This window comes from Gemmatimonadaceae bacterium, assembly GCA_035606695.1.
In the GTDB taxonomy this organism is placed as follows: Bacteria; Gemmatimonadota; Gemmatimonadetes; order Gemmatimonadales; family Gemmatimonadaceae; genus JAQBQB01.
Genome location: DATNEW010000020.1, coordinates 115,344 through 173,014, shown reverse-complemented (window position 1 = coordinate 173,014; position 57,671 = coordinate 115,344). Strand labels below are relative to the sequence as shown.

Genomic DNA, 57,671 nt, shown 5'->3' with positions numbered 1-57,671 from the left:
GTGACGACCGCGCGCTCCGCGATCGCGGGATCGAGCACGATGTGATCGATGTAGTAGCTGAACGTCGACGTCATCCGGACGGTGATCTTGCTGTCCGGATTGTAGGTCTCGATGCGTTCGACCGTGCCGCCGCCGGGCGCGTAAATCCGCCGCGGGGTAAGATCGCAGGTGGGCGGACACTCGGCGGAGGTCGGGACCGCCGCCAGATAGATGTGGTTCGCCGGAATCGTCTGCGCGGGCGGTGTGAGGCCGCCCAACGGCGCGATCTGAACGATCGTGTCGAGCGGCGACGCGGTGAATACACCGTCGCCCGGCGGAAGCCCCGAGGCCACCTCCGACGGAGAATCGCCGGCGCAGCCGAGCACCGCCGCACATCCGAGGAGGGATGCGGAGAGGATGAACCGCTGGATCATCGACCGATTCTCGCTGTACTGTTCAGCATACCCTCACACCCGGATCACATGCATCAGATGCGTCAACGAGCCCTGTTTGCCGCGGCGACCGTGCTTCTTGCTTCCGCGACCGTCGTGAAATCCGTGGCGGCGCAGAAACGCGTTCTCACCTACGAAGACTTCGCGGCCGTACGCGCGGTGAGCGATCCTCAAGCCTCGCCCGATGGCCGGATGGTGCTGTACAACGTGCGTACGACGGACGTGGCGGCGAACCGCCGCATCGCGCAGACGTTCCTCGTGCCGACGAGCGGCGGAACGCCGCAGGTCTTTCCCGCCGCGGCGGTCAACGCGACGGAAGCGCGGTGGTCGCCGGATGGTGGACGTGTCGCGTACATCGCCGGCGGACAGCTTTGGGTTGCCGACGCCAACGGCGGCAATCCTCGCCAGCTCACGCATCTCAACGGCGGCGCGACCGGACCGGTCTGGTCGCCGGTCGGCGATCGCATCGCGTTCACCTCATCGGTCTACCCCGACTGCACGAGCGACGCGTGCAACGCGTCGCGCGAGAAGGCCGCGGCGGACAACCAGGTGAAGGCTCACATCGCCGATCAATTGATGTATCGGCACTGGACCGCCTGGGATGAAGGACAGCGCTCGCATCTGTTCGTTGTGGCGCTGGATGGCGGCACGCCGCGCGATTTGACGCCGGGTGTGCGCTATGACGTGCCGCCCGGGCCCTTTGGCGGCAGCGAGGGATATGATTGGTCTCCCGACGGCCGGGAGATGGCCTACACGGCGAAGGACCAGGGACGAAACGACGCGATCAGCACCGACGTGAATCTCTACACCGTGGAATTGGATGGCGGCGCGCCGGTCGTGATCACGGCGGCGAACAAGGGCGCGGATCAGAACCCGGTGTACTCGCCGGATGGCAAGTACATCGCGTACGCGTCGCAGGCGCGGGCGGGGTTCGAGTCGGATCGCTGGCGGATGATGTTGTACGATCGCTCATCAAAGACCTCGCGCGAACTCTTTCCGACGTGGGATCGCAATGCCGATTCGTACTTTTTCAAGTCCGACGGCGTGTTGTGCATTCAGACGACAGACGCGGGTCGTGAGAAGTTGTACATGGCGCGACCCGGCGTGATCTCGGGACGATCGGGCCGCGCGCAAGCCGCGATCCCTGAAGCCGTGCCGACGGAGCACAACAACATGTCGTTCGCGGCGTCGCGCGATGGACGCACGCTCGTCTGGGTGCGCGACGCCACCGAGCGGCCGGCGGAAGTCTGGACCATGGACCTTGGCGACATGAAGCCCGCGGCGCGTCAGGTCACGCACGAGAACGATCGATTGATCTCGCAGCTCGCGCTCAATCCCGCGGAGGATTTCTGGTTCACGGGCGCGAATGGCGCGCGTGTGCAGGGATTCGTCGTCAAGCCGCCGAACTGGCAAGCGGGAAAGAAGTACCCGACGATTCTGCTCATCCACGGCGGACCGCAGGGCGCATGGCTCGATCAGTGGCACAGTCGCTGGAACTATCAGATGTTCGCGGCGACAGGCGCGGCGCTCGTGATCATCAATCCGCGCGGTTCGACCGGCTACGGACAGAAGTTCGTCGACGAAGTGTCGAAGGATTGGGGCGGGAAGGTCTACACCGATTTGATGAACGGGCTCGACGCCGCGCTCGCCGAAAACCCATGGATGGATCGCAACGCGCTCGGCGCGGCGGGTGGATCGTTCGGCGGGTACATGGTGGATTGGATCGCCGGCCACACGGACCGTTTCAAGGCGCTCGCGTCGCACGCCGGGCCGTTCAATCTCGAGAACATGTCGCTCGCGACCGAAGAGCTGTGGTTCCCTGATTGGGAGTACGGCGGCGGGATCTGGAATCCGAAGGCGATGGCGACGCAGTATCGCGTGTACTCGCCGCACCTGTACGTGAAGAACTTCAAGACCCCGACGCTCGTGACCGGCGGCGAGCTCGATTACCGGGTGCCGTATACCGAAGACCTGTCGATGTTCACGGCGCTGCAGCGCATGCACGTACCCAGCCGGTTGGTGATCTTCCCGGACGAAGGGCATTGGGTGCTCAAGCCACAGAATCAGCGGCTCTGGTGGAACGGAGAGCAGGCCTGGTTCGAGAAGTACCTCGAAGGAAAGCCCAAGGCGTAACGCTCATTAACGCTCAGGGGTCGTAGCCGCTCGCGCGCAGCAGGCGATCGACGTAGTTCGTGCGAATGATCTCACGAACGGCGGCGCGCTTGTCTCGCGCGCGGTCGTAGTACGCCTGCGCGATGCGATAGCCGATGAAGTATCCGAGATCGTTTGGAAGTCCGTCCGCGCGAGGACCGTACATCCACGGATAGTACGCCGTGTCGTGCCGATGCTGTTTGAACTCGCTCCACAGCGCGTGCTCGTGGGCCAGGCCGTATGCATGTGCCGCGGAGTTGATCTGCGCGCCCGAGATCAGCTCGCCGACGAAGTCGGCGCTTCCCTCGTTGAACGCGCGAGCGAGCAGGGTTTGGCCGTCGGGCGAGGCCGTCTGCTGGCAGTGCACCAGCTCGTGGGCGACGATCGCCGGCAATTGTTTCGGATCGGAATACATCTCCGCCCCAACGACGATGCCGTGCGGCAGCGCGACGCCGCCGACGATGAAGCGGCCAATCACGAAATACACGTCCGCGAAGCGCGCGCCGGCATACAGTGATTCGAGTTTTCTAAACGACGCGCGAATCGCGGGCTCGGCCTCGCCGGCTCGGAGTGTAGCGGCGCGCACGCGTTCGTAGCGCGCGTGGTCGGTCTGGATCTGCATCACCAAATCGCGCGCCGAGCCGATGCGCGTAGCCGCCGCATCGTGCAGCCCGACTGATCCCCGATCCAGATACGCCTGCAGATTCAACTCACTCGGCTCGTCGAATACGCGCCAGAACAGCGTGACGTCGCTCGTGACGACGTGCGACGAGTCGGGCGTGGCGTACGTGACGGCGCACCGGCTGCCTGGTGCCGGCGGCGTGGCCAGCGCCGTCACGCGGCTTCGGCACGCCGCGAGCCATATGACGACCGCCACGCGCGCGAAAACACGAACGAGCGGCAGCCCGATGGGTTGCCGCTCGTATCGTTGCGTTCTCTCCTTGCTCTCTTCGCTCTTCTCGCTTCGCTCGACCGGCCGCGCGTGGCTTTCGCAATCGCGTTGCCGGCTCCCTCCCTCGATTCTCATTATCGGAGGGTGAGCGGTTTTCTGAAGCATTACTGCCCCGAGCGAACCTCCAGGCGATAGCGGCCGTGCGTCGCGAAGCGCGTTCCGCTGGCCGCGGTCACGGAGACATAGTAGATCCCCGGTCCGAGGGTGGTCTGAATGCGCGAGCAGCGCTGTGCCGTCGGCGAGGTAAAGTTGTCGTTCGTGGCGACGACGGTGCCCGCCGACGATGAGAGCGAGAGGAACGTATCGAGCTCGATGCCGAGCCCGCACGCGCCGACCAGGCCGGACGTCTCGAACGTGTAGGTGCCGAGCGTCGGAATTTGCACGGCGTACATGTCGCGCACGTCGGGCGTGGTGATCGTGCCGACCACATAACTCCCGACGGTGAGCGTGTTCGCGTGCGCCATATCGTCATTGGGCTCCACTTCCATTGGTAACCCGAGCACGATCGCCGCCGACTGCGAGCTTCCGTTCACGTTGAACACCGTCGGCGCACCGAGGCCGCCGGCCATCGCGAAGCGGCGGCCGGGCGTGCCGATGACACCATCGCTGCTCTCGTCGTCGCCGACGCGCAGGTAGTATGTGCCGGTGGAGAGTTTCGTGAACACGAAGTTTCCGTTGGTTGCAACCGTGGTGGAGCGCGCGACCGTTCCCGTCGTGGCGTCGACCAACTGTGCGATCGTGCTGCGCGGCGGGCCGTTTTGTTGCGTGAGCGAGTTGTACGCGTTCACGATGCCCCAGCCATAGACGTCACTGCGCGACAGACCGGTACCGCGCGTGGCGTATTGCTCGATGCGTGAGCGTAGTTGCGTCGCGGTGAGTGAAGGATCCTGCGCGAGCAGCAGCGCGGCGATGCCGGACACGAACGGCGCGGACGCCGAGGTGCCGTAGCCGAACAAGTACGTCGAGCGGTTGCGCGTGAAGTCCCATCCTGGTCCGAGCACGCCGCCGCCGCCGTTGTCGTCGAGGCGGAAATCGCCGCCCGGCGCCGACACGGAGATGAACGTCCCCGCGTTCGAGTACGTCGCGAGCGCGCCGTCCATGCCGACCGCGGCGACGCCCATCACGTTCGGCAGCGCGGCGGGAAACGTCTGCAAATCGAGTCCATCGTTGCCCGCCGACGCGACGAGCAGCGAACCCGCGTTGCTCGCGGCGGCGACGGCGCTCGCCAACGTGTTGCTCGATGCGCCTCCGCCCAGACTCATGTTGATGATCTGCGCGCGTGACGGCGCTTGTACGAGCGCGTTGTTCGCGCCCGCGGCGGGCAGTCCCGCGGCGTACAGCACGCCCTGCGCGATGTCGAAGTTGGTTCCGTCGCCGGTGATACCAAGGACGCGAATGGGGCGAATCTTCACGTTCCAATTCACGCCCGCGACGCCGAGCGCTTGGTTGCCCACGTCGCCGATGATACCGGCGGTCCACAGGCCGTGGTCGCCAAGATCGTTGTGCTGCCAGCACCCGTCCGCGTCGTCGAACTCGAGATCGTCGGGATCGGTCGGATCGGCGTCGGGCCCGTCGCCGTCGCCATCGATTGTCGTGAACGTGGTCCCGTCGCAGATGGATTCCGTGTCGCCGAAGCCCACCTGATCGACGAAGTCGTAGCCGTCGCTGGTGAGATTGGCCGTGATGTTCGGATGGTCGAAACGAATGCCCATATCCACGACGGCCACGACCACATTCTTGCTGCCAGTGGTGATCGACCACGCGCGCGGCAAGTCGACCATGTTCGCGGTCCAGAGTTGATCGAGCAGGAACGGGTCATTCGGAAACTTGCCGACGATGTTGCGCGCGGGCTCGCTCGCCGGCGTCGTCGCACCATCGAAGGACATCGCGAACGCCGCCGATTGCGGACGCGGCGCAAGGCCGCCGCGAATCGACACGATCTCGTCGCGCTCGACCCACGCGACGTTGGGATCCGTGCGCAACGACGCCATCACGGCGTCGATCTGCGTGGTGTCCGTGACCTCGAAGCGTGTGGCGAGCATGGCGGGCGAGACGCGCGCGTTGCGCAACGGGTGCGACGCGGCCAGCGACGCGGCGCGACTCTGCAATTGCAACATCGCGTTGCGCGCGACGGACATGGAGCGATACGCGCCCGAACCCGCCGCGGCGACACCGAGCTTGTCGTTGCGGAAACCAACCACGATGCGATTCGACATCGGGCGGCGCGTGACGGTGCGCTGGCTGCCGATGCCGAGCGATCGCGCCGGAGAGCGCGAGAACGTCGCGCCGAAGATGTTCGTGTTCGCCGGTGTGACGACGCCGCTGATCGTCGCGCCATTGTTGGCGACGAACGACACCGACGCGCCCGAAATGTTGGCGCTCGTCACGGTCACGACCTGCGTGCCGGCGGTTGGCGCGAGCGTCCACGTAACCTTCGACTTGCCGTCGTTGTCGGTCACGGTCGACGTTGCGGACAACGAACCACCGCCGACGACAGTCCACGTCAGCGTCACACCGGACACTGAGCGGCCGGCGCCGTCGAGCACTTGAACGACGAGCGCCGAATCGAGCGCCGCCGAGGTGTTTCCGGATTGATTCGCGCCGGAGACGACGACGATGTGATTCGGTGTGTGCGGGACGGGCGACTGTTCCTTGCACGCAGCGGCAGCGGCCGCGGCAAGCAAAGCAATGACGGACGCGGAGCGGAGACGCATCGGGAGGGACCAGCGAAAGGGGAAAAGCGGGAGAAGGTTTGGGAGATGCTACTCGCCGTACGGAACCCAGATATTCTTGACGTGCGTGGCCGCGCGCAGGAACTCGCGTCCTTCACCCTGCGAGCGATCCAGCCAATCGCGCTCGTGCCACGTTGCCCACGTCCGCTTCATGTTCGCGGCTGACGCGAGCTCGACGGCGCGGACACCGTCGCGGCTGCCGAAATACCAAACCGATTCGACATCGTCGTGTTCCGCGAGGACCTTGGCGAGCGCGTCCTTTTCACCGGTGACGATGTTGACGACCCCGGCAGGTACGTCGGACGTCTCAAGTACGGAATAGAAATCCGTGGCCGCCAGTGGACGTTCGGCCGACGGCACGACGATGGTGGTATTGCCCATGGCGATCGTGGGAGCGACGAGCGAGATAAGCCCGAGCAACGGATGTTTATCATCGCAAATCAGCCCCATCACGCCGATCGCCTCGTTCATCGCGATCGCAACGCCACGGATGGGCACGCTGTGCACCGCCCCGTCGTACTTGTCCGCCCATGCGCCGTAGGTGAACAAGCGCTCGATCGACGCTTCGACTTCCTGCCGCGCGCGTCGCGCGCCGCATTCGGTCAACGCGTCGATGCGCCGCGCGAACTCGTCAGCGCGGACCGACAGATTCTCGGCGATGTAATACAGGATCTGCGCGCGGCTGTGCCCCGTCGAACGAGCCCAGCTCTTGGCAGCCGCGTGCGCGGCTTCGACGGCGTTGCGAATGTCTTTGCGATTGCCTTCCGGCGCCTCGCCGACCTGTACTCCGCTCGGCGACAAGATGCGGCGTGTGTACGCGCCGTCAGGGCGCGCTTGTTTGCCGCCGATGAAGAGCTTCGGTGTGCGGTCGATGGCGGGAATTTCTCCACGAGCCGGAGCCGTGGGGCGAGAACCGGGAGCCGGGATCTGCGAAGAAAGAGAAGCGCGCTGTTTTGCCGATTCCTTCTTTCCCGATCCCGCGTTCCGCCTCGTCAAATACTCCCACATCCCTTCGCGGCCGCCCTCGCGGCCAAAGCCACTCTCGCGATAGCCGCCGAAGCCTGCCGCGGCATCGAACAGATTGGTCGAGTTGATCCACACGACGCCCGCTTTGATCTTGGGCGCGATGTCGAGCGCGAGGTTGATGCTTTCGGTCCAGACGCTGGCCGCGAGCCCGTACGGCGTGTTGTTCGCGAGCGCCACGGATTCTTCGGGCGTCCGGAACGTCATGCTCACGAGCACCGGGCCGAAGATCTCGACCTGCGCGATGGTGGAGGACGGCTGCACGCCGGTGAACAGAGTCGGTGGGTAGAAGCAGCCTTCGGTCGGGCACGCCCACGACGGCTGCCACATGGTTGCTCCTTCATCGACACCTTGCTGCACGAGGTCCCTGATGCGCTCGAGCTGTACCGGCGCGACGATCGCGCCCATATCCACGGCTTTGTCGAGCGGAGAGCCGAGGCGCAGCTTTTCCATGCGAGCGCGTAGCTTCGCCACGAGCTTGTCCGCGACGCCTTCCTGGACGAGCAAGCGCGAGCCGGCGCAGCAGACCTGGCCCTGATTGAACCAGATCGCGTCGACGACGCCTTCGACGACGCTGTCGAGATCCGCGTCGTCGTAGACGATGAACGGACTCTTGCCGCCCAGCTCGAGACTCAGCTTCTTGCCGGAGCCGGCGGTGGCTTTGCGAATGATGCGTCCGACTTCCGTGGAGCCCGTGAACGCGATCTTGTCGACGTCGGGATGCTCGACGATCGCGGCGCCGGTCGGGCCGTGGCCGTTGACGATGTTGACCACGCCGGGCGGCAGGCCGATCTCGTCGACGATCTCGGCGAAGCAGAGCGCGGTCATCGGCGTGAATTCGGCCGGCTTTAGAATCAGAGTATTACCGGCTGCTAATGCCGGCGCGATCTTCCACGCGAGCATGAGCAGCGGGAAGTTCCAGGGGATGATCTGGCCGACGACGCCGATCGCTTCGTAGCCGGAGAATTCGGTGTCGAGGAGCTGCGCCCAGCCCGCGTGGTGATAGAAGTGCCGCGCGACCAGCGGAATGTCGATGTCGCGCGTTTCGCGGATCGACTTGCCGTTGTCCATGCTCTCGAGCACGGCGAGCAGGCGCGAATGTTTTTGCACGCCGCGCGCGAGCGCGTAGAGGTAGCGGGCCCGCGCGTGCGGCAACAGCGCTTTCCAGGCGGGCAGTGCGGCGCGAGCCGCGTCGACGGCGGCGTCGACGTCGTCCTTTGTACCGTCGGTGACCCGCGCGATGACCTTGCTCGTTGCCGGATTGATGACGTCGAACGTGTCGCCGGGCTCGGTCCACGCACCATTGATGTAGTGCCCGAAGACGCGCTCGTGTTTGCCGAGCCACGCGAGCGCGTCCTTGTCGCTCTCGGGGGCCGGGCCGTATTCCATTGTTCTAAAGATTTCGGCGACAGTGGGCATTTGCGTTGGGCATTGGGCGTTGAGCGTTGGGAAACCGGCGAAGTCACATGCCCATCGCCCAGCGCCCGCCGCCCGTCGCGTCAGGGCATTGGATGACGATGCGCCGCCGCATAGCGGCCGGTCACGAAGTGCTCGAGCTGGCGCTCGATGTCGGTCAGGAGCGAGCTGGCGCCATAGCGGAACAAGTCGGGCCGCATCCAACGATCGCCCAGCTCTTCCTTCATGAGATACAGAAACTCGAGCGCCTGCTTGGCGGTGCGAATACCGCCGGCGGGTTTGAATCCAACGGCGTAGCCCGTCTGGTCGAAGTAGTCCCGAATCATCCGGCACATCACGACGCCGAACGGAATCGTCGCGTTGACACCTTCCTTGCCGGTCGACGTCTTGATGAAGTCGGCGCCGGCTTGCATCGCGACCATGCTCGCGCGCGCGACGTTGCCGAGCGTCGCGAGCTCGCCCGTGGCGAGAATCGCTTTCATGTGCGCATCGCCGCAGGCTTCGCGGAAGCGCTTCACTTCGTCATACAGCGCCTCGTAGTTGCCGGTGAGCACGTGCGCGCGCGTGATGACGATGTCGATTTCCTTGGCGCCCGCGTCCACGCTTGCGCGGATCTCGTCGATGCGCTGTTCGATCGGACTCAGGCCCGCGGGAAATCCGGTCGATACCGCGGCGACGGGAATCCCGGACCCTTCGAGCGCTTCGACGGCCGTCGGCACCAGCTGATGGTACACGCACACCGCACCGACCTTGAGGTTCAGCTTGCGAACGCCGAGTGCGTCGGTGAGGTCGTCGCGGAGCGGGTGGCGAGCTTTGGCGCAGAGTCGTCGCACGTTGCCCGCGGTGTCGTCGCCGGAGAGCGTCGTGAGATCGATGAGCGTGACGGCGCGCAGCAGCCACGCGGCCTGCCACTCCTTTTTGACCGTGCGTCGCGTCCCGATCGTCGCCGCGCGTCGTTCGACGGCGCTGCGATTGACGCGAATCGCGCGGACGATGTCGAGGTCCAGCGCGGTACCCGGATTTCGCTCGACGTGGTCGGCGGGAAGCGGCCGCGGCGATGTGACGAGCGTGAGATTGGGTTTAGCGGTCATCGGAGCCACCAAAATGCCGCCGAAACGAGGCGGAGTATCGGGCTCGTGAGTGGAATTGCCCGTCACGCAAATGTACCGCATCGCACGGGAGGTGACGAGAGTGCGCGCGACCTCGGGTACGAATCATGTAAACCCAATCATGTATCGGCTTGGAGGATTGGATGCGGCGGTTGAGCAGCGTGGTTTTGGCGGTGTTGGTGTTGGGGGCGGCGTGCCGGGCGCGGCCGGTCTCGGTGGTCACTCCCGAGATGGACCGGGACGCGGCGGATCTGACACCGCTCTCATCGCGTGGCGACACCAGTTGGCGGACGTCGGCGGTGAGTGATCTGCAGACGCACTCGCATGGCGTTCAGGCAGTCGTAGCGCCGGCGCCTGTCGTAACGACGCGTACGACAGTGTCCGCGGTATCCACTGGAACCGCTGTGACCGCGATTTCGCCGGCGAGCATCAACGAAGACCCGTCGCCGGACGCGCTCGAAGCCGATGAAGGGCCGGCGGTGCTCCGCACGCAGATCATGTTGGACCGCGCGCATTTCTCGAGCGGAGTGCTCAACGGAAAAGCCGGACAGAACATGTCCAAGGCCGTGCTCTTCTATCAGCAGGAAAATGGTCTTCCCGCGACCGGCCGCCTCGACCAGGCGACGTACGCGAAGCTCGTGGACGAAGTCGGACGCATCGACGGCGCGGTGCAGTACACGCTGACCGAAGACGACATCATAGGCCCGTACCTATGGATTCCCGCAAGCGTGTACGATCAGGAAAAGCTGCCGTGCGAGTGCTACGCGTCGGCGCTCGAGATGCTCGATGAGCGTTTTCATACAGTCACCGACGTGCTTCGCAAGCTGAATCCCACGGTCAACTTCAATCATCTCGCGGCGGGCATGACGTTGTGGGTGCCAAACGTCGAGCCGTTCGATGCCGAGCATCTTCACCGCAGCGAGCCCGTCAAACCGATCGTGAAGATTCACGTCGCCAAGAGCGGCCGGTATCTGCACGCGCTCGCGGCGGACGGGTCGATCGTCTACCACTTTCCGACCACCGTTGGGTCGGAGTATGACCCGTCGCCGTCCGGACGATATCGCGTGGAAGGCGTGCAGTGGCATCCGGTCTTTCACTACGACCCGTCGCTCTACTCCGACGTGCCGGATTCGCGTCCGCGTGCGACGCTCGAGCCGGGACCCAACTCACCGGTGGGCATCGTCTGGATCGCGACGAGCAAGGAGCACGTCGGCATTCACGGCACCCCGCTGCCGCATACGATCGGGCTCGCGAGCTCGCACGGATGCGTGCGCCTCACGAACTGGGATGCGGCGCGACTCGCCGCCGCCATCAAGCCCGGCGTGGTCATCGAGTTCGTGGACTGAGCGCACGGCACGATCCGCGGGCGCGGCGGCCGACTACTTCTTCGATTCGATCGGCCGCCCGTTCGCATCCACGGCCACGACCGGCGCGATGTTCGCCGCGCGCAGCACGCGCTCGAGCGCCGCGCGCGGGCCCGAGATGCTGATGGTGAAATGATCGGTATCGAAGATCTTCGCGGCCGCGGCATTCGCCTCGGCCGGCGTTACGGCGGCGATGCCCGCCATGTATCGGTCGTAATAGTCGAGCGGCATCTCGCCGCGTACCATGTCCGCGACGCGATCCGCGATTTGATCGGGACCGTCCATGCGTTGCGTGAGAAACGCCACGATGTATTTGCGCGCGGCGTCCACGTCCTGCGCGCTGGCGGTGCCTGAACGCAACTCGCGAAGAAAGCCCAGCCACGCGACGAGCGCCGTGTCGGACTTCGCGACATTGAGCCGCGTCGAGCCAACGAACACCGACGGACGCGGCGGCACCGACCAGATGATGCCGGAGCTGCCGGAATACATGAGCGATCGCTGTTCGCGCAACACCAGCTGCATCCGCAAGTGCGCGACGATCGAGGCCACCTCGGCCGCATAGAAATCGGGCGTCGAGCGTCGCGGCGCGATGGCGTTGCCGACGAAGACGTACGCGTCGCTGAAGGCCGGTACGTCGCTGATGTAAATGGTCGTCGGGTGCGGCGCGACGGATGCCGCGGCACGTCGCGCGGGCAGCGTCGCGGGTGACGACCACGAACCAAAGATGCTCTTCACGAGCGAGAGCGCGGCGGCGTCAGTCAGGTCGCCGACGAGCACGATCGCTGTCGTTCGCGGGCCGATGTACTGCTGGTAGTGACGAAGGACGTCATCGCGCGTGAGGCGGCCGACGACAGTGTCGTTTGCGGCGAGCGATCGCACGAAGTCATCGTCCGGCGAATAGATCAACGAGTAAAACAGGCGACGCGCCGGCGTGCTGGGATTGAGCATGTTCCCGCGCGCCTGCGCCGCCTGGCCTGCGCGACGGCGTTCGACCGCGCCGGAATCGAGCAGCGAGTGCATGAGCATGTCGCCGACCAAACTCAGTGCGGCGCGCGCCTCGTCGCTTGTGACCGTAAAGCGCGTCGGTGTCACCGTCGTTCCGAGATCGGCCGAAGCTTCAGCGAGCTCTGTCGCACCTTTCGTCGTCGTGCCTTCGCGCAGCACACCGATCGTCAGCGAATCGAGACCTTCCTTGCCGACCGGGTCGAGCGATGCATCAGGCAGAATGATGCGCGCGGCCACGAGCGGGATGGTGTGGTCCTCGACGACATACAACTGCAGCCCGTTCGGCAGCTTGTGGTGATGCACCGCGGGGAAGTGAAACGCCGCCGCCGGCGGAATGTCGGGGCGCTTCGAGCGGTCGATGTCCTGCCCCTCGAGCGTGGCGGCGGCGCCGAACGCGGCTATCGAAACCACCAATATGAGTTTTCTCATGGCGTCGTCTTCCGCTGCACGGAGCTCGGCGGCGTCACGTTTTCATACGGCAGATTCGGCTTGCTCACGAGATCGAGCTTGCCCGCGGGTACCATGCTCATCACGACGCGGCCGGGCGTGAGATAGCGCTTTGCGGCCGCTTGCAAGTCCGAGGGGCGCAACGCGCGCGCCGCGTTCGTCTGCTTCGCGTAGGCCACCGGATCGCCCGCGAAGATCTCGCCATGCGCAAGTGTGTCGGCGCGGGCGTAGCGGCTTTGCAGGCTCTCTGTTGCCAGCATCCCGTCGTACGCGTTGAAGCGTTCGACGTCGCGCTGCGTGAAGGGCGCTGTGGAGAGTCCCGCGATGACGCTGTCCACGACGGTCTCGAGCGCGGTCAACGACACGCCGGGACGCGGGAACGCAAGAATCTGAAACACGCCGCCTTTCTCCATATCGATATTTTCGGCGATGACGTTCGTCGCGAGCTTGCGGTCGTCGACGACCAGCTTGCTCAAACGTCCGAAGCGCGGCGCCGTCAACAAATACGCGACGGCACGCAGCGCGGCGCGCGACGAATCCGTGAACGCGGCGCCGGGCCACGACATCGCCAGACGAGTCACGTTCACGCGGCTGTCCTCGAGCACGACCCGAGATTCCTTCGCGAGCGTGACGCGCGGTACCACGACGCGCGCCGGAACCGCCGTTCGCGGAATGCCACCGAAGTATTTCGTGATCCACGCCTTCGCCTGCGCCGGATTGAAGTCGCCGCTGATGCTGATCACGGCGTTGTTCGGCGCGTAGTATGGACGACACTGCTCCCGGAGATCCGACACCGTCGCGGCGTAGAGATCCGCCATCGGCGGAATCGGCGAGAAGTGATACGGATGTCCCGGCGGATAGATCGCGGCGATGTTCAGCTCGCGAAACACGCCATACGGAACGGCCTCGAAGTTCGCCTGCCGCTCGCGCGCGACGACGCCGAGCACCGAGGCCATCTGCGCCGAATCGACGAGACCAAATGGGCTCACCAGCCGGTCGCTTTCCGCCCACAACACCGTCTCGAGCACATTCGAGGGAAGGGTGACGTAAAAGTGGGTGATGTCTTCCGTCGTATTCGCGAAGTGCGTCGACGCGGCGCCGAGCGAGACGTAGAACAGCGCGAGGTTCTGCGTGAGATGCGGCGGCCGGAAGCTGTACAGGTGCTCGCACAAGTGCGCCATGCCCGTACGACCGGGTTTGTCGTCCTTGGAACCGATGTGATACCAGATGTCGACAACGGCCGAAGGCGCGGTGTGATCCTCGTTGAGCAACGCGACGAGTCCGTTCGGCAGAACGAAGCGCGTGTAGCTCAATGGCCGAAGCGGAGCGCGTTGCGCCACGGCCGGCAAAGCGGCAACGAACGGCCAGGCAATCACGGCCGCGAGACGAGCCATCATGCCGGGTAGTCGACGGGACATGCGGAGAGGCGGGAAAGGGGAGTTACTCATGATGAGTATCGGCGCCGGTTTCGAGAAGGTTAAGCTCGTGCCCGCCCCGCTCGCTTGGCGCGCTCCCTGCGATATCATGCAGCGATGCAGGGAACTTACGATCCGCTCATCGTCGCTCTCTCCGTACTGACGGCGATGCTCGCCGTGTACGTCGCGCTCGATCTGACAGGGCGCGTCGCGGCCGCGAACGGGCTGCCGCGCGCGGCGTGGGTGTTGGCCGGCGCGCTCGCGACCGGCGTCGGAATGTGGACGATGCATTTCACCGGCATGCTCGCGTTGCGCCTGCCGGTGCCTGCTCGCTACGCACTCGGCGGCATCGCGACGGCGTTGCTCATCGCGGTGGCTGCGTCGGTCATGTCGCTTCTCGTCGCGGCGTCGCAACGCGCGGCCAGTTTCTGGGTCGTCGGCGCGGGAATTCTTCTCGGCCTGGGTATGGGCGCCATGCACGTGGTCGCCATGGGTTCCATGCACATGGCGGCGTCACCAGTATTCGACAATCGGCTGATCGCGTTGTCGATGGTGATCGCGATCGCCGCGGGCATCGCGCTGGTCGCGCTGGCGTCGCGCCTGCGCGACGACGAGACGTGGCACGGCTGGCGGCAACGCATGGGCGCGGCGGCCATCATCGGCGCGATGATCGCCACGATGCACTACACCGCGATGTTCGGCACGAGCTTCGCTCCCTCGGCACTGCCGGTTGATGTGTCGTCGTCGCAGCTCGTCGCCACGCACGGGTTGGCCTTCACCGCGATGGCGAGTTGCGCGCTCATGCTGTTGCTCGCGCTCGGCGGAGCGGCGGTGGATCGTACACTGCGGCATCGTCTGGCGGCAACCTCCGAGCACGCACGACTGCGCTCGGAAGCCGAGGCGGCCCGTGACGCGGCGCAAGCGGCGAATCGCGCGAAGAGCGATTTCCTCGCGGCAATGAGCCATGAACTCCGCACACCGCTCAACGCCATCTCCGGGTACACGGAGCTGCTGCAGCTGGGCGTGCACGGGCCGCTCAACGCGAAACAACAGGAAGATCTCGCGCGCATTCAGCGGTCGCAAAAGCATTTGCTCAGTCTCATCAACGACGTGCTGAACTTCGCGAAGATCGAAGCGGGGAAAGTGCAGCTGCATCCACGCGCGATCGACGTGCGCTCGCTGCTGACGTCGGTCGAGACGATGATCGCACCGCAGATCACGGCGCGCGGACTCAGCTTTTTCTGCCGCGCGGATGCCGCCGCGCTCGAGCTGTACTGTGATCCCGACAAGACCGAACAGATCCTGCTGAACTTGTTGTCGAACGCCGTGAAGTTCACGCCGAGTGGCGGGGGCATCGAGCTGGCGAGCGCGGTGGACGGTGGGGTGGCGAGACTCACGGTGCGCGACACCGGCGTCGGCATTCCATCCGACAAGCTAGACGTCATCTTCGAACCGTTCGTGCAGGTCGAGCGCAATCTCACGCGAACGATCGAAGGCGCGGGCCTGGGACTCGCGATCAGCCGCGATCTGGCGCGCGCGATGGGCGGCGATCTCACTGCGTCGAGTCGTCCCGGCGCGGGCTCGACGTTCGTGCTGACACTACCGATGCATGCGCCGGCGTCTCAGCAGTCGGACACCGGCGTCTCAAATGGGCGACAGGCGAACGGTAAAGGAAACAGCGAGCGACGTAGTGCTGCCGGCGCCTATCAAGCTGGCTGAGAACGACATAGCACGCGTGAGCGGAGCGTTCTGAGCGGAGGTACGCGCTCTGCCGTGAAACCCGGCTACGTAATGAAGAGTGAAGCCTTTCCACCCGGGGTTCACATGTCGTCCGCTCGCCTTGCTTTCGTCGCCGCGCTCCTGGCCGCCGCGACCTCGCCCGTCATTGCGCAGGATTCCACCTCGTGCGTCTGCTCGCGGCGCAACCACGAACCGAATGAGTTCGAGCGCCGCAGTTCAGGAACGATCGCGATCATTCAAAGCCGGCCGCAGGGCCAATTCGGCGACAATGTCGGCCTCGGATACGGCGCCACTGGCGCGTACCTGTTTTCGCTCGACCGCCGTGGCATCGTTGCGCTGCGGGCCGACCTCGGGTTCTTGCAATACGGGCATGAATCGAAGCGCGTTCCGTTGAGTCCAACGATCGGCGGCCGCGTGCAGGTCGACGTCTCGACGAGCAACTATGTGGTGCCGACTGCGATCGGCCTGCAACTCACCGCGCCGACGGGGTGGGTGCGACCATACGCCAACGCAGGGTTCGGCGGTCAATTCTTTTTCACGCAGAGCCACGTCGACGGCACCGACGATCATTTCGACTTCGCGAATACGACGAACCAGTCGGACGCGACAACCGCGTGGGTCCTTGGCGGCGGCGTGCTCGTTCCGCTGTATCAGCGGACCACGAAGGTTCTGCTGGACTTCGGCGCGCAGTACTTCGATGGCGGCCGGGCGCAGTATCTCCACCCTGGCAGCATTCAGGATCTCCCGAACAGCCAGATCGCCATCACGCCGTTCGAGAGCAGAACGCCGATGCTGCTGGTCCGCGTCGGAGTGAAGATCGGCATCTAGTCGCGGGGAGTGGTGTAGAACCGCCTGTCATTTCGAGCCGAAGGCGAGGAATCTCTCATACCGGTCGAGCGGGGGCCCCTCTACCGATCAGCGAGATCTCTCGCTACGCTCGGAATGACAGCTGTGGCACCGCGGCCGCCGGAGCGGACGCAACCGTGCCGATTCTCCAATCCCCTTCCCTTCCTACAGATGCGACTAACTCTGCGGTTCGCACTCGCGAGCCTGCTCGCCGGCGCTGCCGGTGTGGCTTCGGCGCAGCGTCCGGCGAATCACGCCGTCGATCGCGCGAATCTCGATACGACGTGCGCGGCGTGCACGGACTTCTACACGTTCGCCAACGGTGGTTGGCTCAAGCGGAATACCATTCCCGCGAAGTACAGCGAGTGGGGCGCGTTCGAGGAGCTTCAGGACAAGAATGAAGCGATCGTGCGCGAGGTCGAGGAGCGCGCGGCGGCCGACGTGAAAGCCGGCCGCGTGCAGCCGGGCACGAATCGCTACAAGATCGGTGCGTTCTTCGGCGCGTGCATGGACACCGCGGCGATCGAGGCGCTTGGCACCAAGCCGATCGACGCGGCGATGGCGCGCATCGCCGCCATTCAATCGTCGGCGGACCTGCCCGCGGCGCTCGCGGAGCTCGAGCACACCAACGGCCTGGCGCCGTTCGGCGTCGGGGCCGGACAGGATTTAAAGAACTCTAATCGCGTGATCGCGAATGCCGGCCAGGGCGGCTTGAGCCTGCCCGAAAAAAACTACTATACGTCCTCCGACACGAGCATGCAGCGCATTCGCGACCGGTTCGTGGCGCACGTGGCGAAAATGTTCGAGCTTGCCGGCGAGTCGCCGAACGACGCGGCCGCGCACGCGCACACAGTGCTGGCGGTCGAGACCAAGTTCGCCGAGGCGTCGATGGATCGGGTGGCGATGCGGAACCCGAACGCGATCTACCACCTGATGACGGTCGCGCAATTCGACACGATCACGCCGTCCATCCATTGGGAATCGTTCATGGCGGCGCAGGGCGCGCCGGCCGGGATCGCGGAGATCAACGTCGCGCAGCCTGACTTCTTCCGCGCGATGAACGGCTTCCTGTCGTCCATCCCGATCGACGATTGGAAAACGCTGTTGCGCTGGCGTCTGCTCAACACATCCGCGTCGTACCTGCCCAAGCGCTTTGCCGACGAGAATTTCAACTTCAGCAAAGTGTTCACTGGCCAGAAAGAGCCGTTGCCGCGCTGGCAGACGTGCGAGCGCAATACCAACGCCGCGCTCGGTGAAGCCGTGGGCCAGGAATACGTCTCGCGGACGTTCAGCCCCGCGGCGAAGGCACGCGCGAAGACGATCGTCGACAACATGGTCTCGGTGCTGCACGATCGCATTCAGCAGCTCGACTGGATGAGCGACTCGACGAAGCGGCAGGCGACGGAGAAGCTCGATGCGTTCACGCGCAAGATCGGCTATCCCGACAAGTGGCGTGACTACTCGAAGCTCGAGGCGCGGCCGCGCGAGTACGCGGACAACATGAAGCGGCTGAGCGACTGGGCCGGCGCTCGCAACTGGGCCAAGGTCGGCAAGCCGATCGACCGCAGCGAGTGGAGCATGACGCCGTCGGCGGTGAACGCGTACTACAATCCACTGTGGAACGAGATCGTGTTTCCCGCGGGAATTCTGCAGCCGCCGTTCTATGATCCCGACGCCGACGACGCCGTGAACTACGGCGCGATGGGCGCGGTGATCGGCCACGAGATGTCACACGGCTTCGACGATCAAGGCCGCCGGTTCGACGCGCAAGGCAATCTGCGCGACTGGTGGACGAAGGAGGACGCCGACAAGTACAACGCCCAGGCGCAGCGCGTGATCGATCAGTTCAATGCGTACACCGTCGTTGACGCGACGACGCACGTGAACGGCAAGCTCACGCTCGGCGAGAACATCGGCGATCTGGGCGGATTGAAGATCGCGTATCTCGCCATGGAACGCGCGTTGGCGAAAAACGGCCGGCCGGGAAAGATCGACGGCTTCACACCGGAGCAGCGTTTCTTCCTTGGTTGGGCTCAGGCGTGGCGCACGCTGCAGCGCGATGAGTCGGCCAAGGCACAGGTGAACACCGATCCGCACGCGCCGGCCAAGTGGCGGGTGAACGGCCCGTTGTCGAACATGCCGGAGTTTGCGCGCGCGTTCGGATGCAAAGACGGCGATCCGATGGTGCGTCCGGCGAATCTGCGCGCGCAGATTTGGTAATTGTTCGTCGCGGTGTTCGACGCGCGGGCGGTTCACTACCGCGGCACGTCGAACACCGCGTTCTATTTCTTTCTCGGCAGCGCCGCGTTGACCGTGGTGTCGACCGCGGCCAGGACTTGCGTGAGAATCTTCGGATTGCGGTCGAGCGTCGCGACGACTCGATCGACGATGCGCGCCACGTTGTCGAGATCCGCGTAGAGATACACCTCGGCGTACACGCCGACGATGCCGAGTTGCACCTTCTTGATGCCGACGTCGACGCCGGCGCTGAGTTGCACGAGATTCATCGCGTTCGCATCGAGCGACACGTGCGCTTTGACGTCCGACACCGTCAAGCCGATCGAGTCGACCGACAGCTCCGGCACCTCGAGAATCACATCGCGATTGGGCGTGAGCCCCTGCGTGCTTGCTTGCACGCGACCTTGCGCCGGCGTGGTGCGTCGGGTGGCCGCGGAGTCGGGCCGCGTCTGCGCGAGCGCGGGAACGGCAGCGGCGCAGAGCACGACGAGCGCGGTGAGGTGTGACAGTCGCATGCGAGTGATCATCTCCGTGGTGGTCGGCCGGTGTCCGCCGGCGGTCGGGTGGGTGACGCCGTGCCGTGCAGCTCGAGCGACGCGCAATCGAGCTGCGATGATTTGGCGTTCGCCGTGTCGCGCGGGGCGCGGCCGGTCAGTGTGCGAGTGATGCAGTCCGCGTTGAGCCGCCCGAAGATCTGAACGGCGACGTATACATCGCGGTACGTGGTGCCCGCGACGACGGGCGACGGCAGGTTGCGCCGCTCGAGCACGTGAATCGAATCGAGCCCACCGCACAAACGCACTCGCAGGTCGGGCTGCGACGCGAACGTCACTTCGCGCGCGGTTGCGGCGGCGAAGATGACGACGTCGACCGGTCCGGCCTTGTTCGAGTCGCGCGCCGTTGACGACGGAGGGGAAGTCGTTGGATTCCGCGCGATAGACGGCGCGGTCCGTCCGGCAGACGAGTCGAACCGCGCGGTACACAAAGTTGAATCGCGCGCCGCTGGTTGCTGGGCGGCGAGACGCGAGGCATCACACGCGAGCGATGCGAGCGATGAGAGGATCGCGAGCGCGACGAAGAATGGCCGAGTTCGATGAACGATGCGGTGTTGCACGGACGGTTGTGCGGTCAACTTCCGTGCCCTGTCCGCGGTGCGCGCACGACTCCTGCAACGGGAGCCGCGTCATGCGTATCTCACGTGTCTCCACCCGATGCCTGAGAGCGTGCACCGTCGCGATTGCGACCGGCGCCCTCTCGTCGACCGCGCTCTACTCGCAAACGCCCGCGACGAATTCACAGAATACTCAACGGTTGCAAGGCACGCGAAACATGCACGTGGCGTGTGTCGGGCCGGACAGCGGGCGAACGTTCCAACGCGCCGTCGGACTCGACTCGGCGAGCGGGGCCGCCAACCGGATCACGGGCGGCACCGCGCGCTCGCACGAGTATCCCGAGTTCGACGTGGTGCTCGACATCCCGAATCTCTGCGTCGAGCGCATCTTTCTGAAGGTGGATAGCGTCACGGCGCACATCGCGCTGAATGCGCAGGTGTCGAACCTCCTGCACATATCGGCCGGCGCCGACGTGTTGATCGGCAACGTCGACCTCACGATTCAGGATGTACGCGCCCGCGCGCTCCTCCTCGTGGACCTCGACGACGTGGTGCACGTGGTGGATCAAACGTTGACGTTCGTGGACAATCACCCCGAGGTGGTCACCGCGCTCACTGGTACGCTCGCGAATGCGGGCGGCGCGGTTGGTGGCGTGGTCGGCAACGTCGTCGGTGCGGTACAAGGCTTGTTGCTCAGCACCACGAAGCTCGCCAATGGCAACGTCCTTCAGCATGTCGTCGATCAGGCGACGGGCTCACTCGTCGACAAGACGTTGTCGGCAGCCGGCAAAGTGATCGCGCAGAAGACCGTCGGCAGTATCCTCAACCTCCCGGTGCTCAAGGAAACGACCAATGCGGCGGGCCAGGTCGTTCGGCAGGTGAAGGATCAGGCGGGGAATCTCATCGAGTACACACTCGACAAGGCGACGAATAAGCTGTCGGCGGTTCGGGCGTTGAAGTAGGCGTATGGGCGTATGGGCGAAAGCAAAAAACGGAGCCGCCAGCTGGCGGCTCCGTTCATTTGTGGAGTGAAGAATTCTACGCTTCCCAGCTCAAACCCTGCTTGCCGAAGTGACCATAGTTCGTCGTCTGGCGATAGATCGGCTTCCGCAGCTCGAGCCGCTCGATCATCGCCGCCGGGCGATAGTCGAACGTCCGAATGAATTCCTCGGCCGCGCTCGCATCGCCTGTCCCGAACGTATCCACGCGCACCGACACCGGCTCGGCACGACCGATCGCGTACGCCACCTGCACTTCGGCGCGCTTCGCATAGCCGTTCTTCACGACCTGCCGCGCGACGAAGCGGCCAAAGTACGCGCCGCTCCGATCCACCTTCGACGGATCCTTACCGCTGAACGCGCCGCCGCCGTGCCGGCCCATGCCGCCGTAACTGTCGACGATGATCTTGCGACCCGTCACGCCACAGTCAGCCGAGGGGCCGCCTTCGATGAACTGGCCTGTGGGATTCACGAGAATCTCGACGTGCGGGCCGAACCACGACCCAAGCACCTCGGGCGCGAGGCAGCTCGCGACGTAATCGCGAATCTCCGACTGCGACGCCTCGGCGGTGTGCTGCGTCGACACCAGCACGGTCTCGACCCGCACCGGCTGATTGTTCTCGTAGCGGACGCTGACCTGCGTCTTTGAGTCGGGGCGAAGCCAGGTGCGCTCGCCCTTCTTGCGGCCGGTTGAGATGCGCTGCGCGAGGCGATGCGCCAGCTGTACGGGCAGCGGCATGAGCTCGGGCGTCTCGTCGCTGGCGTAGCCGAACATGATGCCCTGGTCGCCGGCGCCGCCGGTGTCCACGCCCATCGCGATGTCGCCCGACTGCTTGCTGATGAACTGAATCACCTTCACGCCGTCGGCGTTGAACGCCTCACTCGGATCGGTGTAGCCGATCTCGCGGATCGCGTTGCGCGCGATCTTTTCGTAGTCCACGTCGGTGCGCGACGTGATCTCCCCGGCGAGCACGACCTGGCCACTCTTGCAGAGCACCTCGCACGCGACGCGGCTGTTGGCATCACCGGCGAGGTGGGCGTCGAGAATCGAGTCGGCGATGAAGTCGCAGACCTTGTCGGGGTGTCCTTCGCTGACCGATTCCGAGCTGAACGTATACGAGCTCATACCGAGGGTCTCTCCGCGCTGAGTCCAGCGCTCTGAAAATGAAAACGGCCCCGACTTCGTTCGTCGCGGGCCGTTGCATCAGCCACGACTTAGACGGGTGTCCGCGAGGCCTGCGGCCTCGGTACGCGGCCCGTCAAATCGGGAGAAATCGCCGCGTGCGGTGGAAGGTATCGCGGGGGCGCGGGGCGTCAAGGGGTTGGCGCTGGGCGTTGGGCGATGGGCGTTGGCCGTGAGTGCAAAGGCAGACGCATCCAGTGCCTTATGATCAAATTACAATTATGGAATTGTAATTAAACCGACCTGGCCCCCGAAATCATCTTCGGCACGCGGCAGGTTCGCGGGGACGATCCAGTCGCCGCCGTTCACGCGGATTACCACGCGATGGGGGCCCGGCGCCACCGCGCGATCCAGATGCCACCCCGCCGCATCGCGATCGAGCACCACCGGATCCCACTCCGTGAAGTCCGCCATCAGCTCCACGCGCTCCGCACGCACGCCGGCCACCTGAATGCGCCGCGACTCGCCGCTCACCAACACCGACATCCGCGGACCGTCACGCGCCGACGCCCTCGCGATCGCCACGTGCGGCCGCGACGCAAACCGGAACGCCACGGTCGTCACCGTGGTGCGCGGAATGCCGCGCAGTACGTCGGCCAGCGTATTCGCCCCACTCACGACGAGCGCCAGTCCAGGCCTCAACCACAGCTCGGCGTCGACCGAATGCCACACGCCGCCCCGCAACGCGACGGTCTCGTTGCGTGCACCAACCGCGACGCCAACCGCGAACGGCCCCTGCTCGTGACGCCACGAACCAGCGGCGTCGAAATACTGTTGCGCACTTCCTTGCCCGTTGAGATGCGCGAGCGGGTCATATCGCGCACCGCTCGACGTTACCGACGCCTCGGCGCCGAACTGCTCGTAACCGATCGCGACCCACGCATCCGATTGCGCACGCAGCAGAGTGCTCGATGCGCTCTGGTGCGACATCGCGCCGCCCGCGCCCGAGAACGAGACGCCGTATCGGCCCGTGGCATACCGAACACCGGCGGAAAGATCACCGCTCGCCGACGCGCCCGATCCGTTCACCGCGAACGCGCCGCCGCTGGCCGACACGAACGGCCGCATCGATCCCGTCGATCGCAAGTCGGCCGACCCCGCGATCATGAACTGCGCACTCGCCGACGCTTGCAACCCGAGTACAGCGAGTGCGCTCGATCGCACCCAGCCGCGCGGCAGGGTCGCGTCGAACGTTCCGCCGAGCGTCAGTGCCGAGCCAGGCTCCATGTTCGTTTGACTGACATGCGAGACGCCGAGATCGATCGTTCGCGTCTGCGCGCCGGTGAGCGCAGGCGCGAACGAGCACGCAACCGCGAGCAGAAGGAGGACGAGCCGGCCAGGGCGCATCCTCCAACATAATTGTGTACAAGCGCTATGGCTTCTTCTTCGGCGGCGGTTTTGGCGCCGGCTGCCCCGTCCCCGGCGGTCCCGGCGTCGTGGTCGCCGCCGGCACGGTCACCTTGTCTCCGCTGCCGATGCCGAACGAGCCGGGCGGTCCGATCTGCGGCACCAGGCCGCGCCACCGGATGTCCACCGATTTGTCCGGCGCTCCTCCGAGCGCGACGTCCTGGTTCACATCGCGAATGAACTGCGATAATTGAACATCTGGAATGCCGCGGCGCATCAGGTCGATGACGATGCTCGTCGCGCGCTCGGGCGACACGTGATTCGCGACGAGTTGCGTCAAGACGCCGAGCGGCACCGCAACTGGACGGTCGGGGCTCGCGAGCCGAACGGTGCGCAGTACGGCCATCGAAATGCCGAAGCTCAGCGCATCTTCGCCGGCGAGAATGTCCGCCTCCGTGGGTGCCGGCGCGAGCGCATCGCGCGCCTGGACCAAACGCACCGCGACGGCCTGCGCCGCCGTGACGATGCGCGCCGAGGGCACTTTCGTGTTCACGCCGCGATGCACCTTCGCCAGAATTCGCTCGGCGGGGAGTCCCTGCGCACGCGCATCCTGCACGATGCGCTCGAGCTGCACGGTCGCCTGGGCGTCGATGCCGGCGGGAATATCCTGACCCGCCGCCGGGCGAAGCGCCGCGGCGACGAGCACGCACGCGAGCCACATCGTTTTCATGGCCGTCCGACGATGACGACGGATTCCTCGGTGCCGAGATCGGGATCGCGAACTTTCGGGAAGCGCGGATCGAGCACGAAGATCGAGTCGTCAACCATGAATCCGAAGGTATGCCGCCCCGGAAGAATGGGTACGGTCACCGACCACATGTCGCCGTCGGACGAACGCGTCATTGGCGACGCCGTCGGCGCCCATTCGTTGAAGTCGCCCACCACCGACACGCGATGCGCCGAACGATCGTTGAAGACGAACTGTTGCAGCACGGGCATCGCCTCACGCTCGGCCGGCGAGGTGTTGGCGTACACGACTCCCTTCTGCAGCGACGCCGGCGGCGCCTGCGCGACGTCACGCGACGCGGGACGCACGGATTCATTCAACACGAAACCCACGACGACCGCGCCCGCGGCGATCGCACCCGTCACCCACCAGCGTGCACCACGGCCACGCGGCGGCGCGATGACAATATCGTCATCGCTCGGCGCGACGCGCGCGGCGGCCGCGGCCGAGACGACGCGCTCGACCGCCGACCGCTCGACGGACGGCAAGCGGCGCAGCTCGTCGATCGCCCGGAGAACGAGCGGATCCTGATCGTCGCTCATTCGCGCTCCGCCCACGAGGCAAGTCGCGAACGCAGCGCATCGCTCGCGCGCTTCACGCGCATCTTCAACGCGGACTGCCGCACGCCGGTCATGCGCGCGATCTCCTCGTATGAGAATCCTTCGATGTAGTGCAGCAGAAAAATCTCTCGATTGTATTCGGGAAGCTCGGCAAGCGCGCGGCGCACCGTATCGCTCCACGCCGATTCCGCGGCGCGCGCCGTGTCGTCGTCCGCCGCCAGATGGAGCACCGCATTCTCGTCGGCGATGGTACGCCGCGTCTCGCGATGCTGCACGGTGTTCGCCGTGCGGCAGCAGTTGCCAAGAATTTGAAACAGCCACGACTCGAACCGTTGGCGTTCCTCATAGCGCGGCAGCGCGCGATACAGCCGCACGAACGTGTCCTGCACCATATCCTCGGCTTCGTCGGGATTTCGAAGCATGGCGCGCGCGAAACGAAGACAGCGCGCATAGTACGCGTCCACGATCTCCGTGAACGCGTCGATGTCGCCGAGCTTGGCGCGGACGATGGTTCGGGAATCAAGGCCGGCGGCCTGGGCGGGCTTGGGCAGAAAACGCGGGGTCAGAAGGGCCTCGGGCGGGCTAACGTCGGCCTAACCGGACGCGAAATGCGGCGGTCACTTCGCGAAATGTACGTGAGGGTCTGGAAAGTGCATTTAGTACTCAACGACCGGATCGCAAACAGTTGCACCGTCACGGGATAGAAGGATGCGCTCCAGACCGCTCGTCGTGCTCGCCGAAGACAATGAGGATACTCGCCGCGTTTACGGCTTGATCCTGCAGCACTTCGGCTACGAGGTGAAAGAGGCGACGAACGGCGTCGAGGCCGTCCGCGTGACGCGGGAGTGTCAGCCCAGCCTGGTACTCATGGACATTGGGCTGCCGGGACTCGACGGTTGGCAAGCGAGCCGCATGCTCAAGTCCGATCCCGCGACGCACCGCATTCCGCTCGTGGCATTCTCGGCGCGGATCGATTCGACCGCTGATCTGGGCGGCGACGCGAGCTTCGACGGCTATATGCTGAAGCCGATCAGCCCCAGAGAGCTCGTGCGCCGCATCGATGCATACCTGCGGCTGCTGGGCGTTCAGACGCCTCGTCATTCCGTCGAGCCCGACGCAAGCGAGCTCGGCGAGAGCGAGGGCCAGACCGAAGCGCTGGTCTGACCGTCGCGTTTCACGCCGTCAAACGGCGTCGGACAGGCTCGTGAAATTGAAGTCGCGAATCTTGAGTGACGGCATCACGACGTCGCCGCCGGATTCCGTTCCCGCGACGCGTTCGGCGCGGCCGAGCCCCTCGAGATTGTTCAGCATGAGCAGCGGCGATTCGTTGAAGCGGAAGTTCTTGATCGACTTGGAAACTTTGCCGTTTTCGATCAGGAACGTGCCGTCGCGCGTGAGTCCGGTGTAGAGCACGGTGCGTGGATCGACCTGACGTAGGTAGAACAAGCGCGTGACGAGTACGCCGCGCGGCGTCGACGCGATCAGCTCCTCGGTCGTTTGCGTTCCGCCCGCGAGCTTCACGGCGTTCGTGCCGGCATCCGGCTCCTGATTCTTCTTCTTTGCCCAGAAGCGCCCGTAGGTGAGGCGCTTCAGCACGCCGTTCTCGATCCACACGACGCGGTGAGACGGCAGGCCCTGTCCGTCGAACGTGTTGCTGAGCAACTGTGGATCGGCGGGATCGGCGAAGAGTGTGACACGCTCGTCAGTGATCTTCTCGCCGATCTTCGTTCCGCCGCCCGGCTTCGAGAAGGCGCTTCGTCCCTCATCCGCGGCGCGCGCGGAGAGTGAAAAGGCCAGCAACTGCACGAGATCGCCGACCGCCTGTGGTTCGAGAATCACGGTGTAGCGGCCGGGTTCGATCGCGACGGGATTCCGCGACGAGCGCGCTTTGTCGATGGCGCGTTGCGCGACGCCTTTCACATCGAGCTGCGACCAGTCGGGATGATCCGCGCCTGCCCAGCCTGAACCTGTGCCGTCGGCGGTGCGTACGGTGAGCGTATAGTTCGTCGACGTTCCCGATTGATACGCGAACAACCCCGCGCTGTTGCCGACGGCGCCGGCGCCGATACCGGTTTGCAGAAAGCCGGCGGCCTTGAGATCGCCCGCCGCGCGGCACGGATCGATCGCCACGCGCGCCGCTTCCGCGCGTCCCTCGGGGCCGAGGTTCGCAGTCGAGTCGAAGTACGCGGTGACGTTCTCGTATTGCTGGGGACCGAGTGGCGGCATCGCCTCGGGATCGTCGGGGGCGAGTTTCGCGAGAGCCTCCGATTGGCGAACCGCGCGCTCGAGTCCCGCGTCCGTGAAGTCGTTCGTCGAGACGACCGAGTGCTTCGGGCCGAACGAGCTCTGAATGGTGAGGTTCGCGGTCGCGACGCCACCGGCGGTGGAAATGCGATTGTCGGCAAAGCGAACGTTGGCCGCGTATCCGCCGCCAAGGTTCACCTGGATGGAGTCGGCTTTCGAGAACTTTATAGCGCGCTCGATGAGCTCCTGCGACTGTTCGCGCGTCAGAACCCTCGCGTCCGAGGGGAGGCGGGGCCGCCCATCGCCCAACTCCCAACGCCAGGCGCTCATGCTTTCCTCCCCGTGTTGATCACGTTCACGTTCCGAAACCGTGCCGGCACGCAGCCGTGGCTCACGGCGCCGACCTGTCCCGGCTGCCCTTTCCCGTCGAAGAAGCTGGCGCCCATCATGTAGCCCGATTTGCCGCCGATCATGTCCATGGAGTTCCAGAACTCCGTCGTCTTCATTTGATAAGCGACGTCCTTGAGCATCCCGGTGATCTTGCCGCCCTTGATCTCGTAGAAGACCTGGCCGCCGAACTGCGCGTTGTAGCGCTGCTGGTCGATGGAGTACGAGCCGTCGCCGACGATGGCGATGCCGCGATCCGTCGCCGCGATCAGGTCCTCCCACTTGAGATCCTTCTCGCCCGGCAGGAGCGACACGTTCGGCATGCGCTGGAACTGCACGCTGCTCCAATTATCGGCGTTGCAGCACCCGTGCGATTTCACGGGCATACCATTTTTCTTATAATAACTCTCTAACCACGGCGCCTGCTCGCGACTGGTCTGATAGTCGTGGAACACGCCGTTCCTGATGATGAGGAACGACTCTGCCTTCACGCCGTCGTCGTCCCAGCCGATCGTGCCGCAGCCGCCTTCCTGCACCCGGTCGCCCTGGATGTTCATGAACTCGGGGCCGTATTTGAGCGTGCCAAGGACCTTTTCGGGCGGCGCGACAAAGCTCGTGCCGGCGTAGTTGGCCTCGTAGCCCATCGCGCGATCGAGCTCGGTCGGATGGCCGATCGACTCGTGGATGGTGAGCCACAAATGCGACGGATGGAGCACGAGATCGTAGCGACCGACGTCCACCGGCTTTGCCTTGAGCTTCTCCGCGGCTTCCTCGCCCCACTTCGGCGCGTTCCCTTTGAGGTCGGCGGCGAGCACGAATTCCCAGCCGCGGCCGGCCGGCTGCACCATGTTGGCGCGGGTCTGGAAATCGCTGCCGTCCGACGAGATCGCGGTGATCCCCATCGGCGCCCAGCTGCGAATCACAGTTTGCTGAATGAACGAGCCGTCGGTGTTGGCGTAGCTGCGGTCTTCGCGAACGAAGAACAGCGTGCTGTTCACGAAGCGCACGTTGGCGACCTTCATCGCTTCGGTGTTCGCGTCGATGAGGAGTTGTGCTTTCTGTTCGACGGGAATCGTGAACGGATCGATCTCGTAGGTGCTCTTCCACGTCGCGTTCGGATACGCCTGCGCGGGCGCGAGGACGACAGGCGCCGAGCCCGGAAGGCGATTCGCTTTCGCGATGGTCGCCGCCTCGCGCGCCGCGGCAGCCACGCCGTCCTTGGTGAGATTCTGCGACGCGGCGAATCCCCACGCGCCGTTGACGAGCGCGCGAACGCCGATGCCGATCGAGTCGGTGTCGCCGACCTGCACGATCTGCTTCTCACGCGTACCGACGAAGTTCTGGCGATAGCGGCCGATGCGCGCGTCAGCGAACGTGGCGCCGGCGCTCTTCGCGGCGGCGATGGCGTCCATGAGAAGCTCCTTGATTGGAAGCTCCTCGAACGCGGACACGCCGCGCGGATAGACCGGAGCGGCGGACAGCGCGTTGGCGAAGTCGGGGAGGAGGGTTCCACCGACGGCGGCGATCGCGGCGGCGGATCCCGTCTTTCTGAGAAAATCGCGTCGTGACGTCATATGAGGATTATAGAATGAGCGTCTGAACAACAAGTGAAGGGGGTCCTTCGACTCCGGCGCTTCGCGCCTCCGCTCAGGATCACGAGCGCAGCGTTATCGCTCAGGATGACACAGCGCGCCATATATTTCTACTGTACGGAACTCTCCCCGCCACATGTTGTTCGGTTTGTGTATGGAGGGATCATGGCCGCCCGACTCGCGCTCCGCAATCAGAGCGCGCGCACCCCGCTCGGCTTCGCGCTCGTTGCGCTGCTTTTCTATCTGATCGATGGACTCATCGTTCACTCGTCGGTGTTCCCGCGGAGTGCAGACCTGCTGTCCGCCGCGGTGAGCTTCGATCTCACGATCGGTGTGACGGCGGCGTACTGGTTCATGGTCGTGAAGCCGGGACACGCCGTGCGGCGGACTGCGTTGCCGATCTTTGTCGCGAGCATCGCGGCGGCGGCAGTCACGTTGCCCGCAGGCCATCGCGACGTTTTGCGCGATCTACGCTACTTGTCGATTCCGTTCGAGCTCGCGGTCATTGGGCTCGTGGTCGCCGGCGTGCGCGCCACCAATCGCCGCCTCGCCGCCGCCGGCACTGAGCTCGACGTGCCCGAGCGCATTCGCACGGCGCTCAGCGGATTGGTGGCATCGCGCGTGGCCGATGTCGTTGCAATGGAATGCTCTATCTTGTTCTACGCGTTCGCGTCGTGGCGCCGGCAACCGTTCGTTCCGCGCGGCACGGAGGGGTATTCGTACCATCGAAAGAATGGGTACGCTGGGATACTGTACGCACTCGTCGGCGTCGTCATGGTCGAAACCTTCATGCTCGATCTCGTCGTGCGCATTCGGCACCCGTTCGCCGCCAACGTGCTGCTCGCGTTCGATGTATTCGCCGTGGTGTGGCTCTTCGGTTTTGCGCGCGCCGTACAATTGCGCCCCATCGTCCTGACACGTGACCTGCTGCAGCTTCGAATGGGTTTACAATGGGCGGTGGACGTCGCGAGACACAACATCGCGACGATCGAGTACGGGCGCATCTCGCAACCGCCGAAGGGGACGCCCGGGTATGTCCGGATTGGGCCATCGCCGAATGCGATGATCACTCTCCGCGAGCCCGTGCTCGCGCATGGACCGTACGGATTCGCACGATCGGTGCAGCGCATCGGCGCCCACGTCGACGACTTGAGAGAGTTCGAACAGTCGATGCGTGAATAATCGCACTTGATGTCCCTTCCAGGAGCGGGTACAGTTGGCCACCTGCATCCTCCCACTAGGAAGGGGAACATGTTCGCTCGATCTCTTCGATGTCTTGCTGCCCTCGCGTTGGCGACATTCGCAGTCGCCGCGAGCGGCACCACTCTCCACGCTCAAGACAACTCCGTTGCGGGCCGCGTTCGCGCGGTCGGCAGCAACGAACCGTTGGGCGGCGCACAGATCAGCGTCGCCAACGGCACACAGCGCGCGGTGTCGGATGACGAGGGTCGATTCCGAATCACCGGCCTCACCGGGACAACCGTCGCGTTCGACGTGCGACGCATCGGGTATCGCAGTGAACGCGTGACCGCGCGCGTCGGACAACAGGATGTCGTAGTGTCACTCACCAGCAATCCCACGAGTCTCGAAGCCATCGTCGTCACCGGACAACCGGGCGCCACGGCCCGCCGCGAGATTGGCAACGCGGTCGGACAGATCGACGCGTCAGCCATCGTCGCCGAAGCACCTGTCATCAACATGCAGGGCCTGCTCAACGGACGCACGCCAAGTCTCGTCGTGCTGCCCACGTCGGGCGAGGTCGGCACCGGTTCTCAGATTCGCATTCGCGGCCAAGCCAGCCTGTCGCTCGGCAACAATCCCTTGCTGTTCGTCGACGGCGTACGCGTGAACAACGAAGCCGCGACTGGGCCGGTGAGCCAGTCGTTCGGTTCGTCGCCGATCTCACGTCTCAACGACTTCAATCCCGACGACATCGAGTCGATCGAAGTATTGAAGGGGCCGAGCGCCGCGACGCTGTACGGCACGGAGGCAGCGAACGGCGTGATCAACATCATCACGAAGAAGGGCTCCTCGCGCGGGACGCGCTGGAACTTCACGACTCGGCAAGGCGCGAACTACTTTGCCGATTATCGCGATCGGTTCCCGGTGAACTACGGCCCGCGGCGCTTGCCGACGGACAATCCGAGCGGCGCGGCGACGGGACCCGTCGAGGCGCTGAACTTTGATTCGCTCCTCGTCGGCGCGTGCGGTGACTCGATCGACACACGCCTCGGTAAGAAGTGCGACATCTACCGAAACGGGCGCCATCAGGAGACGGAGATTGCCGTGAGCGGCGGTGCGAACGCGCTGACCTATTACGTCAGCGGCAACCTCCTCGACGACCAGGGCGCCGAACCGCGCTCGAGCCGGCGCAACTACGGCGGCCGCATGAACGTGAATCTCGCGCCATCACAGAAGTTTAACATCTCGGCCAATGTCGGCTATGTGACCGGCCCGACGAATCTGCCGTGCGACGCCGGCTGCGGCGGGTACACGTGGACGACGCTGTCGGCCACGCCGAGCAATTACAATTTGCCGCAGCGTCACGGCTTCCACAGCAGTTTGCCGTATCAGTACGATCAAACCGTCGTGCTGTGGCAGGATCTCGCGCGCACCACGGCGAGCGTTCGGCTCGAGCACCAGCCGTTGCCGTGGCTGTCTCACCGCCTCACGCTCGGCGGCGACGTGACCGACGAAGGCAACAACGAATGGGATCCGCGCGTCGATTCGCTCGGCTCGCTCGGCTTTCGCGACAACAACGAGCGCACGCTCGTCAATCGTTCACTCGACTATTCGGCGACCGCGAACTGGAATTACCGGCCGTCGATCAAGCTGACGACGTCGCTCGGCGCGCAGTACTGGACGCAGAGCGTGCACTCCGTAGACGTGAACGGATCGGTGTTCCCGACGCCGGGTCTCGAATCGGTGAGCTCGACGACGAATCGCAATCCACCGACCGAACTGTTTTCCGACGACAAATCGCTCGGCATTTACGGGCAGGAGCAGATCGGCTGGCGCGATCGTTTGTTCCTGACTGGTGCACTGCGCTCGGACGATCACAGTGCGTTCGGCGCATCGTTCAACCGTGTCATCTATCCGAAGTTCTCACTGAGCTACGTGTTGAGCGAGGAGCCGTGGTTCCACGTGCCGCTGCTTGGAAGCAATCTCGACGAGTTCCGCTTCCGCAGTGCGTACGGCGAGTCCGGCAAGGCGCCGGTGGCGTTCTCGTCGATCAAGACGTATTCGCCGACCTCGGGGCCGGGCGATGCGCCCGCGGTAACACCGAACACGATCGGCAATCCGAATCTCGGGCCGGAGCGCGGCAAGGAGCTCGAGGTCGGGTTCGACATGAGCGCGTGGCAGAACCGCTTCGGCGCGGAATTTACGTACTACAATAAGAAAACAGTCGACGCGATCCTCGACAAAGTCGTCGCGCCGTCGTCGGGTCAGGCCGGCACGCAGCCGGTCAACATCGGCGGGATTCTGAACAAGGGCATCGAGATCGGCGTGCACGGTACGCCGCTGCGGCGTCAGAATGTCGCGCTCGACCTGACCGGCCAGTTCTCGACGAACGACAACGAAGTCACCGACATTGGCATTCCGGGGCAATACTTCGTCGTCGCCGGCACTTTCCTGCGGCATCAGGTCGGGGAGCCGGCGTTCAGCTGGTATGAGAAGCGCGTCGTTTCGGCCCAGATCGATCGCTCGACGGGCAAGATCACCAACGTGATGTGCTCCGACACGCTGCCTGGTTCGGGTGGCAAGGAAGGCGGCCAGCCGCGGCTGTGCGCCGGCCCGGATGGAAAGTTTGGAACCGCCGACGATGCACCGATGGTGTTCCTCGGCCGCTCGGTGCCGCCGCGCGAGATGTCGTTCAGCGGCAACCTCACGCTCTTCAATCACCTTCACATTTTCTCGATGATGGATGTGAAGAACGGCCAGAAGAAGCTCGACGGCAACACGCGCGTACGCTGCGGCATCTTCGGGCGCTGCCAGGAGAACTTCCTGTCGACGTTCGCCGCCTCGGTCGATTCGATTCGTGCCGCCGAGGCCAACTCGAACAGCAACCTCGTCGACTTTCTCGTGACGAAGGCGAACTACGCGCGATGGCGCGAGCTGACGTTCACGCTCGACGTGCCGGAACGCTGGGCCGCGAAGGCGAACGCGAGCCGCGCGAACATCGCCGTATCGGGACGCAACCTTGGATTATGGACGAGTTATCAGGGCTTCGAACCAGAAGCGATGTTCCTGGGCGGATCTCGCGGCGGCAACGCGGCATGGGAGCAAACGACGATGCCGCAGCTTCGCACGTGGCTCGTCTCACTCAACCTGTCTTTCTGAGGGCGCACATATGAAAAACTCTCTCATGCGCGCGCTCGTGGCGGCTTCCGTTCTCGCCGTCGTTCCTATGGCGGCGTGCGATCTGGGCAAGACACTGAGCGTGCAGCCGGCCAACCTCATTGCGGCGAACTCGCTCGAGCAACCCGAGAACGCACAACTGCTCGTCGCGGGAGCCGCGTCGGACTTCGACTGCGCGTTCAACTCCTACGTCGTCGTCAGCGCGCTGATCGGCGAAGAATTCGAGGACGCGCTGCAAACAGCCGATCGCTGGCCGTACGATCAGAGAACGGTGTCGGCGAACCAGGCGCGCTATTCACAGAATGGCTGCACGGCGCTCGGCGTGTATCAACCGCTTCAGGCGGCGCGCGTGTCGGCGACGAACGTTCGCGGTCTGCTCGAGGGCTGGACCGACGTGCAGGTGCCGGGACGCAACGTCGCCATCGCGCGCATGTCCGCGTATCAGGGATGGTCGGAGCTTCTGATTGGGGAAGCGTTTTGCTCGACCGTGTTCTCGACCGTGCACGGCGAGACGGTGAATTTCGGCACCGAGATCACGCGGGCGCAGGCGTTGGACACGGCCATCGCCGCGTTCACCAATGCCATCAGTGTGGCGCAAGCCGCTGGAGGGGTTACAGCTGACAGCATTCGCTTCTTCGCACTCGTCGGACGGGCACGCGCCAAGCAGGACAAGGGTGACTTGTCCGGCGCACGCGCCGACGCGGTACTCGTTCCGGCAACGTTCGTGTGGAACGTGACGGCGTCGAACAGCAACACACGCCGTCAGAACCGCGTGTTCCAGGAGAACAACCCAGGCATCGTTCCGTCATCGTCCGTCGGAGCGCGCTACCGACAGGCGAGTTACACCAGCGATCCGCGCATCAAGGTGCAGAACACCGGAAAATTCTCGAACGGTACGAACGTGCCGCTCTGGACGCAGTCGAAATACACGGCGGTGACTTCGCCGATTCCGGTGGCGACGGGAACGGAGATGCAGTTGCTGATCGCCGAGGCGGACATCGCCACCAACCGTGCGAATACGCTGGCGATCATCGCGCAGATGCGCGCCGCCGGAAATCAGCCGGCGTACACCGGAACGACCGCGGCCGACGATCTCGCCGAGATCATCGATCAACGCCGGCGCGCGCTATTTCTTACTGGAACGCACCTGGGCGACCTCATTCGGTACAACATCACACTCTCGCCGGCCGCCGGCGCCAGCACGCCGTGGGGACAGCAGTACGGTCCCGACAAGGGCAACCAGTTGTGCATGCCGCTGCCGCAAGTCGAGATCTTGAACAACCCGCTGTTGCACTCGTGAGACAGAGTGTCGCGGCGTTGAACAGCTAGACAAACGACAGGGTCAGACAAAATCTGATAAGGTCCGTTCAGACTTTATCAGATTTTGTCTGACCTTGTCGTGGTATCTAGTTCTTGTCAGATCTTATCCAGCTACCAGATACGCGCCCGCTGGCTTTCGGGCCGCACCATCGGATCGCCTTCCTTGCAGCCCCACGCCTTCGCGAACTCGGGCATGATCGACAGCGGCCCGTTCACGCGCCACTTGCCCGGCGAATGCGGATTCGTGTTCACCTGCAAACGCTCCGCTTCGGGCCGCTGCACTTCGCGCCACACACGCGCCCAACTCAGGAAGAAGCGCTGCTCCGGCGTGAAGCCGTCGATCTTCCGTCGCGCTGACGGACCCTTCGCGTCGAGCGCCTTTTCCAACGCGCCGTACGCTACCGTCAGCCCGCCGAAGTCGCCGATGTTTTCGCCCAACGTCGACTGGCCGTTCACGTGCGTCGCACTGTCGATGACCGTGTAGCTGTTGTACTGATCGATCATCTTCTGCGTCGCCGCCTTGTACTTCGCGGCGTCCTCGGCGGTCCACCAGTCGCGCAGATTGCCCTTCGCGTCGAACTGACGGCCCTGGTCGTCGAAACCGTGCGACATCTCGTGGCCGATCACGGCGCCGAGTGCGCCGTAGTTCACCGCGTCGTCGGCATTCGGATCGAAGAATGGCGGCGCGAGAATGCCGGCCGGAAACTGAATTTGATTGAGCGATGGGCTGTACGACGCATTCACCGTCGGCGGCGTCATGCTCCACTCGGTCTTGTCCACCGGCTTGCCGACGCGGTTCCAACTACGATTCTGATTCCACTCGGCGTCGGCGACGCCGTTCTGATAGTACTGGCCCGGCTTGATCTGAAGCGCGGAATAATCGGTCCACTTATCCGGGTAGGCGACCTTGCGGAGATATGCATCGAGCTTGGTCGTCGCTTCCCGCTTCGTGGCCGCGCTCATCCAGTCGAGTCCCTGAATGCGATCATGCAGCGCGCTGACGAGATTGTCGACCACCTTCCGAGCGCGCTCGCGATCCGCCGCCGTGAACGTGCGCGAGATGAACTCGTGGCCGACCGCCCAGCCGAGCGCACCGTTGGTCGCGGCGTAGCACGTGCGCCAGCGCGGCTGCTGTTGCTGCACGCCCGACATCACTTTCTGAAAACGGAAGTCTTCGTTCGCGAAGCGTGCATCGAGGCGACCCGCGGCGCCGCTGACCGCATGCCAGCGAAGGAACGCCTTCCATTGGTCGATCGGCACGTTCGCGATGAGCGAGTCCAGGCCCTTGAAGTAGTTCGGCTGCGTGACGTTGATGACCGTCGCGTTCTTGCCGCCTTCACCGCCGACCGCGTTGATGTATGTCCGCCAGTTGACGTGCGGCGTCATCTGGTTGAATTCGTCGATCGTCATCTTGTGATACGACGCGTTCGGATCGCGCATCTGCGCGCGCGGCGCCGTGATGCGCGCAAGCTCTGTCTCGAGCGCCATCGCCTTGTCGGCGTCGCTCTTCGCCTGACCAGCCGGCTCGCCTGCCAGCTCGAGAGTGCGCGCGATGTGCGCGACGTACTCGCTGCGAATGTTCGCCGAGCGCGCGTCGGTGCGGAAATAATATTCGCGCTCGGGCAGTCCGAGTCCGCCCGGACCCGCCGATACGATCGTCTCGGTGCTGTTCTTCGGATCGGCGCTGGGACGCACGCCGAATGGCGTCAACCCGCCGCCGCCACGACCACCGCCCGCGCCGCCGCGCAATTCATGGAATGAACGCACGAGATCGGCCGACGAGTTGATCGCATTGATCTTCTCGAGCGTCGGCTCGATCGGCTTGATGCCGACCGCGTCGATTGTCGCGGTATCCATGCACGCCGTGTAGTACGTGCCGACCTTCCACTGCTCGGAGCCGGCTTTCGCTTTGCCTGACTTCACCGCGGCCGAGTCATCCTGCATGACTTTGTGGGCGACGTCGGTATTGTGCTCCGACAATGTGCTGAAGCTCGAGATGCTGGTGCGATCGGCGGGAATCGCGTTCTGGTGCGCCTTGAGCCAACCGCCGTTGGCGTATTCGTAGAAGTCCGTGCATGCGGCGCACGTGGTGTCCATGTCCGCCTTGTTGAACACGGGCGAACGCTGTTGCGCGCTCGCGAGTGTTGGCATCGCGGGCAACGCGAAGATCGCCGCGACCGCGGCGAGTCGAGAAAAAGTCGCTCTCATGATGTGGGTTGGGTTGTGGTCAACCGATCGGCACCCATCGGTGCCATCATAAAATCAACGTTGCCGAACGCCTAACCGCTGCACCCCTGCCGAGCTCGGCGCGAAATCCATCGTCGGTGCAGGGCGGATAAACGAGTTTGCACTCGTCGCCGCGGTTTGCGCAACCGCACATGGCGAGCTGCGCCATATCGCGCCGCCGAGCGCCCGATGCAGTTGATCGAAGAGAACCGCGCAGTCGGCTTGGTCGCCGTACAACGGCGTGTCTCGACCCATGAACAAGGTCTTCGCCGTGTTCGTCCCCTTTCCGGAAAAGACGCGAACAGTGTCGCCGCCATGCGCGGTGAATCCGGCGGGGAAGGTGAATCCCGCGCCGGCCGCGTTCAGGATGGTGAAGCCCGTGAGGTCCAGGCTCGTCAAGTCAGGGTTGATGTCGACGTCGATGAATTCGTTGTTCGGGTGATGGTCGTCGTCGACTCCCATGATGCGAATCCGCGGCACGGATGCGACGCGCGGTTTCGGAAACGATCCGCTGGTCGCGAACTCCGTGTACACCTCCGGCGCATTCTGCGATGACCAGATCGCGATGCTCGTCGTGCCGCGCGCATCGGCCGCCCAGGGATCGGCGGACGTGCTCTGCCAGCCGTAGGGATCCATCACCGGGATGGTAGACGAACCCGGATGATCCGTTCGATACGCGCTGAAGTGCAAATGCGGGCCGGTGCTGCAACCTGTGGTGCCCGAGAGTCCGAGCTGTTGCCCTGCCTGCACGCGTTGTCCGACGCTCACGTCGATGCGACTCAAATGTCCGTACTGCGTGTAGACGAGTCGATGCGTCGCGACGCCATGTTCGATCGAGATCCAGTTGCCCGCGACAACGGAGTTGTTGAGCAGCGTACACACGAATGGAGTCTCGAGGCCGGCGAACGTCACCGTCCCCGCCGCGCTCGCGAGCACCGGCGTCCCCTCCGGAACGGTCCAGTCGTAGCCGTTGTGACCGTCGATGCCGCCGACTTTCTCGCCCCAGAAGCTGAGCAGGAAACCGTTGTTATCAGAGAACTCGAATGGCAGATTGTGGTCGAACACGTTGCTGACCGAAACGCTGCCGGCGAACGGCGGTCGGAACGCGCCGGTATCGGCGTCGGTCGGGACGTTGATCGCGACAGTCGCTGTCGTCGGCCCCCGCGCGGCGTGCAGCTGCGCGGTACCCGGCCCAACGCCCACCACTTTGCCGGCCCGCACGACGGCGACCATCGAGTCGCTCGACGACCAGGAGATGCTGTCGCTCGGAAAGGCGATTCCGTTCACGCTGGTTGTGAAGGCGATGGCGCTACCGACCGGTACCGTGATCGTGGTCGCGGGCGGCGGCTCGGTCGACGTGCTGGTGGTCGCGGCGGGCGAATCGGAGCAGGCAAGCGTGGCGGCGGCGATCAGGATCGCGGGCAGGCGGCGGCTATGAAATCGCATCGGCAAATTGTATACAACCGATGAGTGACGCGCCAGCGCGGCTTGACGAAGGGAATCGGGGCTATCACCTTTAATCCGGATATACGGATATATGCCCGCGCCCCCAAAAACCAACGTCATCGACCGCCTGAGCATCCTCGCCGACCTGACGAGGAGCCGGATTCTGCTGCTTCTCGACCGTCACGAGCTGACGGTCGGAGAGCTGTGCACCATCCTGCAGCTCCCGCAGTCGACGGTAAGCCGGCATCTCAAGACGCTGGCCGACGACGGATGGGTCATCGCGCGCGGCGAAGGCACGACGCGCTTCTATAAGATGATCGTCAACCGGCTCGATGCCGCGACGAAGGATCTCTGGCTGCTCGTGCGCGCGCAGGTCGCGATGGCGCCGAGTGCGTCGCAGGACGCGCATCGCGCGATGAGCGTGCTGCAGCGCCGCGCCGCGAAAGCCCGCGTGTTCTTTCTCGATTCCGCCGAGCACTGGGATCAGATGCGCACGCAGATGATCGGTGCGCGCGCCGACTTGCTCGCGCTGTTCGACCTGCTCGACGACCGCTGGGTCGTGGGAGATCTCGGTTGCGGCGCCGGACAATTGGCCGAAGCATTGGCACCCTGCGTGGCGAAGGTGATCGGCGTCGACGAGTCGGGGCCGATGCTGAGCGCGGCGGCCAAGCGGCTCGAGTCGTTCGACAACGTCGAGCTGCGCGCGGGGACGATCGAGACGCTGCCGATCGACGACGGCACGCTGGACGTCGCCATACTTTTTCTCGTCGCGCATTTCATCACGGATCCAACGAACGCGATGAACGAAGTGCGGCGCGTGCTCAAACCGGGCGGCCGGTTGTTGATCGCCGACCTGATGTCCCACGACCGCGTGGATTACGTCGTCCAGCTCGGCCACGTATGGCAGGGCTTCGACGGCGAGCAGGTGAAGGACTGGTTGATCGAGGCGGGGCTCACGTCGCCGAAGTACCGTGCGTTGCCGGCCGACCCGGAGGCAATGGGGCCGGGATTGTTCGTGGCAAGTGCCAGGAAGCCGTCGGTGTCATCCTGAGCGAGCACCCAAGCGTTCATCCTCGCGAGCGCAGGAGCACCCAAGCAGTCATCCTCGCGAGCGCAGGAGTACCCAAGCAGTCATCCTCGCGAGCGCAGCGAGACGAGGATCTGCCTTTGATTCACGCAGTAACAAACGCAGTAGAAAACGGAGTTCACAAAGTTCACACAAGCAGATCCTCCGCTCGCCGACGCTCGCGGAGGATGACGACAAGGGAGAAACAATGGGCATCGCCGAGTTGATCGAGCAGGACAAGAGCACCGATCGTCCGCCATTCAAGGTTGCCGATCTTTCACTGGCCGAATTCGGCCGAAAGGAAATCCGCCTGGCCGAGCAGGAGATGCCTGGCCTGATGGCGATCCGCGACGAGTACAAGGGGAAGAACCCGCTCGCGGGCGCGCGCATCATGGGCTCGCTGCACATGACGGTGCAGACCGCGGTGCTGATCGAGACGCTCGTCGATCTTGGCGCCGACGTGCGCTGGGTGTCGTGCAACATTTTTTCGACGCAGGATCATGCCGCGGCGGCGGTTGCCGTTGGACGCACGGGAACGGTCGACAAGCCGAAGGGCACGCCCGTGTTCGCGTGGAAGGGTGAGACGCTCGAGGAGTATTGGTGGTGCACGGAGCAGGCGCTCATGTGGCCGGACGGCAAGGGGCCGAACATGCTGCTCGACGACGGCGGCGACGCGACGCTGCTCGTGCACAAGGGCGCCGAGTTCGAGAAGGCCGGCAGGATTCCGGCGTTCGACGCGAACAACGACCCCGAGGAATGGGGTGTGATTCTCGATTTGCTCAATGCGGAAGCGGTGAAGAACCCGGGCCGTTGGACGAACGTGGCGGCCGACATCAAAGGCGTGACCGAAGAGACCACGACGGGCGTGCACCGTCTTTATGAAATGATGAAGGCCGGTACGCTGCTCTTCCCGGCGATCAACGTCAACGACTCCGTGACGAAGTCGAAGTTCGACAACATCTACGGTTGCCGTCACTCGGTGATCGACGGTTTGAATCGCGCAACGGACGTCATGATCGCCGGCAAGCTCGCCGTCGTTTGCGGCTACGGCGAGGTCGGCAAGGGCTGCGCCGAAGCGCTGCGCGGCCAGGGCGCGCGCGTCGTGATCACGGAGATCGATCCGATCTGCGCGCTGCAGGCCTGCATGGCCGGCTATCAGATCGTCACGCTCGAGGACGTGATCTCGACGGCCGACATCTTCATTACCGCGACCGGCAACTTCAACATCATCACCGCCGATCATATGTCGCGCATGAAGGACAAGGCGATCGTCGGCAACATCGGCCACTTCGATAACGAGATCGACATGGCCGGCTTGAAGAAGGTGAAGGGCATCAAGCGCAACAACATCAAGCCGCAGTACGACGAGTACGCGTTCCCCGACGGCCATTCCGTGATGATTCTCGCTGAAGGCCGCCTCATGAACCTCGGCTGCGCGACCGGGCATCCGAGTTTCGTGATGTCGTCGAGCTTCACGAATCAGGTGATGGCGCAAATCGAGCTGTTCGGCAACACGAACAAGTACGAGAAGAAGGTGTACGTGCTGCCGAAGGCGCTCGACGAGAAGGTGGCGCGCCTGCACCTCGGTAAGCTCGGCGCGCGGTTGACGGAGTTGTCGAAGCAGCAGGCGGACTACATCGGCGTGCCGGTCCAGGGGCCGTACAAGCCGGATCACTATCGGTACTAACGATCGGCGGCTAGCGGGAATCGAAGATCGCGAAGAGGAGGTGCGCCTGACGCACCTCCTCTTTTGCGCGTTCCCCTCACGTGGCATCTTGGATCGTGAATTGCCGGCACCTGATCTTCGTCGCCGTCTGCGCTCGGGCAGCGAGTGCGCAGGCTCCGCGTCCCATCTGCCGAGATAGCGTCGAATCCCGCGCGATTGCATGCGCGAACGGCGTGGCGCGGCGCGCGGGACACACGCTGGTCCTGCGCCTTCGCAGCGGCCGTGAAGCCAGGTTCATTGACGACACGGCGCGCGAAGCCGACGGTGGATACTACTTCAACGGCCGTCTCGGTCGCTCGCGGTTTCTGCTCGTGGAGAGCTGGGGCCACGAGACGTATCCGACGTGGAGCGTCGTGAACGATTCGACGGGCCGACGCGTCGACGGATTGTACGAACCCGTCGTGTCACCGGATGCGCTGCGTTTCGCGGGAACCGCCGAAGGGTGGGACAACTGCACCGAGGGCGATGGACCAGGTCTCGAGATCTGGCGGCTCACCGACAGCGTACCCGTTCGCGAGCTTCGCTGGCGACCATGGGATTGTTCGCATTTCGCCGGCTGGGGTCCGACCGCCGCGCGATGGCGCGGTGCCGACACCGTTGCGTTCATCGTTCGCCACGCCCGCTCGGCCACAACACGAACGGGCGTTGTCGTACGATCCGGCGTATCGTGGCGCGTCAGCGCGCCTCGCCCCTAATCGTCATTCCGCCGCTTCGTACGTAGTATCGGCAACAAGCTGTTGTAGTCGTCCGTCCAGCGCTTGAGCCCCGACGGCATCTTGATGTCTTCGCGGTCTTTCGAGAACTGTAATGCGTCGATCAGCGTCTGGTTGTTGGTCACCAGCACCCAGTCCGAGCTGAACGCGTCGTGCGTCGTGTCGTCGCCGTTCGAGATGAGCACGGCCTTCATCCCGGCATGATCAGCCAGCTGCTTGACCACCGGCGCCAGGTCGAGATAGCGGTTCGAGACGTGGAACGCGACGACGCCATCCGGTTGCAGGTGCCGGCGATACACCTCGAGCGCCTCGCTGGTGATCAGATGCACGGGAATCGCATCGCCCGAGAACGCATCCACCGCCAGCACGTCGTACCGCTGCGGCGCCTCGGCCTCGAGCGACAGGCGCGCATCGCCATTCACAACTTCAACCCGGCCGCGCGACTTGCCGACGTACGTGAAGTAGTGGCGTGTGATCGGCTCGACGGCCGGATTGATGTCGTAGAACCGCACGACGTCGCCCGGTCGTCCGTACGCGGCCATGGTACCGGTCCCCAGCCCGATGACGCCGATCCGCCGTGGTCCCTGGCCGCAACACAGTTCCACGGCGAGTCCCACGCCCGACGAACGGCCGTAATACGTCGTCGGCAGCGTGTCGAGATCGGCGCGATATACTTGCTGCCCGTGCTCGATGATTCCGTGATACAACGTGCGCACCGTCGCGTGATAGTGGGCATCATGCTCCTGCGTCACGTGCAGCGTGCCGTAGAAGTTGCGCTCGCGATACACCGTGCCGATCCGATCGGCCTTCACTTCGCGCGCGACCAGCGTAGCGATCCACAGCAGACCGGCCAGCGCGGTGACCGGTCCGAGCGCGCCGGCGTCGGCCGTCACGAACGCACCGAGCAACGCGGCCAGGCCCAAGCCGATCGAGAACTCGTAGCTTCCCGTGAGCACCAGCGGCGCGACGATGCCAACGAGGATCGCGCCAAGCGCGCCACCCGCCGCAAGGCAGAAGTAGAATCGCGTCAGACGGGCCGGTGCCGGCCGACGACGATAGAGCTCGGAGTGGCAGAAGAGACACACGGCGAAGAGCGACCCGCAGTAGATGGCAACCGTGCCAAGCACCGATGTGTGCAAATCACCCTCGTACAGCCGATAGCTGGCGAGCGCGACACCGATCCCGCCGACCGCCACGATCAACGGACGCGGGTTCCAGTCGTCGCCGCTGAACGCAACGACGAAGCTGAGCAGATACGCGATCAGCGGCACGATCCACAGCAGCGGAATCGTCGCGACGTTCTGACTGATGTGATTCGTCACCGCGCACAACAACAGCGAGCCGCACGCGGCGAGTGCGATCCACAGCACCTGCGTCCGCGCGGCGATGGGGGGCGCGTCGTCTACGCGGTCACCCACAGCATTCGACGTGACGGTGCGCTGCGACCAGACGATCGCCGCACACAGACCGCCGAGTACCGCGACGGCGACGATCAGCACCACGATCTGGCTGCGCAGGCTCGCGCGCGGTTCGACCAGCCACGGATAGACGAGCAGCGCGAGCAGCGAACCAACATTAGAGATCGCATATAGCCGATACGCCTTCCCCGCTCCGCCCCTCCGCGCCGAAACCTCGGCGCGTGCGAACCACGATTGCAGCAGCGGACTGGAGATCGACAGCGTGACGAACGGCAGTCCAATCGTCAGCGCGAGCAGGGCGAGCACGCTCGACACCGGCCGCGTTGGATCGGCGCGAAGCGGAGCGGCGAGTGTCGCCGCGAGCTGAACGATCGAGAGTGCGAGCAACGCGAGATAAATGTTGCCTTGCGTGCGCGGCCGCGCGCGCGTGGTCAACCAGTGCGCGACGAGATAGCCGAGCAAGAGCGCCGACTGAAAGAAGACGAGACACGCCGTCCACACAGCGGCCGAGCCGCCGAGCAGCGGCAGCACACGTTTTCCCGCGATGGGCTCGATGAAGAACAGCAGCGCGCTGCTGAGAAAGATCGCGAGCCCGTACGCGGCGCGCGGCATGCCGCCTCGCTCGATGGAAGGCGCGCTCACGGCCGAATCATTGTAACTCGTCGAGCGATCGGACGAGTGCGTCGATGAGGATGTCGGCATCTCTCTCGTGAAATGGCATCGGTGGACGAATCTTCACGACATTGTGATACGGACCATCGGTTCCCAGCAGGACGCCTTGCTCGCGCATGCGGTTGGCGACGCACGACGCCTCGGCTCCGGCCGGCTCGAGCGTTTGGCGATCGCGCACCAGCTCGACGCCCAGAAAAAGTCCCGAGCCGCGAACGTCGCCAACGACAGGGTATCGGTCAATCATCGGGCGCAGCCGGTCGAGCAGATAGTCGCCGACGCGGCGTGCGTGCTGTTGCAGCTGCTCGTCGTTTACCACGTCGAGCACCGCGATTCCTACCGCGCACGACACGGTGTTGCCGCCGAACGTACTGAAATACTCCATGCCGTTGTCGAACGCATCCGCGATCGCGCGCGTGGTGGCGACCGCACCGATCGGATGTCCGTTGCCCAGTGGCTTGCCCATCACGACGATGTCGGGCACGACACCTTGATCCTGAAACGCCCAGAAGCTCGTTCCCATGCGACCCAAGCCGGTCTGCACTTCGTCGGCGATGCACACGCCGCCCTGCTTTCGAACATACTCATAGACGTTCGACAGATATCCGGGCGGCAACACGATCTGGCCGCCCACACTTGGGCATGTCTCGGCGATAAATGCCGCCGGCCGAAGAGCATGACGCACGAGCTCGTCGACGATCGCTCCGACACGCTCGGCGTACTTCGCTCCGGCTTGTGGATCGTTCGCCTTGTGCGGACCGCGGTACACGTCGGGCAGCGGCGCGACATGAACCCAGTCCGGCGCGCCGGCTCCGCCTGGTCCGGCGTGTTTGTACGGGCTCAGGTCGATGAGCGACGTCGTGTTGCCGTGATACGCTGCCTCGAGGACGATCGTGTCGTGTTGCTTCGTATAGGCGCGAGCCAGACGCAGCGCCAATTCGTTCGCCTCGCTCGCCGAATTGACGAAGTACGCAACCTCGAGCGATGGTGGCAGCGTAGCGAGCAGCTTCGACGCGTACTCCGTGAGAAGATCGTTGAGGTAGCGCGTGTTCGTATTGAGGACACGCATCTGCGCCGTCCCGGCTTCGACGACGCGGGGATGACAGTGGCCAACGTGCGGGACGTTGTTGTACGCATCGAGCAAGCATCGCCCTTCGTCGTCGTACAGATACTGCATCCAGCCGCGCACGACGCGCACCGGCTCGCGATACGCAATGCTGAGATTGCCGCCGATGCGTTCGCGCCGCCGGGAGTGTGTGGTGGATATCGGCGGCGGTGCATTCGGAAACGCCGACGCCGGCACCCCGACGATCAGATTTGGGTCGGGTGAGAGGCTGGTCCAGACGCGGCGCTGCGTCGGCCGCGCGACGCCGGGAAAGTCGGTTTCGAGTCCCAGCAGATCGACGATGATCTGCAAATGCAGATGCGGCGTCCACCCGACGTTCTCGCTCGCCGTCCCGAGGGTCGCGATCCGTTCGCCGGCCCGCACGCGTTTTCCAGCTTCGAGACCGCGCAGCGATTCACGACTCAGGTGCCCGTAAAGCGTGAAGAATTCCTGCCCGTCGTCGGTGGCGTGACGCAGAATGATGACCGGTCCGTAATCGAGCAGCGTCGCGTTGTCATGAAATGCGTGCACGACTCCGTCGAGCGGCGCGAAGACTGGCGTACCCGCCGGCGCGAACAGATCCAGGCCGATATGAATTGTGCGGTGCTCATCGGTCGGGCGCGGGCCGAGTGCGAATTCCGGCGCGACGTACAACAGCCGCGGCTCGTCGTATTGGCCGATCGACACGCGCACCCCCGCCCGCGCCATGAGTCCAAACACGTTCGACGTCAGCGAAGGCTCGTTGTTTTCGCCAACGTTTCCGGACAACATCGGACTCGCTATTCCGAGATCGAGCACGATCGTCGGCTCGATTCGCAGATCGATTCCGAGCACCGGCGCGAATGTCGCGCGCTTCAAATACTGCACGACGGCACTCGACGCCCGAAGCGGATCACCACCGGCCGCATCACGGAACACGCACTCGGCGAGCCGAAACGGAATGCGAGCGAGCAGCGGCAGCATCGCGCCGATCGCGGTCTGGCTCACGCCGAGATACGCGTTGTCGGGACGCCGGCGCTGCTGGTCGGCCGCGATGCACACGCTCGCGCATAATCGAATGCAGACGAGACCAAAGAGCGTCGACAGGTCATCGTCACTGGGAGGTCGGACACTGGAGAATCCCCGAACGACATGTGCGGCCACCGTCAGCGGGTCGTCGCTGCCGAGGATGGCGTACGCGATCGCGATCGCGAGGTCGGCGATGCGATACGTGTACACCATGTCGCCGAAGTCGACGATGCCGCTCACGCGTGCCGCGCACGCCGCGTTGTCTCGTGCGATGAGAATGTTATTGTCATTCAAATCACCGTGAACGACGCCGAGCGGCAAATGGTCGAGCAGCGGCCGCGTACGGGTGTCGAATTCGCCTGTCAGCTTCGCGAGGGTGCGCCGCAACGCTTCGTCGGCAACGAGATGCTGATGCTCCTCGACGATGGCACGCGCCCGAGCGACGTCCCAATAGAACTCGCGATGTGCCGCTGGATGATCGAAGGTCTCTAGCGCATCGCCAAGGGAGCCGACGACGCGGCCAAGGTCGAAGTGAAACTCTTGCGGGCGATTTGCCATCGATGACATCGGCCGGCCCGGCAGGACACTCACCGCCCAGATGGCGTGCTCGCGATGCGCCGTCGTAATCGTGGTCAGCTCAACCCCGTTCACCGTGGGAATAACGGACGGCGTTGGAGCACCACGCGACGCGAGATGGTCGAGCGCGCGCTGTTGAGCGTCGAGCATCGCACGATCCTCGAGCGCGTTCGCGATCTTGAGCACCAACCGCCGGCCATCGCCGCCCTCAATGAGGAAATTTTGATCGCGCTCGCTGGTCAGCGGCAGCGCTCTCCCGTTCACTCCATAGTGGTCGCGTGCGATGCGCTCGGCGTCGGCCGCCGACAATGACGGTGCGTGGTCAAGCATTCGCGATCTCCTAACGCTCGCCGCGCACGTCTTTCGGAACGTGTCCTTCGCGCGCCGCCCGCCACTCGCCGCCGTGCCGCACGACTTGGTAGGCGCGCTCGAAGCGCAACGACTCGGCATGGCCCGACGCCGGGGTGTCGTACTTCTGTGCGTAGAGATACACCTGAACAGAGTCTCGTACGATCGCGAACACCGGCGAGTAGCGAACGACATAACCGGGATACTGGGCCGCGCAACGCGGAGCGCCGCGCGTTCCGGTGAGTGGCGGCTCGCACGTACCCTTGATCGTGCCGCGACGCCGCAGCTCGGCCACCACGGCGTCGGGCACGCGACCCGCTTCGGCGAGTCCCGTTTCGCGCGGCAGCAACCGGCGATCGAGGAGCAGCGAGGTATTGTCCACGTCGAACGAGCCGCGCGCCGCCGCCTCGTATACGCGAGCCTGATCCGCCGCCGCGAGGGTGTCGACCGTGAGGCCGTGTCCGCGAACAAAGTTCGTGTCGCCGCTCTCGCACGCGGTGGCAGCAAACGCCGCGACGGCCGAAAACCTGAAGACGCGCCGGCGGACGCCGGCTCTCGCCGACGTCGCACTCATGCCGCCGAAGGCCGCGTTTTCCAGAACTGGTATACCAAAACTCCAATCAAGAGAATGCCGACGCCAATTCCGGCGTTGGCCGGATCGTGCAGCACAGTCGTCACGGAGATCGCCCAGCACGCGAGCACGAACAACCCGGTCGTCACCGGATGCAGCGGAACGCGCACCGCGTCGCGCGGCGGTCCCTCGCGCGCCCGAAACACAATAAGCGACGCACCGGTGAGCCCGAAGAACAAGACGTCGATCGCCACGACGTAATTCAGGATCTGATCGTACTTGCCCGTCAGCGCAATGGCCGCCGCCCACACGCCCTGCAGTACGATCGCAACGACAGGCACGCGCGACCGCTCGCCGAGTGTGCCGACGACCTTAAAGAAAACGCCGTCGCGGGCCATCGCGTAGTAGACCCGCGGCGCGGTCAGAATGCTCTGGCTGAGAAACCCAACCGTCGAGATCGCGATGCCCAGCGCGAGGACGCGCGCGCCGCGTTCGCCGAGCGCCATCCGCATCACGTCGGACGCCGGCGTCTTCGTGCTCGCCAGCCCGTCTACGCCGAGCACGTTCAGGCAGACCCACGTGACGCTCAAGTAAAGCACGATCACGGCGATGACCCCGATCAACAGCCCGCGCGGCAGATCGCGGCGTGGATCGCGCATCTCGCCGCTTACGAAGCTGGCCGTTTGCCACCCGCCGTACGCGAACAGCACCGGTACCATCGCGGTAGCGAGACCGATCGCGCCGCCCGAGTCACCCGCGTTCGCGGTCGCGCGTGTCGTCGTCACCGGGTGCGTCACACCAAACAACCCGACGACGATCAATATGCCGATCGCCGCGAGCTTGGTCAGCATGAGCGCGCTCTGCACGTTGCTGCCCGCGCGCACACCAACGCAGTTGATGATCGTCAGAATGCCCAGCGTGGATGCGGCCAGGACTTGCTCGGGCACGCCCAGGCCGGTGAGATCGCGAAAATAGCGGCCGAAAATGATCGCGGCGCCGGCCATGCCGCCCGTCTGCACGACCAGCAGCAACGTCCAACCATATAGGAAGGCGACGATGGGATGATATGCGTCGCGCAGATACGCGTACTGCCCGCCCACGCGCGGGCGCAATGCCGCCAGCTCGGCATACACGAACGCGCCGATCAAGGCGATCGCACCGCCAATGATCCATGCGCCGAGGACGAGGCCGGGCGTGTGCACCTGCCGCGCGACGACGCTGGGGTTGACGAAGATGCCGGCGCCGATGATGCCGCCCATCACGATCATCGTCGCGTCGAACAAACCCAGACGTCGCGCCAGCGTTGGTCCAGCGCCCAGCGGCGTCTCCTCGGCGGATGCGGTCATTGGCGCGCAGCATACGCCGGGCGGGCGGCGGGGTCAACTCGCCGCTGCATCCAATTGGCTTGCGCCCGACGTAATAGGCGCGATGTTCGTCGGCGGTACCCGCCGTTGCAGCAATGCCACGCGTCATCTCGCGTCATCTCGCGTCATCACGCGTCATCACGCGTCATCACGAGGCCCACATGACCAACACGGCCACAGGCATCATCTCGCAGGGCAGCTACACTCCCCCGTCGCACGTTGGATCGCAGCCGTCGGCGCGCATGCTCGCGCTGACGGGCTTGTTTGCGGCGGTCGCCATCATCGCCGGCATCGTCGCGGTCGGGTTCATCCCTGACCAATTAAACGTGTCGGCCGTGGACAAAGCGTTGGTGCAAATCGAGGCGCACCATCGCGCGGAAGAAATCGCCGGCTGGATGTTCGCTGTCGGCCTCGCGGCGGTGATCCCGTTCACCTGGCTGGTGGTGCGCACGCTCGGTGAAACCGTTCGCACGCCGGCGACCGTGGGTGCCTGGATCATCACGGTCGGCGTCACGGCCAATGTGGTCGGCGGTCTCACGATGGTTGCCTTGGGGCATACCGTAGCGCCGGCGCTCGCCGACCCCGCGATGAAGTCTGTGGCGGTCGCGTTCATTGGGCTCGGTGTCGCGATCGACTCGATGTACAATCTTTCGCTGGGCATCGGCATGCTGATGATCGGCCGGGCGATGCGCCACAGCGAGTGGCCGAGATGGCTGGCGAATCTCGCGCTGGCGGCGGGCGCCTTGTCGCTCCCCGTTGCGCTGGAGTGGTACTCGCCCGCGGCCGCCGTCGTGCAATATGCGAGCGGTACGTTGTATCTCGTGTGGGCGATCGGAACGAGCGTGGTGGCACTCCGGCGGCTGAACCGTACCTAGCCGATTCGTGCCTCGCCCGTCGCGTTGAAGCCAACACTACTCCGCCCGCAGCGCGAGCGACGGATCGACCTTCGTCGCTCGGCGCGCGGGCAAGATGGTCGCGCCGAGTGCGACCACCGTCAGCACCGCGCCGACGCCGAGGTACGTGACCGGATCGCGCGTCGTCACACCATACAAGAGCTGCTGGGCAAATCGTCCCGCGAGAAGCGCCGCGACTGTGCCGAGCGCGACGCCCGCCGCCGCCATGAATGCCCCGTGCCGCAGAACCAGCGCCACGAGACTCCCCGGCTGCGCGCCGAGCGCCATGCGAATGCCCATCTCGCGCGTGCGCTGAGCGACCGAGTAGCTGACGACGCCGTAGATGCCGACAATGCTGAGCAGCAACGCCGCGAGCGCGAACGTGCCGATGAGATAGAGTGGAAAGCGACGCATGAACACCGACGGTGATTCGGTGATCAAATCGTCCATCGGCCGCACGGGCGTGAACGCGGCATCGGCGTCGATCGAGGCGAGCGCGCGGCGCAACGACCGCTCGATCTGGCTCGCGTCGGCCGACGTGCGTATGACCGCGGCCATGCCCGCCTGAGAAATGCTCCCGAACTCCAGGTACATCGTCGGCGGAATCTTGTCCTCGATGTTGCCGATCGGCACGTCGTTGACTTCACCAACCACGGTTCCTGTATCCGTGCCGAGGATGATGCGCTGGCCGACCATGCTTCGGCCGCCGAAGTACGCCGCCGCGAGCGCGTGATTCACGATCGCCATGAGCGGCTGCGTCGTGTCGTTCACCGCGCGATACACCGCGCCATCGATGAAGCGAATGCCCGCGACGCGAAAGTAGTCGGGCGTCGTCGCGCGATAACTCGCGCTCAAGAACTTTCCCGGCGCGGTCTGCGGTTGCCCCGCGATCAGGAAGCCGAGCGAGTTGCCGAAGTCGAGCGGCAGCTTGGACACGAGACCGACACCCTCGACGCCCGGAATTTCGCGCACACCATTCTCGAAGCGGCGCATCGCGCCGATCTGCGATTGAGTCGTGGAATATCGACTCGCTGGAAACACGACCGTCGTCGTGAGCAAACGGTCGGTACGGAAGCCCGGATCGATCGCGAGCAGCCGGACCATGCTGCGGCCGAAGAGCAGCGCGCCGGACAGCAGTACGACCGTGAGTGCGATCTCACCAACGACCAATGCATCGCGCAAACGACTTGCGGCAGCACTGGCGCCGCGGCTTCCCTGCTTGAGCGCATCGTGAAGTCGCGGCCGAATCATCCCAAGCGCGGGAGCGACGCCGAAGCCAACGCCCGCCGCGAGCGACACGAGCATCGCGTACGCGACGACTCGCCCATCGATGCCCACGGATGACAGCGGCGGCAGCCCGCGAATTGGAGTTGCCGGCAAAAGACTCAGCAACGCCTCGACCACGAGCTTCGCCACGGCGATCGCGAGCACGCCGCCGCACAGCGCAAGGACGATGCTTTCGGTAAGAAGTTGGCGAACGAGACGCGTCTTGCCGGCGCCGAGTGCGACGCGAACTGCCATTTCCCGCTGCCGGTCCGCGCCGCGAATGAGCAACAGATTCGCCACGTTGACGCACGCGATGAGCAGCACCACGAGCACGGCGCCGTACAACAACAGCAGGATCGGTCGAACCGATCCCACCAACTCGTCGCGCAACGGTCTGACTTGAGCGGTTCGCTCGGCGTTCGATCGAGGATTCTCACGCGCGAGATCGCGCATGATGTCGTTCATGTCGGCATCCGCGAGCGCCACGGTTGCACCCGGCTCGAGGCGCGCCACGACGTTCAACCAGTGATTGCCGCGTTGCTCGCGTGCGGATTGCCCGCGGTCGATCGGAATCCAGACGTTGGCCGCGCTCTGCCGCGCGAAGACGAAATTCCGCGGCAGGACGCCGACAATGGTTCGTGGCGTTCCATCGAGTACGATGGATTGGCCAACGACGTTCGTGCTGCCGGCGAACCGGGTTTGCCAGAAGCCGTAGCTCAGCATCGCCACCTTCGGCGCGCCAACGGCGTCTTCGCCCGCGATGAAGTTGCGACCGAGCGCGGCATGCACGCCGAGCACGTCGAAGAAGTTGGCGGTGGCTTTCGCGCCGCCGATCGTCGCCGGATGCGCACCGCCGAGCAGGAACCCACCGCCCTGGTAGCCGGCCATGTCGATGAACGTCTTGTTTCGCGCGCGCCAATCGAGGTAGTCGGGATACGACGCTTCCGATCGATTGTCGACGGCCGAGTGATACGTCTCCCACAAGTGCACGAGCCGGTCGGGTTCGGCGAACGGCAACGGTTTAAGCAACACGGAGTCGACGACGCTGAAGATCGCGACGTTGACGCCAATGCCGAGCGCGATCGTGAGGATCACGGTCGCGCTGAATGCCGGCCGCGCGCGCAGACCGCGGAATGCGAAGCGAACGTCCTGCGTCCACGACGCGAGCCACTCGCGGATCGCCACGCGTCCGACTCGCCGCCGGTCGATCTCGGCGAGCTCGGCACGCGCGGCGGTGACGTCGCCGTATTCGTCCAAGGCGAGTCGCCGGGCGTCGGCGGCCGAATATCCCGCGCGCACGAGCTCGTCCGTACGTGCATCGAGATGGAAGCGCATCTCGTCGTCGATCTCGGTGCGAACGGAATGACGAGTCGAGTCGATGTGGAACAGCTTGCGCGGTTGATGGTTCCGGTCGCTCATCGTGGATGCTCCGGCTCATTAACGACTTTGAGAATCTTGAACATGGCCGTGGCGTAGGCCGTGAAGTCGGCGGTCTTGTGCGCCAACTGCTTTCGCCCGGCGGCCGTGAGCTCGTAGTACTTCGCCTTGCGGTTGTTCTCGGAGAGGCCCCAGGAGGCCGTGATCCAGCCGCGCTCCTCGAGGCGATGGAGGGCGACGTAGAGCGCCCGGTCCTCGACCTGGATGGTCCCGTCGCTCGTGTCCTTGATCCATCGGGCGACGGCATAGCCGTGGCGCGGTCCCCAGGACAACGTTTTGAGGACCAGGGTGTCGAGCGTACCCTGGAGCAGTTCGAGATTGGGCAATTGACTCCCCGGAAGGGTTCCGGGGAGTTAGATGGCTGATCTGTGAAAAAGGTTGCTTTGGTGGGCATCGAACCCTTTTCAGCCCACCTGCATCTAACCAGGCAACACGTGACCAAATCAGTCGTTGCCCTCCACTCAGCCTACCGGGTGAGCGAACCCGATCTGATCGCTCGGGTCCTTGCCGGAGACCGGATTGCGGCGCGCGAGCTCTACGACGCGCACTCGCCCCGGGTCTATCGTCTTGCCTTTCGGTTGACCGGAGACGCCGATCTGGCGCGTGAGTTCACGCAGGACACGTTCGTCCGGGCGTTCGGGCAGCTCGCGAAGTTCCGCGGCGACTCGGCGCTCTCCACCTGGCTGCATCGCATCACCGTCACCGTGGTGGCCAACGCGATGCGCAAGGTGAAGCGGTTCAGGGAACGGGAAACGGACCTCGAGGACGTGCATCCGTTCAGCTCAGACAGCGCGGGAGTCGACCCCGTCCTGCGCGAGCGCCTGCATCGCGCGATCGAAGACCTACCTGAGATCTATCGAACCACTGTGATCATGCACGACATCGAAGGCTATACCCACACCGAGATCGCGGCAGTGCTCGGCGTGGCGGAAGGAACCTGCAAGAGCCGGCTCTCTCAGGCGCGCGCGCAACTTCGCGCGACGCTCAGCGATCTGGCCCCGGAGTTGGAGTCATGAAGGAAGACCGTTTCGAATCATTGATGCGCGATGCCGCGCAGACGTTTCGCCGGCCGCCCGAGCCGGACCTGGACGCAATCTGGGATGGCATCGAGCGCGAGTTGGCGCCGGCGACGCGCGAGACGACACAGTCGCCGTCTCGGATGTGGCGCGTGGCGTCGACCATCTCGGTCATTGCGGCGACCTTGGTCATTGGCATCGTCCTCGGACGGGTGTCGATGCGGCGCGACAGCGCCGTGAGTGGTGTGGGGGCAGTCACCAAGGTTGCCGCAGTGGCGACCGCCGACAGCTCGCTGAGCGCGCCGTACGACGTCGAAACGTCTCGCTATCTCGGACAGACCGCGGCGCTGTTGATCGCGCTGCCGTCCGAGGTGCGCGCCGGCCGCGCCGACGAACAGTTCGTCGGCCGCGCGTCGGAGCTGCTGACGCGCACGCGTCTGTTGCTCGACTCGCCGGCGGCGAGCGATGCCGAGATGCGCAGCCTGCTCGAGGATCTCGAGCTGGTGCTCGCGCAGATCGTCCGCCTGCAAAACGATACCACGAGCCGTACCGAGCTGGATCTCATCAACCGCGCGCTGCAACAGCGCGACGTCATGCCGCGGCTGCGCACCGCAGCCGCCGACATCTCTGCGAACTGAAGCACACAAGAGGATACGAGCGATGAAATGCATCACGCTCTCCATGATGCTCACCTGGACCGCGGCCGCCGCGGTGGCCGCGGCGCAAACGCCGCCGGCACCGGTCCCGCCGGTGCAACCCGCGCAACCCGCTCCGGCGCCCCGCGCCTTGCGAGCCGTCAGAGTTCCGCCACGCGGCTTCGGCGAGATGGAGCTGGAGGAAATGAGCGCGGCCGACCGTGCGATGCGACCGTTAGCAATCGCACCGATGGCTCGCGTGGAGCGCATGGCCGAGATGGCGCAGATGGCGCCGATGGCTCCCATGGCGCCGATCGAGCCCATGCCGGCGATGGCCATCGACATGGGGTTTGGGCCGCGTGGCCCGGTCGCCGTACGCGTTGATCGCTTCGAGCGGCAGATGCCACCGCCGGGCTGGGCGCAGGGCGATCCAGCGGACTCGCTCTACAATCGAGCGCGCGAGGTCGTCGGACGCGGCGATTGGGGCCGTGCGGCGCAGATGTTCGCCGACCTCCAGAAGAACTACCCCAAGTCGGCGTACGAAAAAGATTCGCAGTACTGGGAAGCGTTTGCGCGCTACAAGATCGGTACGACGGACCAATTGAAACAGGCATCGAAGATTCTCGAGCCGCTGGCGTCGCAACTCTCGCCGTCGAACGGCGGCTCGTTCGCCTTCCGAAACGGCCGACGCACCAGCGACAACGAGATCCTGGCCCTCTACGCCCGCATCAATGGTGTGCTGGCGCAGCGCGGCGACAGCGATGCCGCGGCGAAAGTAGCCAAAGCCGCGGCGGCGCAGGGCGCACCGTGCGACCAGGAAGAGATCACCGTCCGCACCGAAGCGTTGAACGCGCTCAGCCAGATGGATCCGTCGCAGGCCATGCAGCTCCTGCGCCGGGTACTCGATCGCAAGGATGAATGCTCGTCGCAGCTTCGCCGGAACGCGGTCTTCATTCTGGGCCGCCGCGCGGACGCCGACGCCTCGGCGCTGCTGCTGCAGGTCGCCAAGAGCGATCCCGACGTGAGCGTGCGCAGCGAAGCCGTTTCGTATCTCGCGCGCACGCCGGGCGACGCCGGCATCAACGCGCTCGAGGACATTCTCAAGACGGAGCAGGACGAGCGCATTCAGCGCGCCGCCGTGCGCGCGCTCATGAGCAGCGACAATGCGCGCGCTCGCGCCAGCATGCGCTCGTTGATCGACCGCAAGGACGCGCCGCTCAACTTGCGCATCGAAGCGATCGGCAGCTTCAACTCCGAGCGCGCCTCGAGTGACGACGCGGCGTATCTGCGCGGCCTCTACGGCAGGGCGGACAACGACCGGATCAAGGAAGCGGTCGTGAGCGCGCTGTCACGTATGGGTGGAACCGAGAACGACCAGTTCCTGCTCGGAATCATCCGCAACTCCAACGAGCCGAGCGCCGCGCGCTCGGCGGCGCTGGCACGGCTCGCCCGATCGCCAAGCACGACGACGGCTGACATCGTGAAGCTCTACGACGCGTCGGCGGAATCGTACGAGGTTCGCACGCGGCTCATCAGCATCCTCGGCAACCGGAAGGATCAGGAATCGACGGACAAGCTGATCGACATCGTGAAGAACAGCACGGTGATCAATCATCGCACGCAGGCGATCAACGCGTTGATGAACAAGAAGGATCCGCGCGCCACTCAGGCGCTCACGGACGTCCTCGACGGGAAGAAGCCATGATTCGCCACTTCCAATTCGTTCTGGCCGCGGCGATCGTCGCCGCGGCCGCGCCGACGGTTCGCGCACAGTCACTGGAAGCCCGGGTGAATGGCGCGCCCGACGGCCGCGTGCAATTCAGTTTCGCCGCACGTCCCGGCGTCTGCGGCAACGGGCGGACCTACTACTCGACCAGCCCGGGCAACTACAACGGCACGTTCTACAGCAACTCCGATATACGGATGGAGCCGTGCGTCGCCGGTCCGGTGCGCGTCGTCATCGATCGCGCGGACAAGCTCCCGCTGTCGGTACAAACCTACGTCGGTCCGCTGGACTCGACGCAGCGCGGCACCACCGATCTCGGTCGGGTGCGCGCGCAGGACGCCGTGGACTACTTGCTGTCGCTCGCCACGAAGGTCGAAGGGCGCGCGGGACGCGAAGCCATCAGTCCCGCCATGCTCGCCGACAGCGCGAACAGCGCGTCGCAGCTGGTGGCGATCGCGCGCAACACCGCCCTGCCGCGCGAGACACGCCGCACCGCGCTCAACTACATGGGCCGCTCGACCGACGGAATGCAGACGATTCCGTCCAGCGTCACCGATCCGATTCTCGCGATCGCGCGCGACGAGCAGGACAACCAGAACGTGCGCCAGGGTGCGCTCGGAGTCCTGGGCCGGCTCGATCACGGCGCCGGCATTCCGTCGCTGATTCAACTTTCTCAACAGACGGAAAGCTCGTGGCTCGCGCGCGAGTCGATGCAAGCGCTCGCGAGCTCGGGCGACCCGCGCGCGCGGCAGTATCTGCGCACCGCGGTCCGTCGCACCGATCTGCCCGACGACGTGTTGACCGTCGCGCTGCGTTCGCTCGGCCAGCAGTACGCGACGGCCCAGGATGCCGCGCTCCTGCGCGAGCGCTACCCGACGCTCACGAGCGATCGCTCGCACGAGGCAGTGTTCTCGGCGCTCGCGGAGATGGGTGGGGCGGAGAACGTGAAATGGCTATTGGCCCTGGCGCAGAACGCGAATGAATCGCTGTCACTCAGGCGTCGCGCGGCCGATGCGGCGAATCGCGCCGGCGCGCCGATCGGCGAGATGATCAAGCTGTACGACACGACCACCGATCCCAGCATGAAGCAAACGTTGATCAGCATCTACGTGCGCAACGGTGAGCGCGCGGCGACGGACAAGCTGATCTCGATCGTGAAGGGCGAGGAGAACCTGTCGGTGCGCCGCAGCGCGATCAACCAGCTGTCACGCTCGGACGATCCACGCATCAAGCAGGCGTTGCAGGATCTGGTGGTGCGATAGGCAACCGCATGTCATCCCGAGCGGAGCGAGGGATCTACCGTGATCGGCGAGGGGACGTCTCTCTATCGGGATGAAAGATTCCTCGCCTTCGGCTCGGAATGACAGACGCCTTCGGCTTGGAATGACAACGTACTTTGCACCGCGAGCAGCCAGGCGTCATTCGCCTGGCTGCTTTTGTTTCAAACCCGACGAACTTGTTCCCCGGCGCCTTCGCGTCGTATCATGATGTGCCGTACGCTGCGCGCCGAACCATGACAGGCCGAGGGAACTGACCGATGACGACTGCCGCCGAGCCGACAACGCCTCCGCCGGTACCTGTGGCCGAGAAGGCGTCGTTCTGGGAAGACCTGATCGACATTTTCTATCAACCGCGCGCCGTGTTCGAGCGGCGGCGCAACGCCAGCGCATGGCCGCCGTTCCTCTTCGTCGTGATCGCGATCGGT

43 protein-coding genes (2 of these 43 cut by a window edge) are annotated in these 57,671 nt (G+C 64.8%); 19 read left to right on the top strand and 24 right to left on the bottom strand.

The annotated features are described in order from the left end of the window. Positions 1 to 413, bottom strand: partial view of a hypothetical protein gene (locus tag VN706_09025; protein HXT15760.1) — the 5' end (the start) only. It extends 610 nt beyond the left edge of the window; the window shows 413 of its 1,023 coding nt (coding positions 1-413); the start codon lies at positions 411 to 413; its stop codon lies off the left edge, out of view. A 48-nt stretch (positions 414 to 461) separates the two neighbouring features. Between VN706_09025 and VN706_09020 the strand changes: the two genes are divergently transcribed. After that, positions 462 to 2,564, top strand: a complete 2,103-nt coding sequence (locus tag VN706_09020; GenBank protein HXT15759.1) for a S9 family peptidase — start codon at positions 462 to 464, stop codon at positions 2,562 to 2,564. A 13-nt stretch (positions 2,565 to 2,577) separates the two neighbouring features. On the opposite strand, the gene VN706_09015 is transcribed toward VN706_09020, so the two are convergent. The 4 genes from VN706_09015 to deoC all read right to left on the bottom strand — a co-directional run bounded on the left by VN706_09015 (position 2,578) and on the right by deoC (position 9,796). Beyond that, on the bottom strand, positions 2,578 to 3,609 hold the full coding sequence (locus VN706_09015) for a DUF2268 domain-containing putative Zn-dependent protease (GenBank protein ID HXT15758.1): 1,032 nt from the start codon (positions 3,607 to 3,609) through the stop codon (positions 2,578 to 2,580). Between the two features lie 29 nt (positions 3,610 to 3,638). Next, positions 3,639 to 6,248 carry a S8 family serine peptidase gene (locus tag VN706_09010; GenBank protein ID HXT15757.1) on the bottom strand — a complete coding sequence of 870 codons (2,610 nt, stop codon included), beginning with the start codon at positions 6,246 to 6,248 and terminating at the stop codon, positions 3,639 to 3,641. A 48-nt stretch (positions 6,249 to 6,296) separates the two neighbouring features. Continuing rightward, on the bottom strand, positions 6,297 to 8,708 hold the full coding sequence (locus tag VN706_09005; GenBank protein HXT15756.1) for an aldehyde dehydrogenase family protein: 2,412 nt from the start codon (positions 8,706 to 8,708) through the stop codon (positions 6,297 to 6,299). 80 nt (positions 8,709 to 8,788) lie between these two features. After that, positions 8,789 to 9,796: a deoxyribose-phosphate aldolase gene (gene deoC, locus VN706_09000; GenBank protein ID HXT15755.1), complete on the bottom strand. Its 1,008-nt coding sequence runs from the start codon at positions 9,794 to 9,796 to the stop codon at positions 8,789 to 8,791. A gap of 161 nt (positions 9,797 to 9,957) precedes the next feature. Between deoC and VN706_08995 the strand changes: the two genes are divergently transcribed. Next, positions 9,958 to 11,160, top strand: coding sequence for a L,D-transpeptidase family protein (locus VN706_08995; GenBank protein HXT15754.1), 1,203 nt, complete (start codon positions 9,958 to 9,960; stop codon positions 11,158 to 11,160). A gap of 33 nt (positions 11,161 to 11,193) precedes the next feature. Here the strand turns inward: VN706_08995 and VN706_08990 are convergent, their stop codons facing one another. Next, entirely contained in the window at positions 11,194 to 12,612 is a 1,419-nt protein-coding gene (locus tag VN706_08990) for a pitrilysin family protein (GenBank protein HXT15753.1), read from the bottom strand. Beyond that, positions 12,609 to 14,027, bottom strand: a complete 1,419-nt coding sequence (locus VN706_08985) for a pitrilysin family protein (GenBank protein ID HXT15752.1) — start codon at positions 14,025 to 14,027, stop codon at positions 12,609 to 12,611. The genes VN706_08990 and VN706_08985 overlap by 4 nt, the downstream gene beginning before the upstream one ends. Positions 14,028 to 14,162: 135 nt before the next feature. Here VN706_08985 and VN706_08980 point away from each other — a divergent pair, with 135 nt between their 5' ends. The 3 genes from VN706_08980 (at position 14,163) to VN706_08970 (ending at position 18,851) form a co-directional block, all read left to right on the top strand. Continuing rightward, the gene (locus VN706_08980; GenBank protein ID HXT15751.1) at positions 14,163 to 15,764 is read left to right on the top strand and encodes an ATP-binding protein; all 1,602 of its coding nucleotides are present in this window, start codon (positions 14,163 to 14,165) and stop codon (positions 15,762 to 15,764) included. A 105-nt stretch (positions 15,765 to 15,869) separates the two neighbouring features. Next, on the top strand, positions 15,870 to 16,613 hold the full coding sequence (locus tag VN706_08975) for a hypothetical protein (GenBank protein ID HXT15750.1): 744 nt from the start codon (positions 15,870 to 15,872) through the stop codon (positions 16,611 to 16,613). A 189-nt stretch (positions 16,614 to 16,802) separates the two neighbouring features. Then, positions 16,803 to 18,851, top strand: coding sequence for a M13 family metallopeptidase (locus VN706_08970; GenBank protein ID HXT15749.1), 2,049 nt, complete (start codon positions 16,803 to 16,805; stop codon positions 18,849 to 18,851). 62 nt (positions 18,852 to 18,913) lie between these two features. Here VN706_08970 and VN706_08965 read toward each other — a convergent pair whose 3' ends face one another. Both VN706_08965 and VN706_08960 read right to left on the bottom strand, forming a co-directional pair. Next, positions 18,914 to 19,384 (bottom strand): hypothetical protein, encoded by a 471-nt coding sequence (locus VN706_08965; GenBank protein HXT15748.1) that lies wholly within the window; start codon positions 19,382 to 19,384, stop codon positions 18,914 to 18,916. An 8-nt stretch (positions 19,385 to 19,392) separates the two neighbouring features. After that, complete coding sequence (locus tag VN706_08960; protein ID HXT15747.1) at positions 19,393 to 19,983, bottom strand: hypothetical protein; 591 nt, start codon at positions 19,981 to 19,983, stop codon at positions 19,393 to 19,395. A 71-nt stretch (positions 19,984 to 20,054) separates the two neighbouring features. Between VN706_08960 and VN706_08955 the strand changes: the two genes are divergently transcribed. Beyond that, positions 20,055 to 20,942, top strand: a complete 888-nt coding sequence (locus tag VN706_08955; GenBank protein ID HXT15746.1) for a hypothetical protein — start codon at positions 20,055 to 20,057, stop codon at positions 20,940 to 20,942. 76 nt (positions 20,943 to 21,018) lie between these two features. Here the strand turns inward: VN706_08955 and metK are convergent, their stop codons facing one another. The 5 genes from metK to VN706_08930 form a co-directional block, all read right to left on the bottom strand. Beyond that, the gene (metK, locus tag VN706_08950) at positions 21,019 to 22,104 is read right to left on the bottom strand and encodes a methionine adenosyltransferase (GenBank protein ID HXT15745.1); all 1,086 of its coding nucleotides are present in this window, start codon (positions 22,102 to 22,104) and stop codon (positions 21,019 to 21,021) included. 276 nt (positions 22,105 to 22,380) lie between these two features. Next, the gene (locus tag VN706_08945) at positions 22,381 to 23,508 is read right to left on the bottom strand and encodes a hypothetical protein (GenBank protein ID HXT15744.1); all 1,128 of its coding nucleotides are present in this window, start codon (positions 23,506 to 23,508) and stop codon (positions 22,381 to 22,383) included. Positions 23,509 to 23,533: 25 nt separating this feature from the next. Beyond that, positions 23,534 to 24,238 carry a hypothetical protein gene (locus VN706_08940; GenBank protein ID HXT15743.1) on the bottom strand — a complete coding sequence of 235 codons (705 nt, stop codon included), beginning with the start codon at positions 24,236 to 24,238 and terminating at the stop codon, positions 23,534 to 23,536. After that, positions 24,235 to 24,837, bottom strand: coding sequence for a hypothetical protein (locus tag VN706_08935; GenBank protein ID HXT15742.1), 603 nt, complete (start codon positions 24,835 to 24,837; stop codon positions 24,235 to 24,237). The genes VN706_08940 and VN706_08935 overlap by 4 nt, the downstream gene beginning before the upstream one ends. Then, positions 24,834 to 25,340, bottom strand: a complete 507-nt coding sequence (locus VN706_08930; protein ID HXT15741.1) for an RNA polymerase sigma factor — start codon at positions 25,338 to 25,340, stop codon at positions 24,834 to 24,836. Before VN706_08930 ends, VN706_08935 begins: the two co-directional genes overlap by 4 nt. Before the next feature lie 223 nt (positions 25,341 to 25,563). On the opposite strand from VN706_08930, the gene VN706_08925 reads away from it, so the two are divergent. After that, positions 25,564 to 26,019, top strand: a complete 456-nt coding sequence (locus tag VN706_08925; GenBank protein HXT15740.1) for a response regulator — start codon at positions 25,564 to 25,566, stop codon at positions 26,017 to 26,019. Positions 26,020 to 26,037: 18 nt separating this feature from the next. Here VN706_08925 and VN706_08920 read toward each other — a convergent pair whose 3' ends face one another. Both VN706_08920 and VN706_08915 read right to left on the bottom strand, forming a co-directional pair. After that, positions 26,038 to 27,429: a TldD/PmbA family protein gene (locus VN706_08920; GenBank protein ID HXT15739.1), complete on the bottom strand. Its 1,392-nt coding sequence runs from the start codon at positions 27,427 to 27,429 to the stop codon at positions 26,038 to 26,040. Beyond that, positions 27,426 to 29,060: a TldD/PmbA family protein gene (locus VN706_08915; protein ID HXT15738.1), complete on the bottom strand. Its 1,635-nt coding sequence runs from the start codon at positions 29,058 to 29,060 to the stop codon at positions 27,426 to 27,428. Before VN706_08915 ends, VN706_08920 begins: the two co-directional genes overlap by 4 nt. A gap of 183 nt (positions 29,061 to 29,243) precedes the next feature. Here VN706_08915 and VN706_08910 point away from each other — a divergent pair, with 183 nt between their 5' ends. From VN706_08910 to VN706_08900, 3 genes are all read left to right on the top strand, one after another. Further along, on the top strand, positions 29,244 to 30,260 hold the full coding sequence (locus VN706_08910) for a hypothetical protein (GenBank protein ID HXT15737.1): 1,017 nt from the start codon (positions 29,244 to 29,246) through the stop codon (positions 30,258 to 30,260). A 69-nt stretch (positions 30,261 to 30,329) separates the two neighbouring features. Next, positions 30,330 to 33,419, top strand: a complete 3,090-nt coding sequence (locus tag VN706_08905; GenBank protein ID HXT15736.1) for a SusC/RagA family TonB-linked outer membrane protein — start codon at positions 30,330 to 30,332, stop codon at positions 33,417 to 33,419. 10 nt (positions 33,420 to 33,429) lie between these two features. After that, a complete protein-coding gene (locus VN706_08900) occupies positions 33,430 to 34,737 on the top strand; it encodes a RagB/SusD family nutrient uptake outer membrane protein (GenBank protein HXT15735.1) in 1,308 nt (435 codons plus the stop codon). A gap of 131 nt (positions 34,738 to 34,868) precedes the next feature. On the opposite strand, the gene VN706_08895 is transcribed toward VN706_08900, so the two are convergent. Both VN706_08895 and VN706_08890 read right to left on the bottom strand, forming a co-directional pair. Beyond that, positions 34,869 to 36,965 (bottom strand): M13 family metallopeptidase, encoded by a 2,097-nt coding sequence (locus tag VN706_08895; GenBank protein HXT15734.1) that lies wholly within the window; start codon positions 36,963 to 36,965, stop codon positions 34,869 to 34,871. 54 nt (positions 36,966 to 37,019) lie between these two features. Further along, positions 37,020 to 38,429 carry a peptidoglycan DD-metalloendopeptidase family protein gene (locus VN706_08890; GenBank protein ID HXT15733.1) on the bottom strand — a complete coding sequence of 470 codons (1,410 nt, stop codon included), beginning with the start codon at positions 38,427 to 38,429 and terminating at the stop codon, positions 37,020 to 37,022. 91 nt (positions 38,430 to 38,520) lie between these two features. Here VN706_08890 and VN706_08885 point away from each other — a divergent pair, with 91 nt between their 5' ends. From VN706_08885 to VN706_08875, 3 genes are all read left to right on the top strand, one after another. Next, the gene (locus VN706_08885; protein ID HXT15732.1) at positions 38,521 to 39,480 is read left to right on the top strand and encodes a metalloregulator ArsR/SmtB family transcription factor; all 960 of its coding nucleotides are present in this window, start codon (positions 38,521 to 38,523) and stop codon (positions 39,478 to 39,480) included. 223 nt (positions 39,481 to 39,703) lie between these two features. Further along, positions 39,704 to 41,182 carry an adenosylhomocysteinase gene (gene ahcY / locus VN706_08880; GenBank protein HXT15731.1) on the top strand — a complete coding sequence of 493 codons (1,479 nt, stop codon included), beginning with the start codon at positions 39,704 to 39,706 and terminating at the stop codon, positions 41,180 to 41,182. Positions 41,183 to 41,262: 80 nt separating this feature from the next. After that, a complete protein-coding gene (locus VN706_08875; GenBank protein ID HXT15730.1) occupies positions 41,263 to 41,916 on the top strand; it encodes a hypothetical protein in 654 nt (217 codons plus the stop codon). Here the strand turns inward: VN706_08875 and VN706_08870 are convergent. The 4 genes from VN706_08870 to VN706_08855 are packed head-to-tail and all read right to left on the bottom strand — an operon-like array spanning position 41,913 to position 48,975. Then, positions 41,913 to 43,994, bottom strand: a complete 2,082-nt coding sequence (locus tag VN706_08870; GenBank protein HXT15729.1) for a fused MFS/spermidine synthase — start codon at positions 43,992 to 43,994, stop codon at positions 41,913 to 41,915. The genes VN706_08875 and VN706_08870 overlap by 4 nt on opposite strands. 7 nt (positions 43,995 to 44,001) lie before the next feature. Beyond that, a complete protein-coding gene (locus VN706_08865) occupies positions 44,002 to 47,040 on the bottom strand; it encodes an aminotransferase class III-fold pyridoxal phosphate-dependent enzyme (protein ID HXT15728.1) in 3,039 nt (1,012 codons plus the stop codon). A gap of 10 nt (positions 47,041 to 47,050) precedes the next feature. Beyond that, entirely contained in the window at positions 47,051 to 47,632 is a 582-nt protein-coding gene (locus VN706_08860) for a hypothetical protein (GenBank protein HXT15727.1), read from the bottom strand. Further along, entirely contained in the window at positions 47,629 to 48,975 is a 1,347-nt protein-coding gene (locus VN706_08855) for an amino acid permease (GenBank protein HXT15726.1), read from the bottom strand. Before VN706_08855 ends, VN706_08860 begins: the two co-directional genes overlap by 4 nt. 179 nt (positions 48,976 to 49,154) lie before the next feature. On the opposite strand from VN706_08855, the gene VN706_08850 reads away from it, so the two are divergent. Next, complete coding sequence (locus VN706_08850) at positions 49,155 to 49,868, top strand: DUF4386 family protein (protein HXT15725.1); 714 nt, start codon at positions 49,155 to 49,157, stop codon at positions 49,866 to 49,868. A 36-nt stretch (positions 49,869 to 49,904) separates the two neighbouring features. On the opposite strand, the gene VN706_08845 is transcribed toward VN706_08850, so the two are convergent. Both VN706_08845 and VN706_08840 read right to left on the bottom strand, forming a co-directional pair. Continuing rightward, entirely contained in the window at positions 49,905 to 52,571 is a 2,667-nt protein-coding gene (locus VN706_08845; protein HXT15724.1) for an ABC transporter permease, read from the bottom strand. Further along, on the bottom strand, positions 52,568 to 52,915 hold the full coding sequence (locus VN706_08840) for a PadR family transcriptional regulator (protein HXT15723.1): 348 nt from the start codon (positions 52,913 to 52,915) through the stop codon (positions 52,568 to 52,570). The genes VN706_08845 and VN706_08840 overlap by 4 nt, the downstream gene beginning before the upstream one ends. A gap of 108 nt (positions 52,916 to 53,023) precedes the next feature. On the opposite strand from VN706_08840, the gene VN706_08835 reads away from it, so the two are divergent. The 5 genes from VN706_08835 to VN706_08815 form a co-directional block, all read left to right on the top strand. Continuing rightward, the gene (locus VN706_08835) at positions 53,024 to 53,605 is read left to right on the top strand and encodes an RNA polymerase sigma factor (protein HXT15722.1); all 582 of its coding nucleotides are present in this window, start codon (positions 53,024 to 53,026) and stop codon (positions 53,603 to 53,605) included. Continuing rightward, on the top strand, positions 53,602 to 54,243 hold the full coding sequence (locus VN706_08830) for a hypothetical protein (GenBank protein HXT15721.1): 642 nt from the start codon (positions 53,602 to 53,604) through the stop codon (positions 54,241 to 54,243). The genes VN706_08835 and VN706_08830 overlap by 4 nt, the downstream gene beginning before the upstream one ends. Positions 54,244 to 54,265: 22 nt before the next feature. Beyond that, positions 54,266 to 55,945, top strand: coding sequence for a HEAT repeat domain-containing protein (locus tag VN706_08825; protein HXT15720.1), 1,680 nt, complete (start codon positions 54,266 to 54,268; stop codon positions 55,943 to 55,945). Beyond that, a complete protein-coding gene (locus tag VN706_08820; GenBank protein ID HXT15719.1) occupies positions 55,942 to 57,228 on the top strand; it encodes a HEAT repeat domain-containing protein in 1,287 nt (428 codons plus the stop codon). The genes VN706_08825 and VN706_08820 overlap by 4 nt, the downstream gene beginning before the upstream one ends. Before the next feature lie 275 nt (positions 57,229 to 57,503). Continuing rightward, positions 57,504 to 57,671: the 5' portion of a YIP1 family protein gene (locus VN706_08815; protein HXT15718.1), read on the top strand. The gene runs 579 nt beyond the window's last position; the window shows 168 of its 747 coding nt (coding positions 1-168); it begins with the start codon at positions 57,504 to 57,506; its stop codon lies beyond the right edge, outside the window.

Bases quoted from the DNA above. Each gene is read 5' to 3' on its own strand.
- VN706_09020 (HXT15759.1), top strand. From the start codon at position 462: ATGCATCAGATGCGTCAACGAGCCCTGTTTGCCGCGGCGACCGTGCTT.
- VN706_09015 (HXT15758.1), bottom strand. From the start codon at position 3,609: ATGAGAATCGAGGGAGGGAGCCGGCAACGCGATTGCGAAAGCCACGCG.
- VN706_09010 (HXT15757.1), bottom strand. From the start codon at position 6,248: ATGCGTCTCCGCTCCGCGTCCGTCATTGCTTTGCTTGCCGCGGCCGCT.
- VN706_09005 (HXT15756.1), bottom strand. From the start codon at position 8,708: ATGCCCACTGTCGCCGAAATCTTTAGAACAATGGAATACGGCCCGGCC.
- deoC (HXT15755.1), bottom strand. From the start codon at position 9,796: ATGACCGCTAAACCCAATCTCACGCTCGTCACATCGCCGCGGCCGCTT.
- VN706_08995 (HXT15754.1), top strand. From the start codon at position 9,958: ATGCGGCGGTTGAGCAGCGTGGTTTTGGCGGTGTTGGTGTTGGGGGCG.
- VN706_08990 (HXT15753.1), bottom strand. From the start codon at position 12,612: ATGAGAAAACTCATATTGGTGGTTTCGATAGCCGCGTTCGGCGCCGCC.
- VN706_08985 (HXT15752.1), bottom strand. From the start codon at position 14,027: ATGATGGCTCGTCTCGCGGCCGTGATTGCCTGGCCGTTCGTTGCCGCT.
- VN706_08980 (HXT15751.1), top strand. From the start codon at position 14,163: ATGCAGGGAACTTACGATCCGCTCATCGTCGCTCTCTCCGTACTGACG.
- VN706_08975 (HXT15750.1), top strand. From the start codon at position 15,870: ATGTCGTCCGCTCGCCTTGCTTTCGTCGCCGCGCTCCTGGCCGCCGCG.
- VN706_08970 (HXT15749.1), top strand. From the start codon at position 16,803: ATGCGACTAACTCTGCGGTTCGCACTCGCGAGCCTGCTCGCCGGCGCT.
- VN706_08965 (HXT15748.1), bottom strand. From the start codon at position 19,384: ATGCGACTGTCACACCTCACCGCGCTCGTCGTGCTCTGCGCCGCTGCC.
- VN706_08955 (HXT15746.1), top strand. From the start codon at position 20,055: ATGCGTATCTCACGTGTCTCCACCCGATGCCTGAGAGCGTGCACCGTC.
- metK (HXT15745.1), bottom strand. From the start codon at position 22,104: ATGAGCTCGTATACGTTCAGCTCGGAATCGGTCAGCGAAGGACACCCC.
- VN706_08945 (HXT15744.1), bottom strand. From the start codon at position 23,508: ATGCGCCCTGGCCGGCTCGTCCTCCTTCTGCTCGCGGTTGCGTGCTCG.
- VN706_08940 (HXT15743.1), bottom strand. From the start codon at position 24,238: ATGAAAACGATGTGGCTCGCGTGCGTGCTCGTCGCCGCGGCGCTTCGC.
- VN706_08935 (HXT15742.1), bottom strand. From the start codon at position 24,837: ATGAGCGACGATCAGGATCCGCTCGTTCTCCGGGCGATCGACGAGCTG.
- VN706_08925 (HXT15740.1), top strand. From the start codon at position 25,564: ATGCGCTCCAGACCGCTCGTCGTGCTCGCCGAAGACAATGAGGATACT.
- VN706_08920 (HXT15739.1), bottom strand. From the start codon at position 27,429: ATGAGCGCCTGGCGTTGGGAGTTGGGCGATGGGCGGCCCCGCCTCCCC.
- VN706_08915 (HXT15738.1), bottom strand. From the start codon at position 29,060: ATGACGTCACGACGCGATTTTCTCAGAAAGACGGGATCCGCCGCCGCG.
- VN706_08910 (HXT15737.1), top strand. From the start codon at position 29,244: ATGGCCGCCCGACTCGCGCTCCGCAATCAGAGCGCGCGCACCCCGCTC.
- VN706_08905 (HXT15736.1), top strand. From the start codon at position 30,330: ATGTTCGCTCGATCTCTTCGATGTCTTGCTGCCCTCGCGTTGGCGACA.
- VN706_08900 (HXT15735.1), top strand. From the start codon at position 33,430: ATGAAAAACTCTCTCATGCGCGCGCTCGTGGCGGCTTCCGTTCTCGCC.
- VN706_08895 (HXT15734.1), bottom strand. From the start codon at position 36,965: ATGAGAGCGACTTTTTCTCGACTCGCCGCGGTCGCGGCGATCTTCGCG.
- VN706_08890 (HXT15733.1), bottom strand. From the start codon at position 38,429: ATGCGATTTCATAGCCGCCGCCTGCCCGCGATCCTGATCGCCGCCGCC.
- VN706_08885 (HXT15732.1), top strand. From the start codon at position 38,521: ATGCCCGCGCCCCCAAAAACCAACGTCATCGACCGCCTGAGCATCCTC.
- ahcY (HXT15731.1), top strand. From the start codon at position 39,704: ATGGGCATCGCCGAGTTGATCGAGCAGGACAAGAGCACCGATCGTCCG.
- VN706_08865 (HXT15728.1), bottom strand. From the start codon at position 47,040: ATGCTTGACCACGCACCGTCATTGTCGGCGGCCGACGCCGAGCGCATC.
- VN706_08860 (HXT15727.1), bottom strand. From the start codon at position 47,632: ATGAGTGCGACGTCGGCGAGAGCCGGCGTCCGCCGGCGCGTCTTCAGG.
- VN706_08855 (HXT15726.1), bottom strand. From the start codon at position 48,975: ATGACCGCATCCGCCGAGGAGACGCCGCTGGGCGCTGGACCAACGCTG.
- VN706_08850 (HXT15725.1), top strand. From the start codon at position 49,155: ATGACCAACACGGCCACAGGCATCATCTCGCAGGGCAGCTACACTCCC.
- VN706_08845 (HXT15724.1), bottom strand. From the start codon at position 52,571: ATGAGCGACCGGAACCATCAACCGCGCAAGCTGTTCCACATCGACTCG.
- VN706_08830 (HXT15721.1), top strand. From the start codon at position 53,602: ATGAAGGAAGACCGTTTCGAATCATTGATGCGCGATGCCGCGCAGACG.
- VN706_08825 (HXT15720.1), top strand. From the start codon at position 54,266: ATGAAATGCATCACGCTCTCCATGATGCTCACCTGGACCGCGGCCGCC.
- VN706_08820 (HXT15719.1), top strand. From the start codon at position 55,942: ATGATTCGCCACTTCCAATTCGTTCTGGCCGCGGCGATCGTCGCCGCG.